The following is a 57,671-nucleotide window of genomic DNA, read 5'->3' as shown; positions in this document are numbered from 1 at the left end:
TTTAACTGCAAGCGCACTTGTATTCCGTGTTTTTGACGGCATTCCTGCGCCTGTACCTAAAAATTGTATATGCAAATGAAGTCCTCCTTACGGTAAACACGATGATCAACATATGAAGAATCCTCATAATGATTCCTTGCTATTTAAACTTCAGTGTTGCTAGTGTCCTATATCTAGTATAGCAAAAAAAGATGCTCATCAATCACCATATGGACATTGATACACGCCTTTTCTTTGCATTACTTATATTTTAGTTATGTAAAAAGCGATACTGATACTGTGATTTTTTATATAATTACTTCTACTCACTAACAGAAGAATAGATCAACTTACGATACTTCAATTAAAGAAGTTATTTCTTTTATCTTAGACTTTCTCCCAGCACTGCTGAAATTGTAAACATCACATAAAGCATAGCTCTGCTAGTTTACTAAAACTACAATACCATTAATTGATTCAGTACTCCCTGTCATCCTTTCGCTCCCCCTAATTGATTGAAAATATTTTCATCAATCCTTATGATCCTCCAAAAAGTCCTTACTAAAGCTCGTTTGCGATTCGTAATTGGCCTTTTTCTTTTCTTTCATGCCTTTTGAAATAATTTCTTTCCCGAATTTCTTTTGGAGCTGTTCCACTACTTGGATAATTGGCTCCTCTTTGGCATGCTTTTCAAAGTTGAAGATGGAAAGCTGCTCTGCTGTTTCTTTGCGATCAATCACATTACTCAATGTCACACCAAGTAAACGAACAGGTTCACCATGCCAATGTTTCTTTGCTAAATCAATAGCTATTTCAAAAATATCTGATTTCTTATAAATGGCATTGGAAAAGGTTTTACTCCGACTAGAGTTATGCCAATCAGCATCTCGAATTTGAATGGATACGGTATGTCCGGCTAGATTCTTAGCTGATAGTCGTTTAGCAACCTTTTCACAGAGTCCATCTATTGTTTTGCGAAGTTCATCCCATTCGACTAAATCTATAGGCAAAGTTGTGGAATTGCCAACGCTTTTCGTATCATAAATCGCATTAGGATCGACTTCCCTGTTATCAATACCATTTGCTCTGTCTTTTAACCTAGCTCCATTTTTACCTAAGTTGCTTTTTAAAAAGGCTTCAGAAGCTTGTGCTAAATCGCCGATTGTGTAGATTTTCAAATCGTTTAGTTTTTTCGCTGTGCTCTCTCCAACCCCATGCATTTCAATGACTGGTAAAGACCATAGAATGTTGGGCAGTTCACGTTTTCTTAAAACGGTAATGCCCATTGGCTTTTTCATATCAGAAGCTGTTTTAGCCAAAAACTTGTTCGGTGCAATCCCAATCGAAGAAGGCAAATCTAATTCATTTAAAATACGTTTTTGAATGCTTTCTGCGAATTCTATAGCTTCTTTTCCATGTACAAGTTCCGTAACATCTATATAGCCTTCATCGATTGACACGGGCTCCACAAGTTCTGTATATGTTCGTAGTATGTCAAATATCGCCTTTGAAGCAATACGATAGCGTTCAAAATTAGGTGGCAACAAGATGAGTTCCGGACATTTGCGCTTAGCTTCCCACACAGCCATCGTCGTGTATACCCCTTTTGCCCGTGCTTCATATGAACAAGTTACTAGGATGCCACGTCGCTCCTTTGGGTTGCCTGCAATGGCAATTGCTTTGCCCTTTAGTGTTGGATCATGTGATTGTTCCACAGAGGCATAGAAACAGTTCATATCGATATGAAAAATAATTCGCCCTTTTTGTTTCCGCTCCTCCATCTCACATCTCTCCTGCTTCTTTTATTATGTACAGTATAGCAAAAATAACGAACAGATGTTGGTATTCACTACTTGTAAAGTTGAATGAGACTTTCTTTTCTGTTACTAACCCGTTTGACATTTCAACTTTAATTCACACTTCATGATTAAAAAAACTAATTACATTCATAACCTTATTAGCCTCGCGCCCATCTTAATTTTTGTAATCAATCAAAAATACAATAATAAGATCGTGTAATGATAAAAATTTGTCATTACTTTTATTCTAACTCACCATTTATTATCATTTATTGAATTTATAACAAATATATACTTGTAAGAAGTATATATTTCTGTTAAATTCATCCTATGGACAGAACAAGTTTAATTAAAGGTCATTTAGAAATGTGTGTATTATCTATTTTGTCAAAGAAAAAAAGCTATGGTTATGAAATTATGAAAGAGTTAGAAGAACACAATTTAAAATTGAAAGGAGTAGGAAGCATCTATCCAATTTTAACTAAGTTAAAAGATCAAAATTGGGTTAGTGCTTATCGCGAAATAACAGAAAGTGGGAAGGTTAGAGTTTATTATGAAATCAATGAAATAGGAGAGATATTTCTTCAGAAAAAAATCAGTGAGTGGTTGGAGTTACAAAAGGATATAGAATCTTTACTACAAAGTCAGTTAGAAGGAGATCATTTAGAGTGAATATTGAATTGAGCCTAACAGAAAAACAATTTTTAAATGAAGTTCTTGACGAACTAAAGCTATATCAAATCAATTCAAAGGATAGAAAGTATATTGAACAACAGATTGTAGAACACTTTCAAGAATCCCGTGAACATGGAGGAGACGGGATAAATGAATTAGGAGATACAGAAACATTTGTCAAAGATTTTTTAGATATTAATGGAATAGACCTTCATACTAAAATAAAACAGATACGAAAACCTAACAGTAGAACGGGAATTTCTTTTGTGATTGGAAGCTTTACTTTAATCGTCAGCTATCTCATTTCACAGCTTCTCCTATCTATGTTCTTAACGGGATCATTTAATCCACAAAATAATAATTCATTTAATTACAATATTCTTTATCACATATCAGATAATTTTTGGTGGAATTCCATTCTAATGATTATCAGCTTTTCTATATCTTTACTACTTTGTACGTTAGTAGTGTTTTATATTCGAAGAATAAATTTTAGTAGGTGAAATTTTATATGAAACAATTAAAATATACTGGTATTTCTTTATGCTTATTATTTTATATGTGCGTTCTATTTCTCCCATTTTCAAAGGTTCTCGCGGGACAAGATATTAAACAAACTATCGACAACTATGTAGAAACATTTTTAAAAGACTATCGTATTCCAGGAGCTTCTATTGCCCTAGTGCATAATAATGAACTATTTTATTCTAAATCTTGGGGTGTAACGGGAGAATCCGAGGAAAAAGTAACTACACGAACCCCCTTTACTATTGGCTCGATAAGTAAATCATTAACAGGTTTAGCTATAATGAAATTAATTGAAGAGAACACCATTAACCTAGAGGATCCGGTGCAAAAGTATATCCCGTGGTTTACCCTTAAAGATAAACAAGCCGCTTCAAAAATTACGATAAAGCATTTACTTACCCATTCGAGTGGAATAAGTACTTATTCAGGATTATCCATTTCCGACAAGGCATCTAAAGATTTCAATGCTATAAAGCATTATGTAGAAAGTCTATCAAACATTGAGCTTACTGCTCCTCCTGGAAATAAACATCAATATAGTAATGCGAATTTCTTAATACTTGGTGCTCTCATAGAAGAAGTTACAAAGCAAACGTATTCAGAATACATGGAAAAGCAAATATTTATTCCATTAGGTATGATGAATGCTGCGGCAGACAACGATACTGCATATGAAAAAGGATATTTAGCTGGTTATGAATCCTGGCTAGGGTTCCCACGAAAAAGTTCCGTACCATACGATAATGCAGGAGCACCATATGGTTACATAACTGCAAGTGCTGAAGATATGGTCCATTACATCAAATTTCTTAATCAAGAAGATGACTCCAGTATTTTAAATAAAGAAACTATGAATCTCTATTTATCTCCACTCTTTAAAATATCCGAAAATCGATACTATGGAGCTGGATTAAGGATAACTAATCCATATTCCAACGATAAAATAATTTGGCATTCTGGATCAACTCCGGATTCCCATTCAGAAGTATTTTTAATACCTGGAACTGGTTGGGGCGGAGTAATTCTTACAAATAAAAATCATATTCTAGAAGAAGAAGGACTTCCATATCTGAAACAAGGGATTATCAATATATTAAATGGAGATAAACCGGAGACAATCCCTCCAAATTCACCAATTGTTCAGCTGCTTACAATAGGTTTTATTTGCTTACTCTCTGTGATGTTCGCTTATCTACTAATAAAGGTTAAATCAGGGGGAACTCTCAAAAAAAACGCATGGCGGGCCTCTGGAGTCTTACTATTGGCATTATCAACCGCGATAATACCTTTGCTCATTCATTTTGTAGATTCACCATGGGATTCAATAAAATTATTTGCTGCTGATATGGCTTTCCTAATCCAAATTGTAGTCTTCTTTTTAGCTTTAAACGGTTTATTATCACTTTATATTTCATATAAACAAATTGTTATTAAAGAGGGACAACTTCTACGTAAGTAGTTATTTCTACCCTAATTATGAGTATTGCTTTTCCCTATTCTCATAATTAAATAGGAATTGATCCATCCATGTAGATTATTCTGCTCATCTAAAATATATTTTTGAATGCTTTGAGCGAATCAATAGCTTCTTTTCCATGTACAATTTCTGTGATATCAATATAACCTTAACAATCTCTGTATATGTTAGTAGTATGACAAATATCGTTATTGAGTGTAATTCTAAAGCAAACAATATTGCTCTTATTTCAATAAACTACTTTCAACCATGCAGAAAAGTAGCATTCAACCTTTAACATTAAAGACAAGTAATTGTACATGATGGTTTACTTCATCATAACTTGTTTATAATGTTGCACATATTATAAAAATGTACATTACTAAATTCAATTTTAGTAGTGTACATTTTTTATTTTGGTAACATTTCTACTTGGATTCATTAAAGGTTTAGATGTTTACAGTTACAAGAAGGAAAGTTAATATAAAACAAATGTTCTTTTGTGAGATATTAGTAATTGTATTGCTATGAGTATGGTCCAAAACATATTGAAAGCAAATATGAAAAAACTTTTTATTTTTCACAAGAAAAAATTGAAAAGAGTGGAATTCTCATTCGTCGTTTATATTCACTTTCACTGCTAAATTCCCCAACTTTTGGAGTGCCTTCTCTAATATCTTTAATCTTGAATCCAACTAGCTTTAAAAGTTGATAATACTCTTCAAACGTCCGATGATATTTAACTACCTTTTTATCAATCCAAGGTTCTACTCTTTTACCACTATTAAAATAATCATCTACGATCCAATCTGCTTTTGAGGAGGAAACTGCTGCACTTTTTATTGATGAAGTTAATACAGGATGAAAGGCCAGATTGTTGAAGACCTCTTATGTTGTGTAGTAGACGTATACTGCGCAACAGGACTTTGAGGGAAAGATGTATGCTTGACAATTGACGCTACTCTGCATTACTATATACCGGTAGTCAGTATTGCTTAATACCTGTGATACAGACTACTGGGAAAAATACGAAATACAAATGGGTGATGAATTTGGAAAATATTACAGAAATGCTTAAAGGGGTACTTGAGGGGTGTGTACTTGAGATTATCGACCGTGGCGAAACTTACGGCTACGAAATCACACAGCAATTGCGAGAACTTGGTTTCACTGATGTGGTTGAAGGCACAGTTTATACGATTACCATGCGGCTTGAGAAAAACAATCTGGTGGACATCGAGAAAAAGCGATCCACTGTGGGACCGCCGAGAAAATTTTACACACTCAACGAAACAGGTCAAGAGCATCTTGAAATCTTTTGGAAAAAATGGGGTTTCATATCAAATAAAATGAACGAACTCAAAACGAAAGAAATAAAAAAGAGAACGTAAAATGAGTTTTATTGAAAAAATTATTGGAAGCCTGAATGACTAACGGGAATGAAAGGCGATAGTGGCGCGTGCGAAGGCACTTCCAAGTGAGTACCATAACGCTTCCAAAGCTCTCCAAACATATATGTAGACTGTTGCTGCTCCCATCGACTGGAAGGAAATGATCCGTATTTTGGATGCCATTCCCGATGTTTTTAAGGAAGTTGCAGCGGATGGTAAGTGCGTTAAAGAATATACTGGAAACAACGCAGCGATTAAATAATAGAACTTTTTTGAACAACTTAGTATCTAAAAGGAGGAGACTACAATGAACTTTTTTGAAAAAATAACCGGTAGCGATATGACTAAAGAAATGAAAGATTTTGAAGCAAGAGCAAAAGCCTTGCCGGCTGAATTTCAAACTGCTTGGGAAGAAATCACAAGTAATTTCTGGATTCACGGAAATTTCACCGGGCGTAATTTGATGCCGATTCTTGATAGTGCTCTTGAACTGCTTGAAGTTACATCAGCAGACGGCCAGAGCGTACATGAAGTACTAGGAGATGATATCGAAGGCTTCTGCGCAGCGCTTGTTGGTGATGAAGGTGCAAAAACATATAGAGATAAATGGCGTGACCAACTCAACAAGAACGTAGCAAGAAAATTAGGAGGGGTGAAATGAGTATCAAAAAAAACATCAATAAAATCATCGAAGAAAAAAAAGAATGGAGAGCCCATGTTTCCCGTATCAAAGCACTTCCACAAGATTACCAAATTGTCTATAATGAGATCCAAAAATATCTCTTTAAAGTCAGTCCTGTTGATTTTAAGGAAGGTATCGGACTACTCGTGGAAATTCTCAGCTTTTTTGAAGAAGGCGTAGCTGCTCGGAAAGGTGTGCTTGAAGTCACAGGTACAGACGTTGCTGCTTTCTGTGATGGTCTGATTGAAGAATCAGAAACTTATGCTGATCTCTATCAAGAATCGGTCAATCAAAAAATCAATAAGGACATGAAAAAATAGAAAGAACTTAGTACTTAGGCAAAATCCTATCGAATTTTTTCCTAAGTACTGCGCAGGTACAACAATAATATGTAATAGAAAAATGATCTTCTACAATCGGGTACTTTTCCAGAGTAACAAAAATCAAAATTTATTAATCTTAATATTGAGGAATCGGGTTTTTTATTTTGGAATTTCCTTAACGTTGTAAATTTGCATTTTCCTGACGCTACCCCAATAAGAAAAAAGAGCTGCCTAGTTGCTTATTTTTTGTGAAATAATGGCACTTAAATTTATATTGTTCGAGTTTTCTTTTTTTCTCCAAGGAGTTCTAATAGCAAGCATTCCTAAGTTTTTTTCTCTAATAGAAAAAACAGCGTTATTAACTCCATTACCTATAAATTTAATTTCTTCAATCTGCCATTCAAGAACGTTGTTTAAAACATTAGCAATGCTGACTCTTAAAATTTCGATTTTTTTATTTGTTAATCTCATAAGACCAACCCTCTTTTTAGTCAAACAAACAGTAATCAATATTTTATCTATTATCATAACATTCTTATTCCCTGTAGTGAAAAAGCAACTGTCCCTCTTCTGCAATCGCCCCCATTAGTACAAGAACCTTAAAAACTTTCTACCTTGTTTCTCTATCCTTGGAGTAAATCAGATGTTACTGAAATTATTTCTTATTATCTGTAACAATGGATGAATTTTCTCATTTTCTTTGTCATATCGCATATATAAATCAACAGTTGGTAATAAAAATAAATCAAAATGTAAACTCTTAAATTCTTTCTCTTTTAGACCATTGTAAATAATGAATTTTGGTAAAAATGCCATTCCAAGCCCATCTTTTACAAATCGCTTAATAATATGACTTTGTGTAATTTTCATTTTACGTAAGGTTGGAAACTGTGGATCTAACAATGTTCCGATTTGAATTGCTTCTTCCAGATGGCCAGTGAATAAGGGATATTTTTTAGTCAACTCTTGAAATTGATTATATGTAACTGTTTCATCATCTGAGTGGTTAAGTGGATAGATGAGTTGCAGTGTACTTGAACCAATTTTTTCTGAATGAATGTTAGCGTGATTACTTTTATCAATGCAAATAGCTAGATGGGATTTATCTGATAATAAAACATCGTCTATATATTTGGAGTCTTCGACAATAATTTCAATTTCATACTGTGGAAAATCCGTTGAAAATTGATAAATAAGATTTGGTAAATTCGTTTCTACAAGTAATGGAGATAGTGCGACTGTTAATAGTATTTTACTTTGTGTTGCAAATAACCTAATTTCTCTTTTACTTTCGTCAACCATATTTATAATAGTAGTCGCTGACTTATAAAACTGTTTCCCTTCTTTTGTTAATTGAATTTGAGTATGATTCCTTTTAAATAATTGAACACCTAAGACTTCTTCCAATTGTTGGATATGAACAGTGATACTCGGTTGTGAAATGAAGAGTTGTTCAGCAGCTATTCTAAAATTTTCAGTTTCAGCTGCAGTAATAAATGTTTTTAACCACTTTAATTCCATTTCTCCCGCCCCAATTTAATTAGTATTTTTAATCAAAAAGATTAAATTTAATTAATTTATCAAATCATTATACCAATGTATAGTTAAATTACAAAAAAAAGGAGGAATTAATTTGGAACGTTTAGCAAAAATCTTTCAAAACTTTTTAGTCAACGAAGCAAAAGGAAGTAGTACTTTATATAGTTTTTGGAGTGAAAAAATTGCTGATGATCAAGAGTTATTAAAACTTATCTCGGCTATTCCCTCTTCACAACCAAAACCTAATTTATTTTTTGCCTCTGTTCAATATTTAGCATTATCGAAAAATCATGATTTACAGCATTATCTTCTGAATCCAAATAAAAATGCATATTTCCTAGAAAATAGTTATAAGGCTTTAAAAGATTTTAGTAAAAAATATGAGTCTGAATTATTATTATGTTTCCAAACAAAGTTAGTGCAAACAAATGTAATAAATCGTGCAACTTACCTCTATCCGATTTTTAGTGAAATAGCGCAAGAAAGACAAATACCACTTTCTCTAATTGAAATTGGAACGAGTGCTGGGCTACTTTTAAACTTAGATTGTTATCATTATAAACTAACAGAACAAGGTATTTTTAAATCATTTGGCAATAGTACAAGCGAAGTGACATTATTCGCGGAGAATTTTGGTAAGCAAATGGATTTACCAAAGCCCTTTTCAATAGATAATAGAATCGGGATTGATTTAAATATAATAGATTTAAAAAACGATGAAGATTATCGATGGATGCAAGCATTAATTTGGCCAGAACATTTTAAAAGAAAAGAATTATTAGATCAAGCAAGAACTATTAACAACGATACACCTAAGGAGTTATTAGAAGGAGACTTCATTGAACATATCCCAAAAATTATAGAAAATATTTCTGGTTCATCTCAAGTTGTTATTTTCCATACACATGTAGCAAATCAATTTTCTGATCAACTCAAACTAGATTTATTAAAAATGCTTGATGAATTAAGTAACAAGAAGCCTATTTATCACATTTACAACAACATGGCAGATCGAAATTTACATGTGGATTTCATTAATAATAGACAAACTATAAAAATAAAGGAATTAAAAGATGTTCATGGTCATGGGAAACATTATAATTGGATCTAAATATACAAATAAGGAAGGGTTATATATATTCAACTAAAAATCATACGTTCAATCTTTTTTACAAAGCCACAGTAGTAATAACCTTAGACCACTATCCCAATGGCCTAATTAGAATAAAGAAAGCAAATTTAGAAATGTTAGGAAATTATAATTATTTTACGAGGTGAATTAAAAGAGACCAGTATAATCTACAAGCGGTTACCTGGTCTTTACTATTTTTTCGATTTATTGAACTAACCTGTCCCGTTAGTTCAATAAAAAAAAGAGCTGCATATGCAACTTTGTCTTCTTTTCGAACTAACAGCAATAATCCCAAATTATCACCAAATTTGTATGTATTAGCTGTATAATGATAATAAAGTTATTGAATTTTGATTATTAAAAGCAAGAGCCTTACTACATTCTACGTAGCAAGGCTCTGTAAAGTTGTTTACTTCTTATTGAACTAACGCATCTGTTCGTTAAGTGTAACTCTTCACAATTACTTGATATTATATAGGTAAATAGAAAGATAAATTAAAATTTAGTTTAGTAGTTGTAAAAGTAGGTTATTTATATTATTCTCTTGTAATTTTTCGAAAAGGAGAGTTTATGAAAAAGATTATTGTTTTTGTATTAACGATATTTATATTATTCTCAGGATTCGCAACACAAAGTTATGCGTTGTCAGACTCGAAATCTGCGGCAATACAAGCGTTGCTAGATGATGCCTCTCGTATATCAGGTGTACCGGGAATGTCAATCTCAATACTTGCTGATGATGAAGTGTTCTACTTTTCTTCAGGGTATGCAGACCGTGAAAAGGGGTTGTCTGCAAGTGAAAATACACTCTATGAGTTAGCCTCGGTCAGTAAAGCTTTTACCGGTATGGGTATTATGCTGTTGGAAGAGCAAGGGCTGCTCTCAATGACTGACCCTGTCCAAAAATATTTACCTTGGTTAACGTTAAAGTATCAAGGGAAACCTGTTGATATGCAAAGCCTTACACTAAATAACTTTCTTCACCATACCAGTGGTCTAACAAATATTAGGCATACTCAAAATATTCCACAAGGCAATACACCGGATATGTTGCAAAAGACTGTGGAAATGCTCGTAGATGCTGAATTGGCGTTCCCTCCCGGTGAACAGTATAACTATGGAACCGTTAATTATGATGTATTGGGTTTGGTTATTGAGATTGTGTCGCGAAAAAGCTATGAAGACTTTATGAGGGAACAGGTATTTCAGCCGTTAGGTCTTCACCAGACGTATGTTTATAAAGAAGATGCTCAAGCCACTGGACAGTTGGCACAGGGCTACCGTTCTTCCTTTTTTATGACAACTCCATTTAAAGCTCCGGATTATGCTGGGAATAAACCAGCAGGCTACATCATTTCTAATACAAAAGATATGGCGCTTTGGATGGGCATACAGTTGGGTATCGTGCAGGACATACCCAAAATATTTCACACGGTTATCGAAAAATCACATAGGGGTGATATGTCTGTTTCGGCTGTCAACGATATGTATTATGCGGCAGGCTGGTCGGTAAACGCCGACCAAACGATTATAGAACACACTGGGGGCAATCCAAATTTCCGAACCGAAGTAGCCATACTGCTAAATGAACGAACAGCCGTCTGCTTGCTGAGCAACGGCGCAAATACCAATACAAACCTGGTACTAAAAGTTAAAGATATATTAGACGGCAATCTAACTCAGTCATATGAAATAAGCGGCACACAGCTTTTGGATATCATTTTGTCGTCTATCACTATTATCCTTTGCCTATTGGCCGTTCTGCTATTTCTCTTAGGATTACGCAGAAGGAAAACGAATGAGCGGCAGCCAATGACAAAAAAGAGAAAAATCGTAACAGTTATTTTCCTGATCGCTACGATTGCCCTGGGTATACTGTGCTGTGCTTTCGATTGGTCAACGATGCTTATTTGGCAAACATATAGTGTTCTTACAGCTTTGATTTCGTCAGCATTATTAACAGCAAGCATTACATGGTTTGTATACACTCACCGATAAAATACCTCGCTCCCAAGATAAACATATAATGTTAAGTAATTAAAATTTCAATTTATCGGTATGCTAATTTGAAAAACATAAGACACTTCGGTGTCTTTTTTAATATCATCGACAATTTTCCCAGTCAAACCCAATTACATTTTCCTTCTTCAACTAACCGTTAGTAATAGGTAAGCATTTGAAGTTATCTCCAGCTTTTCCCCTACTCCACACGGAACGTGCCAGTTTCCAAGCATACCGCGTTCCATCTAGCGATGGTATTATTAATTATAAGTTTCAAGTTACTCTTGTTGATTTGGGTTATTTGATTATTTCTAGCTCACATTTTTCTCGATATTTATTGATTTTTTCTAACATCGATTCAGTGATGCCCAAAGTTTTTATGAGTGTATTCGCCTTAATTTTGTCGGTCATATGGATTAATTCATGTATCTCTCTTTGGAGAATACGTAGATTATTGAATTTGTCGCTTCCACCAAGATACTTAGGTATATAATGGTGACAGTAGACATTTTGTGCTTGTAGGAACATGCCAGTTATTTCACATTTTCCTTTTTTCATACTGTATCTACTAATCCGATTATCCATATATTCGACACTCCGTGTCGATATTTTTGATTCCATTAACAATACTATTTCCTGTCTTATATCTTTACTCAACCGTGTGGATATTTGCACTCGACCTTCTTCGGTAAATGGGGTTATACTTTGAGTAAAGCCAATCACATTTTTAGTTTTGATGATTCCGAGAGGAAAGAGGTATATCCCGGCGATTTTATAAGTTTTAGAGCCTAAGCCATAGAACTTTTTATACACAGGTGGAGGATTGTTAGGATGTTCATATTTACCAACGGGTTTAAGACGATTGTACATAGATGCACCTATTTCATAGGCAAGTCGTGAGAACGCTAAGTTGACGTGAGTAGCTCTGCTAAAATAATTGTGTAACCCTAAGACAAAACTATTAAAGCGCATAGCATTTTGAGTAGTTGGCGATGTTCGGAGTATTTCTATTCGTTTCTTTGCATCCGCCTTAATTTTCTGCATCTTTTCAGCTTTGACAAACGTATGTGCAACTCGCTTTATTCCTTTACGATTGGCACGTATTGTGAAACCAAGAAACGCAGACTCATTCTTGCGCAGATTAATAATCTTCGATTTTTCTGGTGAAATATCAAGTTTTAAACGTTCTTTTAAAAATAATTTAACTGCATGATACCACTTTTCGGCAGTTTTCCAGTCTCGACAGATGATTTTAAAGTCATCAGCATACCTAACTATGTAGCCTTCTTTTAAGTGAGTTCGATTCTTTGCAAGAAGTTGACCTCTAGTTTTAAGTGATTTATGGAGGGGAAATAGTTCCCATTGGTCCGCAATCCACTGGTCCAATTCATTTAGTACAATATTAGACAATAACGGTGAAAGTAGGCCACCTTGTGGAGAACCCTTTGTCGGAATACCTTCTCCATCCACTTCAGCCTTTAGCATTTTGGATATACAGGCAAGGACCTGTCTATCCCGAATACCTAAATTCCATAACTGCTTAATAAGCAAGGTATGATTGATATTATCAAAGAACCCTTTTATATCCACATCTACAACGTAGTGGAGTTTCGACCGATTAACTAGAAATTGAATTCTTGCCATCGCATGATGAGTAGACCGTAAAGGTCTAAACCCATAGCTATGATTATAGAAATGAGCCTCTGCAATAGGCTCTAACACTTGTTTAAAGCACAGTTGTATGATTCTATCCAGAATGCATGGAATACCTAATGGTCGCATCTTGCCATTATCTTTTTCGATTAGTTTACGTCTGACTTTCTTTGGACGATAATTTTTCAGCTTACTTTGTATTTCTTCTACTAAATCGTTCTCTGATCGTTTCTCTATGTCTACAATAGTTTTACCATCTGTTCCAGGGGTCTTCGACCCTTTATTTGACTTGATTGTTCGATACGCTAATAAAATATTGTTCCTCGACGTGATGATGTCGTATAGCAGATGGAATGATTCTTTATTTTTGGCTCGTTGATGTAAGTCTGTAAAGGTGTCTGTCATCCCGTAATAATCCCAATATCGTAGAGCTTGCACTGTGGCATCATTCCTCTTTGAAGTGATGTTCCCACGTTCTTACCCGACCGGTGCAATGCACAGTTGAAAAATAATTATTACTTATCGCTAGACTTGGGGCTGTTCCTCCAACTCCATTACAGAGGTCTCACTGGTCGTACCCCTACCCTCATAAGGACAAATGCATTTCGCCATATCGCTTATAGCAACCGTTTCGGGTGACAGCCCTTGAGACAACGTTCCTTATTTTCCAAGTCCCTTATAACCTAGCTATATTTCTTCTAAACTTAGGTGCTTCCTGTAAGCCTGTGAGCTGGATACCGCCATTGTTCGGTATAACGTGTTTCATAGAAGCAATTTTTACTCCACGTCACTCACTCCATCGTTGGATGGTACACAAGTTTCCTTATGCTCTAACTTTAGACCCGTACATCCGGAAGTTCGTCTGTTCTTTTCCACAAGAAAATTCTCACCATATTTAGTTTTTCAGCCATCCGGCATATCCATTGGCATACCTTTTCCGTGAGGAGTGGCTTCAGCCTTTGTTCTGCCGACTTCACCTGAGCTTCAGACCCCATAATCTGTCCCTTATGACGCATGCAGGAATCTTAATGGGATAGTTTCAAAATACATGGTTTTATCATTTCTATCCTCAGTTATAAAGTTAGGATTCCCCAAGGAATCCTTTGTTTTTTCACACATTAGTGCTTATAACAAAACTTGTCGCGCTGCTACGTTAGTTTAAGTGTAACAGTTCACACACTGAATCACCCAAATCAACTAAATGTTCTAGGCATAAAAATAGACCATCTTTACGATGATCTTGTTTAACTAAAGCACCCGTAAATTAGCATTGGTAAGTCATTTTCAGAAATTCAAAACTATCTCCATTTGTATCCTGCATAAAAGTATCAACTTCTTCAAATCCAATTTTTCTATATACTTTTACCGCCCTCTGATTGAAAGTTGCTACTGATAACATTATTTTTTGGGGTGCATATTTTGATTCAGCAAACTCTATACCTGCTTTTAAAAATTCCAATCCATTTCCATTACCAGTTAGATTTGGTCTCAACCCTAACCCTATATCGATAGTATTTATATCTACTTGATTAAAGCTAAAGAAACCTATAATATCATTGTCTTTAGTAACAACAAAGTTTGAGTCACCTCGTTTATTTGGGTCTAAGAACTCAACTAAATCTTCTTTATCTGCCTCCATATCGTAAAAAGAATACTCCGCATCATAGTGCCAATTAAATGCAATTTCTTCCGCTTGTTCTTGTGTCATAATTTCAAACTTATACCCCATAATTATCCTCCTTATATCACAATTACAATAACGACCATCTATATACCTACTTCAATTAACCTGCCCCGTTAGTTGCAGAAAAGAAGAGTTGTCTGAACAACTTAAAGATCTTCTACTAAATACCTTGTTAATAACAAGTTAATTTATATCTCCAAGATAAACTGGTAAATTTTCACCATTTAAATATCCAATTATATATTTTTTTAACTCCTTTGGGTATAGCCTGTAATTTAATAAATCCTCAATATGAATCCACTCAACACCTACCTGATGATTATCAGGATTTGTTGGTTTTATTGGAATTTCAGTTCTGCTTAGCTGACATAAAAAATAATATTCTATTTGATGAATATCAAAATCAAATTCAGCGTATTCATGATTTTTCCCTATATACTCCCTGATATGTAATAATTCTTGGATATCTATATTAAGTCCAATTTCTTCAATACACTCTCTTTTTAAAGTGGTATGGAATGTTTCACCATGATCTTGCCCTCCACCAGGACAAAGAAAAAAATACCCCTCGTCATCTTGGTTTTTAGTTAATAATATTTTTTTCCCATCCAAAATAATTGCCTTTACGGAGTTCCTAACTTGCATATCTTACCCTCCTTTCTTTTTTTATATCCAAATTATAGCATTTATTAATCAACTAATCTGCCCGTTAGTTCAATAAGAAAAAAGCCATTCTTTAACCCTTTACCTTTTTCCAAATTGCTTTAAGCTAGAAGTACAGTCGGTCAATAACTACCTGCCCTGTAATGATGATAGGCACATTAATAAATAATTAGAAAACAAAAAGACCACCCGTCACGGAGTGGTCTTTTCTTGTTTTGTATTTATACAATAAGAAAGGCTTCTTCAACTAAAGCACCCGTTTAGTTGAAGAAGTTCATGTTAATTGTATAGTTAAGTGAGTTCTTTTACAGTTATTTCAAGTGTATCTCCATCAAGTTCTAACTCTACATGTTTACTCCAATTAAGAAATTCATCGCATGTAATCAGTAATTTATTATTCGACCAATCATTAAATTTAACTGTATCCATTTTAATTGGACTTTCTAATGATATTTTATCATTTAGTGTTGATTCTATTTTTTCAATACCATAATAATCCGCAATTATGAAATCACCTAATGGTGCTACGGTTAAACATTGATATTGAGGTTGGGATTCATATTCAGTTATCTCTCCGCTAAAACAGTCAACTTGAAATAAATAATCAGAAGTGAGAACAAGAATTTTGTTATGTTTTTTTGAAAGTGCAACAGCCCTTGATAAACCTCTAAACTGACCACACCATTCATTGCAATCTTCTTCAAACTTTACCCAAGTCCAATTTGGGGAATTCCAAGGACTTGATATGTCATAAATCCTCTCCTTGAATTGTCCCGAATAAGGCTGGTTTATTATTTCTACTTTGGTTATCACTTTTTTATCCTCCCAAAAGTGGTTGTAAGTTCTCATAATCATAATAATGCCTTATCCTTCTTAAAGTAAACTGCCCCGTTAGTTTAATAACTTCTTTAAATCAATTCTTGTGTAGGTTTTATCATAAGAAGTACCATCATCATTAAAAAAAATTGCTTTTTTTAAATATGGTTCTGAAATAGCTTCGTAACCGAGTCTTTTAATTAACTTTATCATTTTGGGATTTTCTATTGGGTCAACACTCACAAATATCTCAGAATAACCTAGTTTTTTTGCAATATTCTCTCTATATCTTATTAAACCTGAACCTATACCATTACCACGATAGTTCTCTTTTACATAAAGGTCACTTAATTTAGGGAGCAAATTACCTTTTATTTTAAGAACCGCAAAACCTAATATTAGTGCGTCTTGTTCAGCAATTACCAAATATACTTCTTTTCTCGCAAATTGCTTTAAATAATTCGTGAATAAATCTTTATTATTTCTAATATTGCATAATCCCGTTAAGTCGTTTTCATTTGCCAATCTTATTGAGTGCTTCACTTTAACTCCTCCTATTTTTAATAGCTTGTTCCATTAAACTGCATCTTAAGAGAAAAGAGCCGCCTAAGCAGCTCAACGATTTTACACTAAAGGGGCAGTTTAGTTGAATAAGAAGTTTTATGTGTTACGTATAGTAACTTTCCCTTCTTTATTTTCCTCGTGGTTCCATTCAACTTGAATTTCAAATGTTCCATCTTTAAAAAACAAAGGAAATCTTCTCCGTATTGATGTCTGCATAGGAAGTTTAAATGCTTTCTCTATATCTACCCAAACTGCTTTCCCTTCTGGAGCATCTTCCAAGAGTTCGCCCTCGAATTCCTTTGTTATGTAATTAAATATCATATATCTATCTTTAGTGACTGGATTAACATATTCATAAAGCCCTTTATAAATTAGGTTTCTAACTTCTAACCCAGTTTCTTCTTTTACTTCTCTGATAGCACTCTCTACAACACTTTCAGGAAACTCAACTTTACCACCCGGTGGAATAAATCCTTTGAAATTGTCGTGTTGTCTGTCCAGAAGTAAAACCTTCTCTTCACTTTGAATCATACAAACAGTCCATATTTTACAATTAATAGAATTACTCATAATTCCCTCCATACTTTTCACATAAATATTACCATATAAATGTACTTCTTGTTCGACTAACCTGCTGCGTTAGTTCAATAAGATTTATTTTTTATTAACGAACTCATTAACCTCTTTGATTGAATCAGTTGAAAGACTGTAAATAGTGTGAGTGTCTTTTTATGTTCATAATTGTTCCACTGTCTTCTGAAATCCAAAGGGAATACGACTCTTCACCAAGGCTGAATGTATACTGTGGATTTGTCATATCGGCACTCTCTGTTCTCCTTTTTCCGCATATCATTAAAAAGTCAGATTTATTTCTTTAAATATATAAGCATTTCAACTATACTTATCAATAATGTAATGTTATAGAAAATATAGAATTATATTTAAAGATGACCGATATTATGAAGTCTGTAGATGGAGGTTTAGAGATGAGAAAATTTTTACAATCAGTAATTATTGTTTGCCTGGTACTAGCGTTAAGCGCTTGTGGTAACAACGAAAAAGCAGAGAAAGAGGAAAATCAATCTAAAACGAACAGTACAACTAAAGAAGTCGAAAATACAAAAAAAGAACTTTCCAATCTAGATAAATTATCAGGTAATTGGAAGTATACTTTGAACGGAAATGAAGAATTAGTAGCTATTTCCGTTAAAGATTCTAAATACATAACTTTAAAAATAACAGAGACTCAAGAGGTGGGTGTATTAACCTTGGAAGTGAAGAATGCAGAAGATACTGCGACATCTGCCTCATTAATCAAGGCCAATTCGAAACCGGTATCAGATGTAGAAGCTGTATTTAAAGTATCAGAAGATGGAAACGTATTGAATGTGACAATAGGTGAGGATTCAGAGGAATTCAACCGCACATCGGAAACATTAGTTGATTTTTTAGCAAAACGTGGGGTTGAACAGTAATTGATTTAATTAGAAAGTGCCTTTATTATTGTTAACTTTGGACATTTAAAGTGGTAAATGTTCCCCATGCGCTTGAATTTCTAACTGTTCAAATTACCAGAGATCTCGGATACGCAGCCAGAGTAAAATTAATCTAAAAGAGCCCTTTGTGTAAAAATAACGGGATCTGTTTCGAGGTGCAAAACAGCAAATAAATAATCATTTAGAGTCTGATTTCATCACTGAATCAGACTCTTTATTTTTACTGATATATCAGTGATTTAGCTGTTATATCCTTTCTTTTTGAATCTAAATTAAACACTGAATTAACAACCGTACAATGGCTTATGTACGGCTATTTTACAAAAAATAATTATTTTCTTTTGTTCTTCTTTATACGTTACTTTGGGAGAGACTTGCACCTATTTTAAGTGCTAAATTGCACTATACAACCCTTTTTGCTTTTTTATTTTTCTAAAAGGAGTCACCGTCAACATTACGGAAATTTTATACGCTAAGTGAATTTCAACCTAAAAAAGTCGAATTCCTGTACTCTATGGAATTCGACTTTTTTTATTTTCCTTGTTAACCTAAAGCTCCCGTTCGTTTTAAGCTAAACAGTTCACCCCCTACTTGCTTAAAGGCTGGTTGGGATCTAGATCTCGTATAACAAGCGAAGCTATGACAGTGCAAGAGGATTAGGGGTTACCGGTTAATAGAATTTTAGGAGGAGATTAATGATGAATCCAGTCATAGGTCTGGATGTAGCAAAAGGCGAAAGTCAGGTTCAAACATTTTTAGATAAAATGCAGCCATACAAAAAAATGCTTTAAAGTAGCACAAACTCTTGAAGGTTTAGCTAGTCTTTTAGATTTTATTAAAGAAGTAGAAGATGTCTCCGATGAACGGCCTCCCATTAGAAGAGTAAACAGATAATCAGTTATTTATATAATCCATTACTTCTTGTATATAGTTTTCCAATGGTTGTCCTGTATTCACAGTGATACACCTATAGTTGGAGGGTTTTTTGCTATTTTGAAACGTATGATTAAAAGCGGCTTCTGATTTTATCTCGCGATTTTTCAATCTATAATTTATCTCTTTGAAGTCATCAAGATAATACTCAATATATGTCTTGAGAAAAGCAAAATGCATAAATATAATCCTAAATCTTTGGACCGATTAAAAGCGAAGGATCAATAACTCCATTAAATATTTTTTCATTCACATCTTTCCCCCGACTAATTTTGGTTGGTCTTTAAATTATATATAAGTACGATCTTCTTATTGGACTAACCTGCTGCGTTAGTTGAATAAGATATAAATTAATATCTAACTTATACTATACTTCCATATTACTCCTTTTAGCACAAATAAAAGCTGAACTAATACAAAAATTAGTTCAGCTTTAAAATAACTTATTATAATGTTACACATTGTATAAAGAATACTGATACATTAAGTGCATCACTTAAAATCTTGACTTTTATTAAAACAAATGAATGCTACTTTTCTTTTTCACCTTATTCTCTTCTTGTTTTATAATATATCCATCCATACTTTTATTGCTGTTAAGAGAATAAGAACTGCTAACAGTCGTTGTAACAGTTTTGTATTCATTTTCTTGCTCACACGCGCGCCAATTGGAGCTGCGATAAGACCTGCAACAATCACAATCAATGCAGGTACATAGTCAATTTGACCAGTTGCAATTTTTCCGAAAGATCCTGCAATAGAAGATATAAATGTTACTGCTAAACTAGAGGCAATTGTCATTCGTGTTGGAATACGTAAGATAAGTAGCATGATAGGGATTAATAGAAATCCACCTCCAGCACCCACTACACCTGAGCCTATACCAACAATGAATGCTAGGGTAGCTGCTAGTGGAGCATTAAATTTAACTTCTTCAAGTGGAATATTATCAACTTTCTTCTTCGGGATGAACATCATAATCGCTGCAAGTAATGCTAGAATGCCATAGACAATATTCACCGTTCCTTCTGATAACTGTCCGGAACCGAAACTTCCGATTAATGTACCAAATAATACAGTCGTACCCATGATCGTAATTAGTTTTTTATTTAAAAAGCCTCCATTTCGGAAAGCAAGGACACCTGCTATGGATACAAATAATACATCTAACGCACTTATACCGGATACCTCATGTGCAGTAAAAGCTGTAAAACCAAAAATAGGCGGCACATATAGTAGGAGTGGGTATTTAACAATGGCTCCACCAATTCCCAACATACCTGAAATAAAGGATCCGATTAAGCCAATCGTAAATAAAGTAAGGATATACATTACATCCATTTTATTTCCTACTTTCTATTTAAAATGGCGAACATTCATTCATGAAAACCCGCCAACCTCTTATGCTTTTTGAATAAAGAATGTGAATACTCCATCAACTTCCGCTTGTTCTAGCATCGTATGACCACCTGAATTTGCCCATGCAGGCATATCTGCAAGTGCCCCCTTATCTGTTACGTGAATTTCTAGTACTTCACCTGAATTAAGTGTATCCATTGCTTTCTTTGTTCGAACGATTGGCATTGGACAAGCTAATCCTGTTGCATCTACTACTTTATTTGAATTCATTTAAATCTCTCCAATTCAATAGTGTTTTGATTTTCAAAGGATTGGATGAACTCCAATCCTTTATAAGTTTTTTCATTTTATTAACGTACTGCACAACGGTTTGGACCGATTTCCATTTCTGTTTGTTCATCATTTTCCGGAGTGATTCTCCCCATGTTTACTTGACGGATTTGTTGATATGCATTTGGTTGCGGTGGTAAGTTGTCTGTTACGATAGATCGGAATTCCGCTTTATCTTCTATATTTAAACCATGATTATCAGCAAAAAGATTCACTAAAGGCTTAGATACCGTACCGTCTTCATTTAATTCATCGATGATCATGAAGTGAGCTGGTAGCACGATTAAATCTTCAGCAAGTTCACGGTAGCGCTTATACAAAGTTTCACGAAGATCTTCTACCCAGTCCTCTGCAAGCCCTGCTAAGTCTGGGCGACCAATCGAATCGATAAATAAGATATCTCCTGTTAAAAGGTATTTTCCATCGACAACAAATGATGTCGAACCAATTGTGTGACCTGGTGAATAAAGTGCACCAACATCTATTTTTGAAGCACCCATTTGTACTGTTAAACCATCTTCAAGAGGTGTGTAAGCAAATACGACTTCTTCTGCGTCTTTAGGTGGTAAGTAGTAAGTGGCACCTGTATCATGTGCAATATGGCGACCGCCCGAAATATGGTCTGCATGTAAATGTGTATCAAACACGTGTTTTATTGTCACATTTTTCTCTCGAGCAAATTTTGTGAAAATCTCTGTAAATCGAACAGCGTCAATAATCGCAGCTTCCTCTCCAGAGATAATCATATAAGAGAGACACCCTTTGCCTAATCGAACAAATTGATATAGTTCTCCCCCATTTGCTAAATCCCCAACTTTAATCGGCTCTAAATACATACTCCAAGTTTTCATACCACCTTCTAAGTATCCAACGTCACGACCCGCGTCAGAAAGCATTTCTGCAATCATTATTGATGATCCCTCTTTTGCACAGACAACTAATACATCTTTGTCTGTAGGAATTTGAGGTAGAATTCCTTCGACCCCATCAAGAAGTTCAAAATAAGGAATGTTTAAATAATCGAATTTATGTCCTTCGATTTTCCAGTCTTCGAATGCGTCTTTATTTCGTACATCTAAGATGAATAACTCTTGATTTTCGATGACTTTACGAGCAACTTGTTTTGCTGTCCATTTATTCAATGTCATTTTCAATTACCCCCATAGGTATATTTAGAAGTTTTTTTATGAGAGGACTTACGCCCCCTCATTAGAAATTTCATTATTAGAAAGTTAGTGTTGGTGCTGCATCTTTTGCGAATTCAAGGAATGTCACAGCACCCCCTACATCAATACCATCTACAAAGTCTTCTGTAGTTAACCCCATTACGTCCATTGTCATTTGACAACCGATGAATTTTACACCTAACTCTTGTGCCATTTCGACTAATTGTGGAATACTTGGAACGTTGGCTTTTGCAAACCCTTCAGCCATAAACTCTTTACCTTCAGGCATAGGTAGTGCTTGCATAGCTTGTTTGTGGATTAAATTTAACCCTTCAAATGTGAAAAAAATTGTTACTTCCTTTTCTGAAGCTGCTGCTGCTGTTGCGATATTGAATACTTTATAGGCGTCGAACAGACCACCGTTACTTGCTATAATTGCTACTTTGTTTGACATTATAAATTCCTCCTAAAATTAAATTGTTTTTGTTAAATCGCCATTCCAGTTCGTCATACCTGGTAAGACGTTATACACTTTTGTAAAGCCTTCTTTTTCAAGCTTTTGTGCTGCCAAATCACTCCGTTTGCCTGTACGGCAAATGACATAGATTTCTTGATTTTTATCTAATTCATTCAGACGAGATTCTAACTCTCCCATCGGAATTGATATTGCCCCTTCAATATGACCAAACGCAAACTCAGCTTCCTCACGAACATCTAAGATAAGCCCACCTTTTGTAGCACGCATGATGATTTCTTCATTTGAAATTGTTTTTTCAAATATTTTTTCAACTACTGTATCATTTGAACATTTGCGAATGTAATGGAATAGCACATCGTCTTCTTCAGCTGTCCCAATATATTGATGTCCCACTGTTTCGACCCAAGCTGCTAAATCGGCTTTTGAACCTTTATCGGTTGCTTGCACTTCTAAAATTTGACCATCTACCAAGTTATTCATTGCCTTCTTCGTTTTAACAATCGGCAATGGGCAAGCTAACCCTTTTGCATTTAACTGTACATCTGCTTTTACTGCCAATACTATTCCCTCCTTATACCTACAGGGGTATGTTTTATTTTAAAAAAATGTAGATTATTGAACTTCTCCTTCCCAAGACATCATCCCTCCAACCATATTCGTTGCGTTGTATCCTTTAACTGTTAAAAATTCAGTTGCTCTTCCACTTCGTGCACTCGAACGACAAACCATAATATATTGTTTGTTTTTGTCAAGGTCTTGTAATTGAAACTCCAATAAATCTAACGGAATATTAACGATTCCTGCGATATGTTCTTCTTGTACTTCAGAAACTTCACGAACATCGATTAAATTCAATTCTTCGCCTTTTTCTAAATGTTGTTGTACTTCTTTTACTGTAATTTCTTTCATATTAATCATCCTCTCCAAGCGCTCATACCGCCTCGAACATTCGTGATGTTTTCATAACCAAATTTTTTAAGTTGTTTACATGCTTGACTGCTACGCATCCCACTTTGGCAAATGACAACAATTTCTTTATCCTTTGGTAACTTTGAAAAACTAGATCCAAGTGGGATATTTTTAAATTGACGAATATTTCTACCTTTGTATTCGCCAGGTGTTCGTACATCAATAAATACTTTATCTTCATCATTTACAATATCGCTCAATTGCTCTGTTGAAATTGATTTTATTCCCTTTGTAGGCATCATGCGCCAAGCAAGAAAAACTATAATCAAGACAACAATAATTGCTAATCCCATCATGCTCCTCCTTATTAAACTAAATTTGCGTTTCGTTCTCGTTCCACATCAACCAATTAGCTCCTATTCAGATTATTACATATACCAGTTATTTCACTGCCTCTTGAATCGATTCATTCGTTTGTGATTAATCACTTTCTGCTAAGTTCTCACTTTCAAATGCACAAACTACACAGGAACGTACTGCAGAAAGTTGTGGAATGACTCTCTTGAAATATTCACCATTATTCCATAGTTCATAAAATGCTTCTTAGTTGACCTGCTTACGTTTAATACTGTATGTCATAACTGCACTCCTATTACAACTCCCACTATATACCCCGTAGGGTATAAAGTCAACGAATAAATTCATATAAATATTTTTTGCTGAGCTAACAACACAGTAATGATTTCATTTCTACAATAAGAGTATAATTATTAATTTAGTCTATTAAAAAATTCGTGAGCCTATGTAGTAAGTATTTTACTGCAAATAAAAAAGACATCCTGATGTCATGAAATGACTCAGAATGTCCTTTATCTAAATGTTTGAAGCCTCTACTTCTTGCTCGTCTTTCTTTACTTTTTGCATATACGCTTTTAGTTCTTTAATTCCTTCTAACGAGTTTACGAGTACTGATGGTGATACTACTGTAATCATACGATTATCTAAATTCGCTACTGCGGTGAAATATTGTGTTTTGGCATAATTCACCAAACCCATTTGCTGTAAATGTTCAGTTGGAATATCGAGAATTTCTTTAGCCTCAACTACTAGTAAGCCAAATAAGAAATCATCTACTTGTAATACAACCACGCGTACTTGCTCTCCTATAGCTTGACCCTTGTATAAGATCTGCTCGAAATCTAATATTGGCAATAGCTCTCCGCGCATTCTCATTAAACCTGTTACATAGCTTGGTAAATGTGGAATGGGATTAACATGCTCCATTTTCTCAATTGATACGACATGATCAACAGGAACGGCGTATTCTTCTTGACCACAACGGAAAACGACTACTTTACTACTAGACATTGGCTTCTTCCTCTTCTTGTGATATGTGTTATTTTACTTCAGAAGCGCATTTTACTACTTCCACTAATAGGTCCGCAAGTTTTTCTAATTCTTCAACTGGGATACGTTCCTTTGTTGTGTGGATGTCTTCATAGCCAACAGCAAGATTGACTGTAGGGATGCCAAATCCAGCAATCACGTTTGCATCACTACCCCCACCACTTGTCATAATTACTGGTGTTCGATCAATTTTACGAACTGCTTCTTGGGCCACTTTCACGACTAAATCATCTTCTGTAAAATGGAAACCTGGGTACATGCGCTTAATAGTTATTTCGGCTTTTCCGCCCATTTTTTCAGCCGTTTGTTCGAAAACTTCTTTCATATGAATAGTTTGTACTTCTAATTTTGCTTCATTAATTGAACGAGCTTCAGCTAAAATATGCACTTCATCACAAACGATATTCGTTGCTTGTCCACCTTCGAAGCGACCAATGTTCGCTGTTGTTTCAGCATCTAGACGACCTAATTTCATGGCCGCAATTGATTTTGCTGCAATAGTAATGGCTGATATTCCTTTTTCAGGTGCAACACCAGCGTGAGCTGTTTTACCATAAATGACAGCTTCCACTTTTGCTTGGAATGGCGCTGCTGTTACGATGCCACCCACTTTACCATCACTATCTACTGCAAAGCCATATTTGGCAAAGATTTTCGATGGATCAAGCTCTTTTGCTCCAGCTAAACCACTCTCTTCACCAGCAGTAATGATGTACTGAATATCGCCATGCGCAATATTTTGTTCTTTTAAGCGTTTTGGTAATTCAAGAAGTGCTGCTAACCCAGCTTTATCATCTGCACCTAAAATCGTTGTGCCATCAGAATGGATATAACCGTCTTCTTTTATGATTGGTTTAACTCCTTTACCAGGCACTACTGTGTCCATATGCGAAGTAAAGTAAATTGGTTGGGCATCTGTATTACCGCGCAGTGTACAGATTAAGTTACCTGAAGCATGTCCATTACGGCTTGCTGCATCATCTTCTTCAACTTCAAAGCCCAATGCTTCGAATTTAGTTTTTAATACAGGTGAAATTTTCTCTTCATGGAATGTTTCAGAATCAATTTGTACGAGTTCCAAAAATTCTTCTACGATACGACTTGTCATTATGTAAGAGCTCCTTTGTTAAATAATTTCTTTATCTTTATATTCCCTTATTTTAGCATAGAATAACAATGAACTCTTGTAATTAACTTTAGCATTCCCTTATTTCTATTTTTGTTTTCAAGAATAAATTTATTAATTTCCTATTAACATAAGTTTTGACATTAATTTTCATTAAAGTAATACTAATAATAAACTATAGATTTCTATTATTTACAAAAAAATATTTTATTCAAACCTACAGCTAATCGTCATTTTTATCAGTTTGAAAGGAGTTCTTATGAACATTAGATTGTTAAAACCATTAGATGCAAAAAATTATTGGGAATTGAGATTAGAAGCATTAGAACATGATCCAGAGGCATTTGCATCGAGTTATGAAGAAGCGATTAAAAGAGAAAAACCTGTAGAGAGTGTTACTAAAAATTTATCGAACGAAGGAAATTTTACATTTGGAGCTTTCAATGGAGAGGAACTAATTGGTGTTGTGACTATGCTGCAAGAAACGTCATTAAAAGTCCGACATAGAGCAAATATTTTTGCTATGTATGTAAGTCCTAAAATGCGTGGTTTAGGTGTAGGAAAAGCGCTCTTATCAGAAGCGATCAATTATGCAAAATCCAGTGAAACAATAGAAAAACTTAATTTAGAAGTAGTAACTGCTAATGTAAATGCAAAGAATCTTTATACTACATTTGGATTCAAAAGTTATGGATTAGAAGAGCGTGCACTAAAAATTAATGACAAATATTATGATTCGGAACATATGGTGTTGTTCCTCTAAAAATAATGCACTTCCACAGATCAGTACTTTCAGAGGCATTTCTAGTCAAAAAGAGCACCTCCGGTTGTTAGTTTTTCATAACAATTGGAGGTGCTTTTCATATTTGTTGGTCTTTACTGTTTGTCTAGTGTTGATAAGCGTGCCTAACAATGCTTGTCGGAGGCCCACACGATGGGGGTTATGCAACCGTTGCGACAGGACGTCGCGAACTTAGGTTATATAAACGGGCGTCCTCAGCATTTACTTAGATATCCAGCTTCGGACGCCAGCTGCTTGGGTCACTTAGGCCCACAGGATGTGGGTCATGCAACTGTTGCGACAGGACGTCGCGAACTTAAGTTGCTTTCAGATATTCTCGGACAAAAGCTGAGGTTATGCTTTTGTTTCAGGCCAGCATGATGCTGGTCATGCAGTCGGTGCCACAGGACGTGGCGTTCTTAGACTGCTTTCCTTTCCCAGTGCCTGGCTATCTTCCTTTAAACGGGCGTCCTCAGCATTTAAAGTGGGATATTCCCATGTTTCTTAGCTGGTCTTGTTTCTTTTTTCGTTTTCATCATATCAAGTGCTTGGATTAGCTTGATACGAGTTTCGCGAGGGTCGATTACATCGTCTACTAAGCCGTGAGATGCTGCTACGTATGGGTTTGCGAATTTTTCGCGGTATTCTTCAATCTTCGCAGCACGTGTTGCCTCTGGATCTTCACTGTTATCAATTTCTCGAGCGAAGATGATGTTTGCAGCGCCATTTGGTCCCATAACAGCAATTTCAGCGTTTGGCCAAGCGTATACCATATCAGCACCGATAGCTTTAGAATTAAGCGCTACATATGCACCACCGTATGCTTTACGAAGGATGACAGTAATTTTAGGTACAGTTGCTTCTGAGTATGCATAAAGGATTTTTGCTCCATGACGGATGATACCGCCATGCTCTTGTTTAATCCCTGGGAAGAAGCCAGTAACATCTTCAAATGTGATGATTGGAATATTAAATGAGTCGCAGAAACGGATGAAGCGAGATGCTTTATCAGATGAGTCAATATCAAGCCCGCCAGCCATTACTTTAGGTTGGTTACAGACTAAACCTACAACGTCGCCTTTAATGCGTGCAAGTCCTACTACGACATTTTTTGCAAATTCTTTATGTACCTCTATAAACGAACTTGGATCAACGATTTCTTCAATAACTTTGCGAATATCGTATGGACGAGTCGCTTCTACTGGAACTAACTCAATAATATTTTCTAAATAATCGTCATTCTCTTGTGGTTCAATACTTGGTGGTTTTTGTTCGTTATTTTGAGGTAGGTAAGCAAGTAAATCACGTACTTGTTGTAATACCTCTTCTTCAGATGGTCCGCGGAAATGTGCAGCACCACTGATTGAGTTGTGGACTTTTGAGCCACCTAAATCTTCAGAAGAAATTTTCTCGCCTGTTACTGTTTCAATTACTTTTGGTCCTGTGATGAACATTTGGCTTGTCTTATCTACCATGAATACGAAGTCAGTAATTGCCGGTGAATATACTGCTCCCCCCGCACAAGGTCCCATGATAACTGAGATTTGTGGAATCACACCAGAATAGATAGAGTTACGGTAGAAGATATGACCATATCCATCAAGAGATACAACTCCTTCTTGGATACGAGCACCGCCAGAATCATTTAGGCCAATGAAAGGCGTACCGTTTTTAGCCGCTAAATCCATAACATTCGCAATTTTCATTGCATGCATTTCCCCAAGTGCACCGCCGAAAACTGTAAAGTCTTGTGAGAACAGGTAGATTGGACGACCGTTTACTTTACCGTAACCTGTAACAACGCCGTCTCCTGGTCCTTCTTTTGTATCCATACCAAAGTCTGTAGTTCGATGTTTTACGAAAGGATTAATCTCAACAAAAGTACCTTCGTCTAACAGTAAGTTAATACGTTCACGTGCAGTTAATTTACCTTTTTCATGTTGTTTTACGATGCGGTCATCACCGCCACCTAATTCAATCTCACGTTTTCTATCATATAACTCATTGATTTTATCGAACATATCCATAGATGATTACTCCCCCGACTCACTTTTATCGTATAACTCGTAAAGCACACCATTAGATGACTTTGGATGAATAAAGGCCATTTTTGAGCCGCCAGCGCCTGGACGTGGTTCATCTGATAGTAAGCGAACGCCTTGTTCGCGAAGGTCTGCCATCTTCCCTTCAATACCTTTAACCCCTAGAGCAACGTGATGAATACCTTCGCCTCTTTTTTCAATAAACTTAAAGATAGCGCTTTCTTCACTCATCGGTTCAAGCAATTCAATATGTGTATTCCCCGCATCTATAAATGCTACACGAACTTGCTCAGTCACTACTTCTTCTATTTTTAACAAAGGTAAGCCTAACACATCTGTGTAATATGTAATTTGTTCGTCAAGATTACGTACTGCAATACCGATATGGTCAACGTTCTCCACTTCTCCCCAACTCCTTCTTTGTTGTATAACACAATTGTACATAATTTATAAAAAAAACTCTAGCACTTGTGTAATTTTTCAAATTTGATAGAATATTTGTAGGAAAAGAAGGAGCGAACGAGAAATGAGTAATAAGAAATTTCAAAAAATCGTTGTTTATGCAATGATTGCTATTATGGTTATTTCTACATTAGCTTTCGGCTTAGCATTGCTATAATTTACTTAGCACGTCTGAATTGAGCGATTGTAAACAACACCATACAAACTAAAAAACAGCGTCATATAAGGCATCAAGCCTGTGTACGCTGTTTTTTTTATATACAATTATTAAGATTCTAGGTTCTTTCTTTTTCCCGTACTATCAATATAATTCATCTTCAATTCATTGTTTTGGGAACTTCTTGGGGGACATGAAGGACTTATCACTTTTTTGGGACTATAAAATTTTAAAGGACTGTAACAGAAAATAGTGCTGGCAGGAGCATATATTTCTAATAGAATAAAAATATTAAGAGCGATGGCAAATCAGCTATCGCTCTTTATTACCCTAGTCGCATTTCTACTTTCTCTTTTGCTTTGTACAAATACTCGTTTCTGTTGCAAGAAACAAAACAGGCGATTACTATTCTATTAACTAATCACACATGAATACACCTCACTAATACTAGTGACAATATACCCATTTTGTTTTATAGTAATATATATACATAAATAGGAGGATTTTATGAGTAACAATACATTAAATAAAATACTAGGTACATTACTTGTTCTACTACTAATCGCGGTAGTTGTTCTCGTTATTGACATGCGAGATGGTAATAATAATCAAAGTGCAAAAGTCACAACTACGACAACTGAAAAAGAAAATGAAAAAGAAGAAGACGCTACATCAAAAGGCACTGTTGAAAAGATTCTTAATTCAATTGGCAAAAAAGCTTCAGTTAATACTATTTTAAAACGATTCAAAAAAGATGGATTAGAAGTAGGCGAAGTGTCTGATTTAGCAAATAAAGAATTTGGAAATATACGTAAGGAAGGTAAACGTGTTTTAATTCCATCACTTGGAGAGGATGCTGGTGGTCGATTATTCGAATTTGAAAATGAAAAAGATTTAGAAAAAGCTAAATCTTATTATGATGAATTAAGTAATGGGGCTCCTATGTTTTATTCACACACTCATCAAAGTGGTTTATTTCTTTTGCAAATGAATGGTGAGATGAGCGATGAAGACTTTGAGGAATACACGAATTCAATGAATTCTGCTGTAAAATAAATAAAAAGAGCGATGGCAAATCTAAACTGTACCCTATAAGATAGACACTTTCCTTTATTCCTGAACATTTTTCGTGAGGTTGGTAGTGCAATTTATTTTTTTGCATATAGGGTTTTAGGGTTATGGAATTTAAAAGACCAGACCGCCTATGAAGGTAATCTAGTCAATAATTATTAATTTTTTTGTAGCTTATCAGCCTCTGCAGATTATATTGTCGTTTCCCTATCTTCAAATCATAAGATGTAAGTCACTTCAATTATCAAACATTTTTTTGAATTTCATTTATTTACAATCTTTACTTAGCTATTTTCCCTTTGCTTTATCATAACAGCATTTTTAACTTCCTCAGTTATAACAAACATTTTAGAATATATTCCTTTTATTATTTCCTCTTTCTCTTTTTTGGATGGATCTTGAGCAGTAATATTTAATTGCCACGTTTTCACATCCCCATTATTAGGGTAATAACCAAATGCGTATATTACACTGTCTGTGACTCTTTTAGCATAATCCTTGTAACTAATTTCATCTTCGACGAAGGGGAAATAATATGCTTTAGTTTCTATAAAAAAGAAAGGTATATCTGACTTTTTAAATGTATTACTATAAGGCCCATCTGCAGCACTTTCTAAAAATTCTTTCATAATGAATATAGCATCATACTCTTCAACTTTTTTTATACTTAAATCTTTTAATGATATTTCTTGAAATTCAATATTTTTTTCTCTTATTTCTGGTGCATTTCCTAAGACACCAATCTTCAAAGGTATTCCCTTATACTCATCCACTTGGGGATTCTTATTGGTAGTTACTTCATTTTTAATATTTGTTTTATCTTGTATGTTTTGAGTTTGAGATGTACAACCCGATATCATACTTAATGCAATTGTAGATAAAATAATACTTTTCATCGTTTTCATTTCAAAACCTCCTAAAAATACAAAAAGCTGTTAAATAAATCTTAACAGCTTTTTACACTTATTAATCATTTAATTTTTTAAACAGAATAATATCATCATCTTCATAAATATATGCGTAACTACTAGAAGAAGTACCATTAGTATATCCCACAGAAGCAAAACCCGAGTCAAGACCAGCAGTGCTAGTTATTGTAGTTGTTCCAGAATTATGGAAAACACTAAATAGTTATCGAAAAATACCTATTGATGAAACAGTTATATCCACACTGAAAAAATATGAAGTCTTTTGTAAAAAGTTAAAACTCTCGGTAGGTATCTCTTTTACAGAGGATAATCAGATTTTCATTTCTCACTTAAATTTAGATGGGAATGGTGTTTCATCAACAAGAACAAATTTTAACTCTGCCGGTAAACAATTAGGTTTTCACGTACAACCGCATACTTTACGACATACTCACGCGTCCATCTTAATTGCAAGTGGCACTGATGTCGTGACCGTTGCAAACCGTCTGGGGACTCCTCAGAAATGATTTTAAAAGTTTATGCACATGCATCTGAAGAAAACAAAAATGTACCACTTGAAGTATTCAAAAACGCGCTTCAAATGTGATGCATTTTCATTTTCAATAAAAAATGGGGGACTTTTTGGGGGACTAGTCTGTTTTTAGCATTATGCATTCTTCGTAGAATGCTTACGTGACACGCTTAGTCCCTTAAAACTTTGCTTAATAGCAAGGTAGTGATCCATCTCCTCTATGAATTGATATAGAGATGCCATCGCAAGAAAATTTTCATGTGTCGTTGGCAATGGTAATTTTGCAAAATCTACTTTAACCGCATCTAATTTTTCTCTATATTTACTAGCCGTATTCCCGGAATGAACATTTTGAGACAAATCTCCCATAAAATCAGCTACCAATTCTGCTTGCTCCACAATTACGGGAAGATTTGTGATTTTAGGTAAGACACGTTCAATAATTTCAAGTTGTTGTTCACGTATATCAAAATACATATAATATAAATTTTCTCGTCTAGTTAAGTGATTTTCTACATCTTTATAGGCTAAGGATTTCGCTCGGTTTAACACTTCCATAGCTTCTACTAGTTCTTTACCATCCCAACTCGTGTCACCATTGCGTAAATATTTCTCAATCTCTATAAAGATTGCACGATAAAGCTCTTCAATGCGTATCCGATATTTTTCCAGCCTATGTTTGATATCTGGCATATATAAGTTCATGGCTAAACCTGTTCCGAATCCAATTAACATTAATGATAATTCATTTATTAACAGTTCATTTGTAAAATTCTCGGTATGAAAAATATGTAAAACAATAACGATACTGGATACGAATGCCGGAGTTATTTTCAACATCACTAAAATCGGCAAAAAGAGTAGTATCATACAGCCCAGTACGATTGGTTCATATGCGACACCTTCAAAAAATAGAAAGGCCAGAGTTATCCCAATAATACTTCCCAATATACGTGTATAAACTTCATACAGTGACTTTTTTTTCGTTGGTTGAATACTTAAAATCGTTAGAATGCCTGCAGAGGTATAGAAATCTAATCCGAAGAGTTGTGCTAATCCAATTGAAATAGTTGCACCAATTGCCGTTTTTAGCGTACGATAGCCTATTGAAAATCCTTTCATTAAATACCCTCCTTGTCATCTTTAACAGGAAAAAAAGCCGTCTCTAGCCAAATATGACATTGGAGACAGCTTTTTTCTATTATTATACTTCTTCGCAGTATTCTTCAAATAGAGCTTGAATATTAGTAATGACTGACATTGGGTCATGTCCTTCGATTTCGTGACGTCCAATTTCAGCTACAACTTGGCCATCTTTTAGTAAAACGAATGATGGAGATGATGGTAAATGATCCTCACCAAAGTGCATACGCGCTTGAGCAGTTGCTTCTTTATCTTGTCCAGCAAAAACAGTTACTAAATGTGTTGGTCGTTTATCATAATGTACAGCATGCGACGCTGATGGACGTGCGATACCACCTGCACAACCACAAACTGAGTTCACCATTACTAAAGTTGTTCCTTGGCGTTTAAATGCCTCATCTACTGCCTCAGGTGTAGTTAACTCTTCATAGCCACTAGCGACCATTTCTCCACGCGCTTGGCGTAGCATATCTGTCATAAACAAATCATAATCCATATTCATGTTGTAACGCTCCTTTCAAATTCTCTTTAACTATAACAGGTGATTAGATGCATTTCAAAGCACTTGTTCAAAAACAAGATGATTTCACGTACTATTATAAGTTTTGATAGTATTCAGGGTCGCCAAAAATTATTCGTTAGTCAAATAAGCGTGCCATCATTTGTATCGTCTTTATAAATATATATTTCGCTAATACTTGCACAATCTCCTTTATCTTCAACAATTTCAAATCTAGAATTGGTATTTTTTTCGATTTTACCTTCAACTTAAATATATAATTTATTATCAATAATTGTCATCTTTTTAACTTCGTATGTATAAACGGCATTCTTTACAGAGCCACCGATATTTAACTGCGAATCATCAATTAAGCGAAAAATATTTGCTTGATGAATTTCAATAGCGGATGCAGGTAATGTTTTGTAATAAACAAAATAACCCCCTAGATAGAGCATACTAATAAGGAACCCTACATCAATTTTCTTTTCATGTATGTACCTACAAATATGCTATTTTTATGTATTGAATCGTTTTACCCATTAAAAAGCAAAAGGACCACCGATTTACTCAGATGGCCCTTCTCTTTATATCAAATTGATAATACCTATTTTTTATTAAATAATTGATCTACACCTTGAGTAACAGTTAACCGGCCTTGTAAAATTTTTTCTTCTAAGCTTTTTACTTGTTGCTTGCGTTCTGACACTCCGTAAAATGAATCGATTAAATGGTCCGTAATCATAGAGCGGAACCATTCAGTCGTTTGTTCACTACGCCTAATTGACCAGTAATTCGTTTCCTCGCCGATTTCTTTAAACTGTAAAATCGTTTCCCAAACTTTTTCTAAGCCTTTATTTTCATATGATGAAACCGCCATAGATTGCGTAGTCCAGCCAGGTGTAGCTTGTTGTAGGAAGTGAATAAATTGTTTATATTCAGCAACTGTTTTTTTAGCAGGTCGGACATTATCACCATCCGCTTTATGGACAACTATAGTGTCAGCAAGCTCCATGATGCCCTTTTTCATGCCTTGTAGCTCATCCCCCGCCCCTGTTAGAACGAGTAATAGAAAGAAGTCTACCATGCCACGAACAATCGTTTCACTTTGTCCAACACCAACTGTTTCAATCAAAATAATGTCATATCCTGCTGCCTCACATAACAACATTGTTTCTCGTGATTTTTTGTGCACTCCACCAAGAGTTCCAGCTGCTGGAGAAGGCCTGATAAAAGCACGTGGATTCCGCGTTAGCTCTTCCATTCTTGTTTTATCTCCGAGAATACTTCCACCAGTTAGACTCGAACTCGGATCGATGGCTAGAACAGCCACACGGTGCCCCATATTACATAATTCCCCTCCGAAGGCTTCGATAAAAGTACTTTTACCTGCTCCAGGGACCCCTGTAATACCAATACGAATACTGTTTCCAGTATGAGGCAATAGTTCTTGTAATAATTCTTGGCCCTTCTCTTTATGGTACTTATTCGTACTTTCTAAAAGAGTAATGGCTTTTGATAAATGGAGTCTAGAACCAGCCAGAACTTGCTTTGCGAGCTCTGCGATATTAATATCGTCGTTGTTCTTTTTACGGAATTTTTTTCGACCTGAGGGCACCATTCCATCATGAGATGCGGCGATACCATCCATTACAAATAGTGCACCATCGTCCATCTCTTTGTTGTGGTCCATTACTCTACCACTTCCTCGTAACCTAATTTTCTATAGATTTCTTCAATTACTTTTTGTGCACTAACAGGAATGACTGTACCCGGTCCGAAAATTGCACAAGCACCATTGTCATACAGGAATTGGTAATCTTGTGCTGGGATTACCCCACCAACAACGATTAAAATGTCTTCTCTCCCAATTTTCTTCAGTTCTTCACGCAATTCAGGTACTAAAGTTCTATGACCAGCTGCTAGTGAACTTACGCCTACAACGTGAACATCATTTTCTACAGCCATGGCTGCAGTTTCTGCAGGTGTTTGGAACAATGGACTAATGTCAACGTCAAAACCAAGGTCCGCAAATGCCGTAGCGATTACTTTCGCTCCTCGGTCATGACCATCTTGTCCCATTTTCGCGATTAAGATACGTGGACGACGACCTTCGTTCTCTAAGAAACCTTCAGCCATTTCTTGTACTTCAAGAATCTCTTCTTCATTTGAGAAGTTTGAGCTATAAACGCCACTAATTGAACGAATAATCGCTTTATGACGACCCGATACAACTTCAATTGCATCCGATATTTCACCTAGTGTTGCGCGAGCGCGTGCTGCATCTACTGCGCAAGCTAATAAGTTTTCCCCACCTGTTTCAGTTGCGTTAGTAATACGAGCCAGCAAGCGCTGTACTTCTTTATCATCACGTTTGTCACGCATGGCCTTAATACGGTCAATTTGTTTTTGACGGACGATTGTATTATCAATATTCAAGATGTCGATTGGTTCCTCTTCTGCGAGACGGAATTTGTTAACACCTACGATCGTTTCAGCTTTAGAATCAATTTTCGCTTGTCGTTTGGCAGCTGCTTCTTCAATTTTCATTTTCGGAAGACCTGTTTCAATCGCTTTCGCCATGCCGCCTAATTCTTCAATTTCTTCGATATGTTCCCATGCTTTTTTCATTAGTTCATCTGTTAATTTTTCAACGTAGAATGAACCGCCCCATGGATCAATTACTTTCGTCATTAACGTTTCTTCTTGTAAGAATAGTTGCGTATTACGCGCAATTCGAGCTGAGAAATCGGTAGGTAGTGCAATAGCTTCATCTAACGCATTTGTGTGTAATGATTGTGTATGTCCCATTGAAGAAGCATTCGCTTCAATCAATGTGCGTGTAACATTGTTGAATGGATCTTGTTCTGTTAATGACCAACCAGAAGTTTGTGAGTGTGTACGTAATGCTAATGTTTTTGGGTTTTTAGGGTCGAATGTGCTCATCATTTGGGCCCAAATACGACGACCAGCGCGCATTTTCGCAACTTCCATGTAATAATTCATACCGATTGCCCAGAAGAACGACAAACGCGGTGCGAATGAATCAATATCGATTCCTGCTTGTAAACCTGTACGAACATATTCAAGACCGTCTGCTAATGTATAACCAAGCTCGATATCTGCTGTGGCACCAGCTTCTTGTAGGTGGTAACCAGAAATAGAGATTGAGTTAAATTTAGGCATATAGTTTGAAGTGAATTCGAAAATATCTGCAATAATCTTCATAGAAACAGCTGGTGGATAAATATATGTATTACGTACCATATACTCTTTTAAAATATCATTTTGTATTGTGCCAGCAAGTTTTTCAGGTGTTACACCTTGTTCTTCAGCAGCTACAATATAGAAAGCTAAAATCGGTAATACAGCACCATTCATTGTCATCGATACTGACATTTGATCTAGTGGAATACCATCAAAAAGAATTTTCATATCTTCAATAGAGTCAATGGCAACGCCGGCTTTACCTACATCACCTGTTACACGAGGGTGATCTGAGTCATAACCACGGTGAGTTGCTAAGTCAAATGCGACTGACAGACCTTTTTGTCCCATCGCTAAGTTACGACGGTAAAAAGCATTACTCTCTTCTGCAGTAGAAAATCCTGCATATTGGCGAACTGTCCAAGGACGACCAACATACATCGTTGGATATGGTCCACGTGTATTTGGTGCAATACCAGGCCAGTCTTTTAAGTGTTTTAAATTATCCAAATCTTGTTCAGTATATGCTGACTTGATCTCGATGCCTTCATTTGTCATGAAATTTTTGTCATCTCTTACTGTTTGATCTGCTGTTAATACTGCTTGGATATTTATTTCTTTAAAATTCGGCTTACTCATCGTTGGACCTCCTGCACATTAGCTGCTAAGCTCGTCAATTTTTCGATAATATTTTGACCTGCGTAAATGAAGCCATTTAAGCCTGCTTTAGTCCATTCATCTTGTTCTTCTTTAAACTTACCTGCCACATCAAGTGAAATCTGTGCTGGTTTAGATTCAAGTAATGTTGGAATATATTCCTTCATCGCATCATCTTGCCCACAAACAACGACAAATTTCGCGTCTGTTGCAGATAACCAATTTTTTGCTTCATCCATTGATTGTATTTCAGGACTCTTCTCTGGCACAATACCAGCTGTTGCAAAGAAGCCAGAAACGAAATCTGCACGAGGTTTGAATTGTTTTAATTGACCAATAGTTAGCAGTGCAACTTTGGGTTGGTTTTTAGCGTAGTTTAAGCAAAGCTCTTCAAATGGTTTTGCTAAGCGATTGTAATCTGCAAATAACGGGTTATTGCGCTCATCAATTTCATCTGCTGGGTTTGCATAGATATTCGTACCGATTAGTGATTTTTTACGTGTTTCTACTTCTTTCATGCGCTGATCCATTGTTTCTTTTAATAGTGTATTTAGTTGTCCACTTGCTTTTACAGCATTATAACCGCCTGCTTCTTGTAGTTCATTGAATAATGCCCATGCGTCTTTAACTAACTCAGCTGTTAAAGTCTCGATGAAATATGAACCACCAGATGGATCAATAATATGCTCAACATGCGTTTCCTCTTTCACTACTAATTGAATGTTGCGTGCTATACGAATTGATTTGTCATTCGGTGCAGATAGAACATCATGTGGATGTACTGTACAAACGTCAGCACCACCAAGGATTGCTGAGAACGCTTCATTGCCTGCACGTAAAAGGTTAACGTACACATCTAATTTAGAGAAACTACGTAAAGATGTTTCAGTAACAATTGTTACTGGTAGGTTTTTTTCAGTATCATATGCCGATGTAAACGCTTTCCAAAGAACTCTGAAAGCACGGAGTTTAGCAATTTCAACAAAGAACTGAGTATCTAATGCAAAGGTTACAAAGAATTTCTTCGCAAATGCTTCGATATCTTCTTCTGTTTCCATGTACCTAGCAGCTTGTAGTAATGCGACTGCTAATTCCTGGACTGCGTGTGCACCTTCATAGTGGGCTTCTAATACATTCGCATTGATCGTGCGAACATGATGGAAACCATTTAAATTAATAGCATCTGTACAAGAAATGAAACCTCTAACAGCTTCTTTTTGTTCTTCTTTAACGTAGTTAAATACTTGTAATAAAGCATCTTGATTGTTTTGTAAATTCAGTTTGAATGAATTTTCAGTAAAAAGAACTGACAATTCTTTCAAAGTTTTTTCATCCCATGCAAAATTCACACGACTATCAATATTAATAATATCGTTTCCTTTTGCCAAAGCTTCTTTAACGCCTTGAAGTAAAGATTCCGGTGAATCTGCAAATGTTTGTTGTGCCGCTAGACATTCTTCACCTGTTTTTAATGAACGAATAGTCGAAACTTGTTCTGCTAATTTACCATCTAATTTTTCTACTAATTGGTCTTGTGTATAAATTGGTTCAAATGAAATACCCTCGATTGTTTTTGTAATTAAAGATTCGAATGGTTTACCCTTCAAAGCCTTAACAGCAGATTCTTGCCATTGTTCATAATTAGCTTGTGTGAAATCAATTTCTTTCATATTGTTCTTCATGTGGACGCTAACTAGCTTCCCCCCTTTGGTAATTCTATTCCTATTTTACACAAGAATATCAAATCACAAAAGCATAAAAAAATCTGAAAATCGCAATATTACGATTTTCAGATTACTTTCAATAGATAGAAGTGTTATCCTTTGTTGTGTTTTCGAGAATTTCTTTGACTCTAGCGAGAAATTTACCGCAAATCAGCCCATCTAAAACTCTATGATCTAAAGATAAACATAAATTTACTATATCTCTTGCAGCAAACATTCCACCATTCATAATTACTGGACGTTTGACAATTGATTCAACTTGAATAATCGCTGCTTGTGGGTAGTTAATAATCCCCATAGACTGCACCGAACCAAATGACCCCGTATTATTTACAGTAAATGTTCCACCTTGCATATCTTCAGACTTCAATTTACCAGCACGAACTTTTCCAGCAAGATCATTAATTTCTCTAGCGATGCCTTTAATTGATTTTTCATCAGCGTGTTTAATTACCGGAACAAAAAGGGCATCTTCTGTTGCAACAGCAATAGAAATATGAATATCCTTTTTCTGAATGATTTTATCGCCTGCCCACATAGAATTCATCATTGGGAATTCTTTTAATGCTTGCGCAATCGCTTTTATGAAAAAGGCAAAGTACGTAATGTTATAACCTTCAGATTGTTTAAATTCAGTTTTAATAGAATCACGGTAGTTAACCAAGTTTGTAACATCTGCTTCAACCATCATCCAAGCATGTGGCGCTTCGTGTTTACTACGTAACATGTTAGTCGCGATAGCTTTTCGAACGTTCGTTACAGGAATTTCAATATCACCTGTTGCAGTTTGCACTGCTGGAATTGGTTGTGATTTTTGTGGTTCTGGTACTTGCGTTACTTGTACAGTATTTGTCTCTTGTGATTGTGGCACTGTTGTACTACTAGTTGGGATATTTCCACTGTCTACTAGTTTTTGAATGTCTTTTCGTGTTATTCGACCTTCAGCACCTGTACCTTCAACTAATTGAAGGTCTATATTATGTTCTTGCGCTAACTTTAAAACAGCTGGTGAATAGCGAGCCTTACCTGCTTGATTTACTACTGGCGCCTTTACCATTTGCTGAGGAGCTGGTACGGATGCTTGCTGCGTAGCTTGCTCTACTTGTTGTGAAGCAGGTTGCTGTTCTATTTCTTCATTTGTTTCAATCGTACATACACTTTCACCAACAGCTAATGTATTGCCTTCCCCAACGATAAGTTCCTTAATAATGCCTGAGAAAGATGACGGCAAATCTGCAGTGACTTTATCTGTATTCACTTCCGCCAAAGAATCGTATTTCTGTACAGTATCACCAGGTTTTACTAGCCATTTCTCAATTGTACCTTCCGTAACACTTTCCCCAAGCTGAGGCATCTTAATTGTTTGAATTGCCATAAATTTCTCCCCCTTTACATCAGAACGCCGCTAATTCGCGCATTGCTTTTTCAACTTTTTCTGGATTTATCATGAAATATTTCTCCATTGTGGGTGCATATGGCATTGAAGGCACATCTGGTCCAGCAAGCCTTTTAATTGGGGCATCTAAATCGAATAAACAGTTTTCTGCAATGATTGCTGCCACTTCGCTAATAATACTACCTTCTTTGTTGTCTTCTGTGACAAGTAGCACTTTTCCTGTTTTAGATGCCGCTTCAATAATTGCCTCTTTATCTAGAGGATAGATCGTGCGCAAATCTAGAATGTGCGCTGAAATACCGTCTTGCGCCAAACGTTCAGCTGCTTGTAAAGCAAAATGAACAGCAAGACCATAAGTAATAACCGTAATATCTTCACCTTCACGTTTCACATCTGCTTTGCCGATTTCAATTGTATAATCTTCTTCTGGAACCGCACCTTTTATAAGACGATATGCTCGTTTATGTTCAAAAAACAACACCGGGTCCTCATCGCGAATAGCTGCTTTTAATAAACCTTTTGCATCGTAAGGTGTAGAAGGAATAACTATTTTCAAACCAGGCTGATTTGCAAATACAGCCTCTACGGATTGTGAATGATAAAGAGCGCCGTGAATCCCGCCTCCAAATGGTGCGCGAATTACTATCGGACAAGTCCAATCATTGTTTGAACGGTAACGGATACGTGATGCTTCTGAAATAATTTGATTGACTGCAGGCATGATAAAGTCCGCAAATTGCATTTCAGCGATAGGTCTTAAACCGTACATTGCAGCGCCGATTCCGACACCCGCAATCGCAGATTCTGCAAGTGGCGTATCTAATACTCTGTCCTCACCAAACTGATCATATAATCCTTGAGTTGCTTTAAAAACGCCACCTTTGCGGCCAACGTCTTCACCTAATATAAAAACACGCTCATCGCGTTCCATTTCTTCTTTCATCGCAAGAGTAATTGCATCAATATAGGATAAAACCGCCATTAGATACTCCCTCCATTTTCAGCATAGACGTATTTTAGCGAATCTTCTGGAGCAGCATATGGAGCTTGCTCTGCATAATCTGTCGCTTCATTTACTTCTGCCATAATACGTTCATTTATCTCTGTTTCGAGGGCATCTGTTAGAATCCCTTGCTCATGCAAGTATTTTGCAAATGTAATAATTGGATCTGTAGCACGACCCTCTGCTAAGTCTTCTGCCGTACGATATTGACGATCATCATCATCAGAAGAGTGAGCTGTTAGACGATAAGTTACCGTTTCAATTAAGCTAGGCCCTTCCCCATTGCGAGCACGGTCAGCTGCTTCCTTAACAACTTTATATACTTCAATTGGATCTTTACCATCTACAGTAACCCCAGGCATCCCGTATCCAATTGCACGGTCTGAAACGTTTTTGCATGCTAATTGTTTTTCAACTGGTACTGAAATCGCATATTTATTGTTTTCAACCATAATAATTACTGGTAATTTGTGTACTCCTGCAAAGTTTGCCCCTTCATGAAAATCTCCTTGGTTTGAAGAACCTTCACCAAGCGTTACAAAAGTGATGAAATCTTCCTTTTGCATTTTACCTGCAAGTGCAACCCCTACAGCATGAGGTACTTGTGTAGTAACAGGTGATGAACCTGTTAAAATACGATTTTTCTTTTGGCCGAAGTGGCCCGGCATTTGACGTCCACCTGAGTTTGGATCTTCCGCCTTTGCAAAGGCCGAAAGCATTAACTCTTTTGTCGTCATACCAAAATGAAGAACAATCCCCATATCACGATAATACGGAGCAATATAATCTTTTTTATTATCAAGAGCAAAGGCCGCACCTACTTGAGCAGCTTCTTGCCCTTGACAGGAAATTACGAATGGGATCTTACCCGCACGGTTTAATAGCCACATACGTTCATCGATTCTACGTGCAAGTAGCATTGTTTCATACATTTTCAGTACATCTTCGTTTGATAAACCGATTTTTCCATGACGATTTTCAACCTTCTCAACCATTTCTTCCAGCTCCTTCTTACATATGAATTGCATTGCCATCAACCGCTAATGCCGCTTCTCCAAGTACTTCGCTTAATGTCGGGTGTGGATGGACACTATGCGCAATTTCCCAAGGCGTTGCATCTAACACCATTGCAAGACCCGCTTCAGCAATCATATCCGTTACATGTGGTCCAATCATATGAACCCCTACAAGATCGTTAGTCTCACTGTTTGCTATTATCTTCACAAAACCATCTGACTCTCCATAAACAAGTGCTTTACCAATTGCTTTAAAAGGAAACTTACCAATTTTAATCGGAATTCCCTCTTTTGTTGCTTGTTCTTCAGTTATACCAACACTGGCTGCCTCTGGGCTTGAGTAAATACAACGGGATATCCATTTGTCATCTACTTTTTCAGTTGCTAATCCTGCAATATGCTCTACTGCGTGCATACCTTCATGGGAAGCAACATGTGCAAGTTGCAACCCGCCAATGACATCCCCAATGGCATAAATATGAGATTCCTTCGTTTGAAAATGATTATTTGTTTGGATAAAGCCATTATCTACAACTATCTCTGTATTTTCTAACCCTATTCCTTCTACATTTGCCTGTCTACCAACCGAAACAAGTATTTTATCTGCATTGTAACTTTGCTTTTCACCGGATACTTCTGCCTCAATTGAAACTTTATCATTTGCGATTGACAGTGTTTCTGCTAATACTTTCGCAGAAGTTACAAATTTAATTCCTTTATTCGTTAATAGCTTTTTCATTTCTTTTGAAATATCTTGATCTTCTGTTGGTAGAATGCGGTCTGCATATTCAATAACTGTTACCTCAACACCAAAATCATTTAACATTGATGCCCATTCAATTCCAATGACACCACCACCGACAATAAGAATGGATGATGGAAGCTCTTTTAACGCAAGTGCTTCATCAGAAGTAATAACAAATTCACCGTCAATTGTTAGACCTGGTAAAGTACGTGGTCTAGAACCTGTTGCCACAATAACATTTTGAGGAATAAGCATCTCATTTTCTTCTCCACTTGCCAGTTCAACTGAAATTGTCCCTGGCATTGGTGAGAAAATAGAAGGTCCAAGAATTCGACCAGTTCCTTCATAAACGTCGATCTTGCCTTTCTTCATTAATGCTTGCACACCTTGATGTAATTGGGCCACAATTGAATCTTTTCTTTCTTGCACTCTACTAAAATCAAGCGTTACTTCTCCTGTATTCACTCCAAATGAAGAAGCATGATTCTTTGTTGTCGCGAAGACTTCCGCACTTCTAAGTAATGCTTTACTTGGAATACAACCTTTATGTAAACATGTACCCCCTAGCTTTCCCTTTTCAACAACGGCTGTTTTCAACCCTAGCTTCGCTGCTCGAATTGCTGCTACGTAGCCACCTGTACCGCCACCTAAAATAACCACATCATAGTCCTTAGCCATTTAAACACTTCCTCTCATACCGCCATGTAAAACTTTACTCTAACAATATAACATTTTCGTAGTTGACATTCCCCAATGCCAGCCTATTAAACTCACAAACTTATTTGCAGTTCGTAAACTTTTCTCCCAATATAAATCCGTTCAGAAATGAAGTACCCCTACCTTATTTCTGAACGGCTCTTTAATTATCGATTAGATAAGATGTGCTTTCCATTTTGCAAAAATGTACTACGTGATTTCGCCATTTTCTCAATGCGTTCCTCCGCTAATCGGTTAGCGGCTAAATAAGTTGGAATCCCATCGCGTTTTGCTATATCTATTACTTTCGCTATATTATCATAAATTCCTTCTACACGCTTCATCGCACGATCACGGTTATAGCCATACAATTCATCCGCAACATTGATAACGCCACCAGCATTAATAACATAATCTGGTGCGTAAATGATGCCTTCGTTATGAATAATATCTCCGTGTCGTGAGTCTTTTAATTGATTATTAGCTGAACCTGCAATGACTTTAGCTCTTAGTTGTGGAATCGTTTCATCATTAATAATTGCACCAAGTGCACATGGTGCAAAAATATCTACATCTTGAGCATAGATATCTGATGGATCAACCGCTGTTGCACCAAAGTCTTCCACTACTCTATTTACAGCGCTTTCATTTATATCTGTTACGATTAATTGCGCGCCTGCTTCATGTAAGTATTTGCACAGTGTATATGCTACGTTACCTAAGCCCTGTACAGCAATTCTCTTACCTTCCAAGTGATCACTACCAAATGCCTCTTTAGCAGCAGCTTTCATACCCACAAATACACCATATGCAGTTACCGGTGAAGGGTTACCCGACGATCCAAATGCAGGAGAAATACCTGTTACATAATTAGTTTCTTCATGGATCAAATCCATATCTGCGACAGTCGTACCAACATCTTCAGCTGTAATATATCTACCATTCAAACCTTGTACAAATCTCCCCAGTGCACGGAACATTTCTTCATTTTTATCTTTTAAAGGATCTCCGATGATTACTGTTTTTCCTCCACCAAGATTTAGCCCTGCAGCCGCATTTTTATAAGTCATACCACGTGCTAGGCGCAGAGCATCTTCAATTGCATCTTCTTCTGAAGCATATGTCCACATACGTGTACCACCAAGCGCTGGCCCTATAGTTGTGTCGTGAATAGCAATTATAGCTTTTAGCCCTGAAGTCTTATCTTGACAAAATACTAGCTGTTCGTAATCATATTTCTCCATATATTTAAAAATCTCCATTGTAGTGCCCCCTTTGATATGTTGACCAAACTCTTTATAATTGATATTCATCATCTATTACCTTAGTTTTCTAGGTCACTATATTATTAGCAAGAAGCGTGCCAACATATAAAATGCTAAAATGCTATATTTAATAACATTTCGGCTTTTCCACCTACGCAAAATTTTGCACAGTATGCAGTTTTTTGCATGCAACATTATGCAAGATTGTATTTATCTAATTTATAATACAAACTACGGATAGATATCCCTAATTTTTTTGCAACTTGCATTTTGTTGTTTTGGTTTTCTATTAATACTTGTTGCAATATTTGTTTCTCCGTTTTTTCGAGCTGTTCCGCGAGAGTTCCCTCATAAAAAGGTTTTTCAACGATAATCTCCTGATGCAAGGAATGGAAAAGTGTTTTAGGCAAATGTCTTTCCTCTAAAACAGTTTCGTTTGATTGCATGAAAATCATTGCACGGCTTAAAACGTTTTCAAGTTCTCGTACATTCCCTGGCCAATCATGCCCTATTAATAGCATTAAAGCGTTTGAAGTTACTTTATGAATATTACGTCCATATTCTTGATTCAATTTAACAAGAAGACGTTCTACTAAAGGCGGTATATCTTCTTTTCGTTGGCGTAGAGGTGCTATATGAATGGGCATCCGATTTAATCGATAGTATAAATCCTCTCGAAAAGTACCATCTGTCAATGCTTTTTCCATATTCACATTCGTAGCGGCTATGATACGTACATTTATCGAAATCGGCTTCGTTCCACCAACTCTAACAATTTCACCCTCTTGAAAAATTCTCAATAGTTTAGCCTGCGTACTTAAGGACATTTCTCCAATTTCATCTAGAAAGATACTTCCTTGATCTGCTTCTTCAAATAGTCCACGCTTTCCTCCACGCTTCGCTCCCGTAAAGGCTCCTTCTTCATAACCAAATAACTCACTTTCTAGCAAATGCTCAGCAATTGCAGCACAGTTTACCCGTATGAATTTATTGTAAATACGATCACTCGCAGAATGAATGGCGTGAGCAAACAACTCTTTACCTGTACCTGACTCTCCGCGCAATAATACTGTAACGGGTGTTTTGGCAGCTAGTTTTGCTTGTTCAACTGAAATGCTCATTTCCTCAGAATCACCGATAATATCTTCAAATGTATATTTAGATTCTAGCTTTCGAATAATTGTGCGCGCTCGGTCTAACTCTTTCGTTAAAGACCGCATTTCCGTCATATCATGAATTACACCTACACTTCCTTTTAAGCTATCATTTACAACAACAGGTGCAACATTTACAATGACTTCACGTTTGTTTGGACCTAATCTCATGTTCACACCACGAATAGGCTTTTTCGTTTGCAATACTTTTAAATGCATACTCTCACCTTCAGAAATATCTATCGTTGCAGGTTTCCCTAAAATCTCTTCCGGTTTTAATCCTGTAATTCTAGTATATGCAGGGTTAACAAGTATCCCTCTACCTTCCTCATCCACTACAGAAATAGCATCATCGCTTGATTGAATAATCGCCTCTAACATCATTTGAATTTCTTTTAAATTTGTTATTTCTTCTGCTAAATTGACGACCTCTGATATATCTTTGAATACAGCAAATGCGCCAATTCGATTGCCATTACCATCAATCATCGGAAATCGTGAAGTAACAATTTTCTTTTCATTAGACAATTTCAGTTCTTGATTGATTTCTGCTAATCCTGTCTCAAATACACGCGGCAGAGCACTATCTATAATAATATCGTTAATATGTTTACCTATCGCTTGTTTGACAGTAACTTCTGTCATACGTGCAGCGCTTCTATTAAAGAAGATAATTTGACCTTGTGGATCGATGCCAATCATACCCTCTTCTATTGAATTGAAGATGATCTGCTGTTTATATGCCGCATGTTGGGTTTTTTTTATGTAAAAATCTTTTTCATTCAACAATTGAACAATTAAGTAAGCAATGGCTCCAGGAATAAGTGCTGTACGTTTCGGCAATGCCAGAAGCAGTTCTTCAAATACAGCAGGCTCCCCCGTGACATCAACCACCATATCAATCTTATCTGTTAAAATGGTTTGCCAATCCTGCTCCGTAGCAATACCCGCTTCTTTGGCTAGCGCAATTCCTGGTGCATCCTTACGTATATCTACAATCGCAACCGTGCGAAGTTGTTCCGATTTGGATAATAGTTGTAGTATAGCTGTTCCGCCAGCACCGGCACCTACAATTAGTATACTTTGCAAGGATTTTCACTTCCCTTCACAATATTGTGCAATTTATTGCATAATTCAATGTAGGTTCATCATATCTGAACTTTCTATCCTTGACAACGCTTCTCCAACAGGTAAAAATGAGTATAGATTAGAGGAGTGAAAGTATATGGCACGTTTTGCAGCGTTTATCGTATTACTTATACCTGGTTTAATGGCTGCAGGTGGAATTAAATTAATGCGCGACACATTATTTGCTAAGCTTGTGGATCCAATACCATTTCTTTGGTTGCAATTCATCATTGGCATTGCCCTTTTTGTCATTGGATTCGGCTTTTTTGCAGGTTTTTTATTGCATCGCGATCGAAAAAAAGGAAAAGTTTCAGCTAAATTTGCAAACCAAAAGAACGCTGACCGTTAATGGTCAGCGTTCTTTTTTTGTACTCCTCGTACTCTTTCAGGAAAATCCGTAATCCAGCCAACAACAGCTTTATGTGGATTTTCCAAAAATTTTTCATCACCCGTAATATTGTAGAAACGGCACTTTTTTTTAGCTAATAGACAAGCATCCAAATAATCAGGTCTATAATAGCGAGATTTGTTGGCATGAATAGCATCTATATATGAAAGGTTTTTTAGCTGATGCCAATTTAACTTTCTTGTGGCAATTAGTGCTGTTTCAATATGTTTGTTCATTTTTTTCGCTTGTTCTAAAACTTCCAAGAAAAAAGATGAAAAATGTACATTTGGTAGGTGGGCACATTTCTTTATCACAATTTCTAGCACAAAAGGATTGTCGATAAAGGATTCTTTTAATTCGATATTTAACGCGATTGGATTTTTTTCTACCCATGCGATCAGTTCATCTAACGTCATCATTTCTTGACCCGAGTATCTACGCGTAAAATGTCTACCTACTCGCAGTCTTTTTATTTCTGCTAAAGAAACATTTGTTACTAAACTGCGTTTTCCTGTAACTCGACGTAAATCTAAATCGTGCGTCACAACAGGAACATCATCCCTTGTTATTTGCAAATCTAACTCAATACCATCTGCATCCAACTCAATAGCCTTATTGAATGCTTTGAGTGTATTTTCCATCTCGCAAGCAGAGGCGCCCCGATGTGCAAACACTAGGGGTCTAGGCATTGATTTCGCCTTGCTCTAATTTAAAATTACCACAAGTCTGTGTGTTTAAAGTCGTTGATTTTTTACCAAGTTGAATAAACGTTCCAGGGTAAGCTTCTTTTGTAACTTGAATCTTTTCCGTTCCTATACTTTTTAATGATTGTAAAATAGTTTGCACCTCTTTATCAATCTTAGTTAACTCATTTTCTTTTTCTTGCAATTGTACTTTTGAATCCTCAAATGCTTTTCGCTGTGCACCATTCATCTTATCTACGAAATCTAACAATGGCGTGATGCGAGCTTTAACATTTAAAATATCCGCTTCTAAAGCTTTCATCTCTTCAGCTTTTTCTTTCACTATTTGCATACTTTCTTTTCGATCCGGCATTGTAATAACTAATTCTGTTTTACGCTCTAAACGATTACCGGAAATAGCAGTAGTAATAGTATTATTCGCTTCTGCACGCCCACCGATAATTTTACCTTTGTACTCATTAACTAGTATACTACTCGCTTTTAAATTGGATCCAAGAGCGTATGATCCAATATGTATATCACCTTTTGCAATTAACGTACTCTCATTTGTATGTTTAACAAAGATATTCCCACCTGCGCGCACTACAGATTCACCGTTACCAAAAATACCGCCACGAATATACACGTCTCCATATAAAGATTCGATTAATTTTGGACTTGTAACGCCTTCAGGACCATCAATTGAAATATCACCTGTGGCTACTACTGTATAACCAGAGAGTACCGTACCTCTAATGCTAATAGATCCATCGAAATTTAAATTTCCTGTTCCTACCCCGACATCCTTTGGAACCGGTAGATGTTTTTGAACTGACAAGAATCCATCTGAATCATCCAAAACCCCACCCTCAGTTGCATAGATTGTCACTTTTCCATCCTCATCAACTTTTTCATACACAGTTTTCTGATCATATTTTATCGGAAAGTCTTTACCTGGTAATGCAGGAATGCTTTCGCCAAACACATTCTTCCCTTGTTCGCCTGAATCTGCGGGAATTTTCTCTCCTAACCATTCATGAGCATCTATTTCAGAGATAAAATTCATATCAAAATAATCCGCTTTACCATCTTCGCGGATTGACGGTTTTCTCTCTGGCTGTTCTATATATGTAATTTTTGCATTTTTTCCTGGTTTAGCTGGTGTCCCAATTGCAACTACAGTTGGTTTTCCTGATAAAACTTTATCTAGTGTTAAATCCACAAAACCATGCACTATTCCCATATTATTAGCAAATTCTTTAATTTGTTCCTGCATTTTAGTACCATCTTTAAAAACTGTTGCTGGATCTTCATGGACATACATGGTTGCTGTCATACGATCCCGAGAAGTCACAATTTCAATTGGAGGTAACCAATTACCAATTTCCTCAAATTGTTCTGTCACTGTTGCAGTGACTTTTCTTAAAATAGCAAAGCTCGACAGTTTAATACGCGGATATTTCTTCAAAATACTATCGAATTCTTTTAAAGGAAATCCTTCCCCCACTGTCTTTAAATATACTTTTTCATTTTCTTCTTTTAAAACAATATAATCATTTTCAAAAATTAACACATTTTCTCCCCGTCCTTCAAAACGATAATACATATCTATACTTATTATCGTTTTCATATTGTTTTTTTACAGAAAAAAGCTTAATAATTCGCTTTCAAAACAATTTAATAACACAAAACTTATGTAATAAGCATACTCTCGTTAGGATCTATAAAATGTTTAAAAATAGATTCTGTTTATTTATTATATCAACAAAACAAATAGTCACATATACATTTAAACAATATCCATAATAATGTTGTAAAGCTTAATTAGTAGCTCGTCAATTTATAAAATACATATGTAGTGTTATCGTATCATGTTTTTCGAATATTCGTATATTAATTTACAAAATAAAACTATGTTTCCAATTATGCTTCTATCCAAAAGAAGACACACTATTTTTGCATCTCTGCTAGGGCCTGTCTTTTATTTTATGATTCTATTTTTTTGTAAACTGCTATCATTTTCAACTAAATTTAATAGCAGTATAAAATCGACTTATTCTTAACTTAGAAAGAGATTGAATCAATTTTTTAAAAGTAGAATTTAATTCAATTAAAAATAGTATGTCACTTGAAATATATTATAGTATAATATATTTATTATTTAGGAAATAATGAGTATATTACAAGGAGAAATGTCACTATGGATAAAGGAAGTTACAAAATCAGTGTAAACAATATAAAAAAAGAATTGGAAATGCAGATTGTGGGGAATTTCACCCCAGAGCAAGCAGATCGATTCATTAAAGACTACAATCGTAATGTTTCTTCAATTAACTGTTCCGATTTTATTTTGCGATTAGACTGTAAAGACTTGTCAGTTGTTACACCAGAGTTAGTTCCTGCGTTGGAAGATTGCTATAACTTATATAAGCAATCCGGATTCAAAAAGGTTGTTTTCGAAGTTAATAACAGTGTAGTTGTTAAAATGCAACTAAGTCGTATTACACGTAAAGTCGGTCTTAACAACGCTGAATTTATCTAACGTAAATTGCAAGATAGCTACTAAAAGACATCTTACTGGTGTCTTTTTATTTTCTTAACATAGTATTTATTACGTTTTTATAGATTCAAAAATATCTTACATATAAAAAATAAAGAAGTTTGAAATTGCATTATGAGAGAGGTTTTATTACTTATGACAAACATTAAAATTAAAGAAATTGCTATTTACCATCCCGAAAACAAAGTAGAAAACACCTATTATATCGAACACTTCAAAAAAATCCACGGAGAAGATTACACTCATTTCTTAGGTGATATTTTAGGGAGAAAATCACGCTATATCATAGATAATGATGAAGAAAATTCATTATCTATGGCTATTGAAGCTTCAAAAAGAGTTTTAGAAAGAGCTAATATGAAAGCACAAGGTTTAGATATGATTATCTTTGCATCACAAGTTCCTGAGTATCTTTTCCCTACAAATTCTGTTTTAGTCCATCGTGCTATTCAAGCCGGAACGAAGACAGGCACCATGGATATGAACACTAACTGTTCGGGAATGACGACTGCATTAGACCAAGCATCACGCTATTTGTTAGGGAATCCTCATATGGATCAAATTTTGCTAGTAGGATCTGATTATTTTTCTTTAGTTCCGAACCCTGAAGATAACATTACTTATCCAAACTTTGGAGATGTAGCAGTTGCTTTAATTTTAGAGAAAACAGATGAAGAGACTGGCTTTATGGATTCAATCTATTTCACGGATTCAAGCAATTTTGATAGAGTAACATTCCCTCGAAGTGGTTTATCTAAAAAGATCAAAGGACAAGATTCAAGTAATTATCTTCAATGGCTTCCGTTTGATGGAGATGTTTCTTTACCTAACGCTTATAAAATTATTGATACGCTATTAGAAAGAAATAATCTTAAACCGCAAGATATAGATGCTTACTGCTTATCACAATTTTCTATTACAAATATCAATAAAATGCAAAAACATTTCAATGTAAAAAAAGAACAAATGATATATGTGGGAGATAGATTTGGATATACAGGTACAACAAGTCCATTACTTGCGCTACATGAGGGGATTCAAGATGGTCGTATCAAACGTGGTGATACAGTATTATTTTGGACTGTAGGTGTAGGCTATCAATTGATTGCTGTACTCTTTAAATATTAAAATTCATTCAAAGACTTTTCCGTTTTATGGAGAAGTCTTTATTTTGTATTGTGCCAAAAACCGAAAAATACATATCGCTCTTTTTCGTTCTTTGTCTCTCTTTCTAAAATCGACTTAGAACGAAAATCAATGTCTTCAGGCACCAAACTACAGCATTCTCCTGCCCTGATTCCACTATCCAAAATTAATCGACACTGTAACCATGCTCTATCAGATTGTTACAAATATTGTATTTATTAAGACCCTATTGATGGTGTGATCAAGAACAAACGACTAACGCATAAAAAATACACCTCCTGGTCTAATGAGATATACTCAATAAACCTAGAGATGCATCTTTTATAGGAATATATTTAGTTAATTATTGGTCAGTAAAACCGACTTATTGGTCATTCTACCAGTGTAGAAATTATTACAAAATGGTTCTGAACGTTTTTATATCAATGTCCTAACCCTTTCAACTAGCAACCATTTCAATACGAATTTTATCAGCAATCATGGCGATGAATTCGCTATTAGTTGGTTTGCTCTTTAAGTGATGAACAGTGTAGCCGAACATTTTCGAAATAGATTCATAGTTTCCTCGGTTCCAAGCGACTTCAATGGCATGACGAATTGCACGCTCAACGCGTGATGACGTTGTATCGAATTTTTTCGCTATATCTGGATATAAAATTTTAGTGATCGAACCAAGTAACTCAACATCCATATATACCATTTGAATAGCTTCTCGTAAATATGCATAGCCTTTGATATGAGCTGGCACACCAATTTCTTTTATAATACCCGTAATCGTTGCATCAAGTTGGCGTTGATCCATTTGTTGTGGTTGTGATCCTTGCAGCACGCTTACACGTTTTGTTTTTTCTGTTTTATGCCCCGCACATTGTAAAACTTTTGAAACAAGACGATCAAATTCAAAAGGTTTTAACATGAAATAAGAAGCACCTAAGTCCACAGCTTGTTTCATAACATCCTCTTGTCCGAATGCAGTTAACATAATGACTTGAACATTATTATAAATTTCGTTTTCATGCATAACTTCCAAAACCGCTAAACCATCCAGGTGAGGCATGATAATATCTAATAATAGAACATCTGGTACTTGTTCCTCTAACATTTTCAAACAAAGTTTGCCGTTAGGGGCTGTTCCGATAACTTCAATTTCTGGGTTATTTTGTAGATACATCTCTAATGTACGAACTAGTTCCCGATTATCATCTGCAATTGCAACTTTTACTTTTCGCATTATTATTTCCTCCTTTGTGCTTGCGCTTCCGTTAAACACGATCAAAACCGACAAGATGAATTAAAGTAAACTCGTTTTTGATACAAAGTGGATAATTCGACTTTTTTGCATGAATACCTTTTATTCTTAAAAAAATAAGTATGTAGACATAGAGATACTATGTATTTCGACAGTATTCATTCACACTTAACAATTTGTCGATTATTTGTCACTTTTATTGTAACAAAAGTAACAGTGAAAAAGAATGCTTTTTATCACATATTCTTTTCAATATAAAAATTTCTATAAAAAAGTGCTGCACCAGCTTCTCTCGGTGCAGCGTATTTTTAATGGGGATTTATAAAAGCACTTTCCTTTAAGATGGTTGCTTTTTCAACATCTCTGTAAGAGGTATAGCTGCTCCCTTTTCCGGAGTTTCGATATACATATGTGTGACTGCTCCTACAAATCGCCCGTTTTGTATAATCGGACTTCCGCTCATACCTTGTAAGATGCCTCCCGTTTTCTTTTTCAACTGCGCATCTGTCACTTCAAATTGCAATGTTTTGTCATCTACTTTGGTAATTTTCACATCAAATGCCTCTACATTTTTCCCTTCAATAGTCGTGAGCAATTTTGCCTTACCGACTTTTATTTCAGAAGGTTGCATGATTTCCATAGGTTTAGGTAAACCTTGTTCTAAAGCATTCGACCATTTTCCAAATATACCGTATACATTATTTTCGGCTATACTACCTAATTGTCCAGCATTATGTTCAATCGAAGATATTTTATAACCTGGTTCACCAGGTACACTCTTTTTTATTTGTTCGATGGATGCATAGAAAATTGATCCGGACGAAAATTTAGGTGGTGCTGAAACAACCGAGTCGATAATTTGATGCCCCAATGCTCCGTATTCCTTTGTTTCTGGGTCAATAAAGGTTAATGTACCAATACCGTCAGTTTGATCTCTAAAGAAGGATAACATAGGTTCAAGCTCTTCCTTCTTTATCTTAATATGTTCTGTTTTTTGCTGACGTTTTAGCTTCACATCCATTAATTTACCTGAAGAACTAACAAATAGCGATTTTACTTCTTCAAGCGTTCTTACTTGTTGAGAATTGATCGCTTGAATAGTATCTCCAGCTTTCAACCAAGTACCGTTTTTTAGGAGTACATCATTTGTTAAATAGACATTTTGAAGCTGTAGTTCCACACCTATTGAATGTCCCATCGGAATTAAGCTTTTTTCGGCAGAAACACCAAATGGTAGTAGCAAAATGGCAAATAACAATGCGACAAACTGCATGACATAACGCATTTGATTTTTCATTTTTCACCTCCTCATCGTCCTTTTACTATGGCTTTGTTTTAGCATGTTATGTACGGTAAATATTTGAGGTGAATTGGATGATTGGAGAAGGTGGAAGGTTTTACATAGAAGTTTTTTTTAAAACAATACATATATAAAAAACTGCCCGCCCAATTGGTTGGGGCAGACAGTTTCCTAATTAAATGGTCATGGCTTTTTTGCGACCATTAGCTATTTCTACCAATTCTTTTGCATGTTGGAATGTTAACTCTGTCACTTCTGCGCCAGACATCATACGGCTTATTTCATCGATTCGCGCATTATCAAAAATTTCAGTTAGTGATGTCACTGTTCGATAAGCTTCTTCATGTTTCTTAATATAATAATGGTGATCAGCCATCGCCGCAACCTGTGGTAAATGAGAAATACAGAGCACTTGAGAATGCATCGAAATAGCTGAAATTTTTTCAGCTATTGCCTGAGCAACACGTCCGCTGACACCTGTATCCACTTCATCGAAAATAATTGATGTAATGCCATTGGTTGAAGAGAAGATGGTTTTTAATGCTAGCATCATACGGGATAATTCCCCGCCTGAAGCAATTTTCGTTAATGGTTTCGGTGGTTCACCAACATTAGTTGCAATATAAAATACAATACGATCTAACCCATTATGATCAAACTGATCTGCAGCTAGAGGTTCAAAATGAACACTAAAGTCTGCTTTTTCCATATATAACGCACGTAGCTGTTGCATAATGGCATCACTAAGTTTACGACCGGCTTTTTTACGAACAGCTGTTAATTTCTCTGCTGTTTGCAGTAAGCTTTCTTTCAATTCATTTAATTGTTGTTCGTTTTTTTGCATATTTTCGTCGCGATTGATTAGAGATTCCAGTTCTTCTCCAATTTTTTCACGATAAGTTAGGATGTCCTCAAGTGTAGCACCGTATTTACGTTTCATCGATTGGATTAAGGCTAAACGTTGTTCTACTTCGTTCAAACGCTCCGGGTTAAACTCAAGGTCATCTAGTATGTTTTTAATTTGAAAGGCTGCTTCTTGTAAAGAATAAAAGGCAGCAGATACATTATCAGAATGCTCTCTAAAGCCTTCATCTAATGTAGCAACTTCTTCTAAATCGGTCATAGCTTGTCCAATCCAGTCGAGTCCTCTAGATTCACCCAGAATGGCTTCATGCGCTGTATTGGACCGTTCATAGATCTTATTAAAGTTCATCAATCGACGACGTTCTTCTGCTAATTCCTCTTCTTCTCGTGCTCTAAATTGGCAAGCGTCAATTTCTTTAATCTGAAATGAAAAAAGATCAATTTTTTGAGCTACTTGCTGTTCACCAAGAGATATTGCAGCAAGTTCCTTTTTCAGTTCACGATAAGCTGAGTATTCTTCACTATAACGATCTTTCAATGAATCAATGTCTGGACCCGCAAACTGATCCAATAAAGAAATATGTCTCTTATCATCCATTAATTCTTGGCTTTCATGCTGGCCATGAACATCGATTAATGTTGCGCCTATTTCACGCAATAATGAAAGAGGAACGAGTTTTCCATTAACACGACAAACACTTTTTCCATTGTCATTTAAATCTCGACGTAAAATAACCATTCCCTCTTCAATTTCGATCCCAGCTTCTGCACATTTTTGATAAGCAGAGTGGTTTTCAGAGGATATCGCAAAGAGCCCTTCAAGTTCGGCTTTTTTAGCCCCATGTCGGATAAATTCCTGAGAACCACGACCACCAGCTAATAGCTGAACTGCATCAATAATAATTGATTTTCCGGCACCTGTTTCACCAGTTAAAACTGTTAACCCTTCAACAAAACCTACTGTTAAGTCTTCAATTATTGCAAAGTTTTTAATCGATAGCTCTCGTAACAAGACAACTCACCTCAGATTACAACATTTCAAGTAAGCGATTTTTTATTGATTCGCGTTGGGATTCCTCACGACATAAAATCATGATCGTGTCATCTCCACAAATAGTTCCTAATATTTCTGTCCAATCTAAATGGTCTAGTAATGATCCTATTGCATGTGCATTTCCTGGTAATGTCTTCATCACTAGGAAGTGACTTGCACCATCAATGCTTACAAACGCATCTGCTAACGCACGGTGTAGCTTTTGAATTGGATTGAAGCGTTGATCTGCTGGTAAGCTGTATTTATAGCGACCATCTTGAAGAGGAACTTTGATTAAATGTAACTCTTTAATATCCCTAGAAATTGTCGCTTGCGTTACATGATAACCTGCTTCTTTTAGTAAATCGACCAAATCATCCTGTGTTTCAATATCATTATTAGCGATCATGTCGCGGATTCGAATATGGCGTTGGCTTTTATTCAATTTTTTTCACCTCTATGAATAATAATGCTCTTCTTTTTATAACCGTAACATCGATTATATAAAATCACAAGAAAAAAAACACGGCCCAAAAGAATGGGCCGCGTCATTTAAGTTGTTGATGTGCCTCACTCACCAAGGTATTGAAGTCTGTAAATGATTGCAGCTCTTCTCCTTGGTGTGGGTTGTACAGATGGTATAAAAACTCTATATTCCCTTCTCCACCTGTAATTGGAGAATAGGAAGCATCTTTTACCACGAATCCAACTGATTCAGCGAATGTTGCAATAGATTCTAATACTTCTAAATGTATTTTCGGTTCACGAACGAC

General features: G+C 35.8%; 58 protein-coding genes (2 of these 58 running past the window's edge). 16 read left to right on the top strand and 42 right to left on the bottom strand.

Annotated features, from left to right (window positions below):
* A protein-coding gene (gene rnz / locus ACZLO7_RS08270) for a ribonuclease Z (protein WP_464938839.1) crosses the window boundary here: on the bottom strand, window positions 1–75 show its start. Its footprint begins 870 nt before the window's first position; the window shows 75 of its 945 coding nt (coding positions 1–75); it begins with the start codon at window positions 73–75; the stop codon falls past the left edge of the window.
* Between the two features lie 434 nt (window positions 76–509).
* On the bottom strand, window positions 510–1,760 hold the full coding sequence (locus ACZLO7_RS08265) for a DNA polymerase IV (RefSeq protein ID WP_464938838.1): 1,251 nt from the start codon (window positions 1,758–1,760) through the stop codon (window positions 510–512).
* A 348-nt stretch (window positions 1,761–2,108) separates the two neighbouring features.
* On the opposite strand from ACZLO7_RS08265, the gene ACZLO7_RS08260 reads away from it, so the two are divergent.
* The 6 genes from ACZLO7_RS08260 (at window position 2,109) to ACZLO7_RS08235 (ending at window position 6,830) form a co-directional block, all read left to right on the top strand.
* Complete coding sequence (locus ACZLO7_RS08260) at window positions 2,109–2,450, top strand: PadR family transcriptional regulator (protein WP_464938837.1); 342 nt, start codon at window positions 2,109–2,111, stop codon at window positions 2,448–2,450.
* On the top strand, window positions 2,447–2,956 hold the full coding sequence (locus ACZLO7_RS08255) for a hypothetical protein (RefSeq protein WP_464938836.1): 510 nt from the start codon (window positions 2,447–2,449) through the stop codon (window positions 2,954–2,956). The genes ACZLO7_RS08260 and ACZLO7_RS08255 overlap by 4 nt, the downstream gene beginning before the upstream one ends.
* Window positions 2,957–2,964: 8 nt before the next feature.
* Window positions 2,965–4,440 (top strand): serine hydrolase domain-containing protein, encoded by a 1,476-nt coding sequence (locus ACZLO7_RS08250; RefSeq protein ID WP_464938835.1) that lies wholly within the window; start codon window positions 2,965–2,967, stop codon window positions 4,438–4,440.
* A gap of 1,049 nt (window positions 4,441–5,489) precedes the next feature.
* Window positions 5,490–5,828 (top strand): PadR family transcriptional regulator, encoded by a 339-nt coding sequence (locus ACZLO7_RS08245; RefSeq protein ID WP_464938834.1) that lies wholly within the window; start codon window positions 5,490–5,492, stop codon window positions 5,826–5,828.
* 307 nt (window positions 5,829–6,135) lie between these two features.
* A complete protein-coding gene (locus ACZLO7_RS08240) occupies window positions 6,136–6,489 on the top strand; it encodes a DUF1048 domain-containing protein (protein ID WP_464938833.1) in 354 nt (117 codons plus the stop codon).
* The gene (locus tag ACZLO7_RS08235) at window positions 6,486–6,830 is read left to right on the top strand and encodes a DUF1048 domain-containing protein (RefSeq protein WP_464938832.1); all 345 of its coding nucleotides are present in this window, start codon (window positions 6,486–6,488) and stop codon (window positions 6,828–6,830) included. The genes ACZLO7_RS08240 and ACZLO7_RS08235 overlap by 4 nt, the downstream gene beginning before the upstream one ends.
* A 234-nt stretch (window positions 6,831–7,064) precedes the next feature.
* On the opposite strand, the gene ACZLO7_RS08230 is transcribed toward ACZLO7_RS08235, so the two are convergent.
* Window positions 7,065–7,304, bottom strand: coding sequence for a hypothetical protein (locus ACZLO7_RS08230; protein ID WP_464938831.1), 240 nt, complete (start codon window positions 7,302–7,304; stop codon window positions 7,065–7,067).
* Between the two features lie 168 nt (window positions 7,305–7,472).
* Window positions 7,473–8,354, bottom strand: a complete 882-nt coding sequence (locus ACZLO7_RS08225) for a LysR family transcriptional regulator (protein WP_464938830.1) — start codon at window positions 8,352–8,354, stop codon at window positions 7,473–7,475.
* Window positions 8,355–8,466: 112 nt separating this feature from the next.
* Here ACZLO7_RS08225 and ACZLO7_RS08220 point away from each other — a divergent pair, with 112 nt between their 5' ends.
* On the top strand, window positions 8,467–9,483 hold the full coding sequence (locus tag ACZLO7_RS08220) for a DUF2332 domain-containing protein (RefSeq protein WP_464938827.1): 1,017 nt from the start codon (window positions 8,467–8,469) through the stop codon (window positions 9,481–9,483).
* Window positions 9,484–10,074: 591 nt separating this feature from the next.
* Window positions 10,075–11,502, top strand: coding sequence for a serine hydrolase domain-containing protein (locus ACZLO7_RS08215; protein ID WP_464938826.1), 1,428 nt, complete (start codon window positions 10,075–10,077; stop codon window positions 11,500–11,502).
* 300 nt (window positions 11,503–11,802) lie between these two features.
* Here ACZLO7_RS08215 and ltrA read toward each other — a convergent pair whose 3' ends face one another.
* The 6 genes from ltrA to ACZLO7_RS08185 form a co-directional block, all read right to left on the bottom strand.
* Complete coding sequence (ltrA, locus tag ACZLO7_RS08210; RefSeq protein ID WP_464941439.1) at window positions 11,803–13,563, bottom strand: group II intron reverse transcriptase/maturase; 1,761 nt, start codon at window positions 13,561–13,563, stop codon at window positions 11,803–11,805.
* 859 nt (window positions 13,564–14,422) lie between these two features.
* Entirely contained in the window at window positions 14,423–14,887 is a 465-nt protein-coding gene (locus ACZLO7_RS08205; protein ID WP_464940336.1) for a GNAT family N-acetyltransferase, read from the bottom strand.
* A gap of 138 nt (window positions 14,888–15,025) precedes the next feature.
* Entirely contained in the window at window positions 15,026–15,487 is a 462-nt protein-coding gene (locus ACZLO7_RS08200) for an NUDIX domain-containing protein (protein WP_464940335.1), read from the bottom strand.
* A 309-nt stretch (window positions 15,488–15,796) separates the two neighbouring features.
* Window positions 15,797–16,318, bottom strand: coding sequence for a hypothetical protein (locus tag ACZLO7_RS08195; protein ID WP_464940334.1), 522 nt, complete (start codon window positions 16,316–16,318; stop codon window positions 15,797–15,799).
* 78 nt (window positions 16,319–16,396) lie between these two features.
* Complete coding sequence (locus ACZLO7_RS08190; protein WP_464940333.1) at window positions 16,397–16,864, bottom strand: GNAT family N-acetyltransferase; 468 nt, start codon at window positions 16,862–16,864, stop codon at window positions 16,397–16,399.
* A 117-nt stretch (window positions 16,865–16,981) separates the two neighbouring features.
* Window positions 16,982–17,455 (bottom strand): 8-oxo-dGTP diphosphatase, encoded by a 474-nt coding sequence (locus tag ACZLO7_RS08185; RefSeq protein WP_464940332.1) that lies wholly within the window; start codon window positions 17,453–17,455, stop codon window positions 16,982–16,984.
* Window positions 17,456–17,871: 416 nt separating this feature from the next.
* On the opposite strand from ACZLO7_RS08185, the gene ACZLO7_RS08180 reads away from it, so the two are divergent.
* On the top strand, window positions 17,872–18,360 hold the full coding sequence (locus ACZLO7_RS08180) for a hypothetical protein (protein ID WP_464940331.1): 489 nt from the start codon (window positions 17,872–17,874) through the stop codon (window positions 18,358–18,360).
* Between the two features lie 1,518 nt (window positions 18,361–19,878).
* On the opposite strand, the gene ACZLO7_RS08175 is transcribed toward ACZLO7_RS08180, so the two are convergent.
* From ACZLO7_RS08175 to ACZLO7_RS08135, 9 genes are all read right to left on the bottom strand, one after another.
* Window positions 19,879–20,655, bottom strand: coding sequence for a sulfite exporter TauE/SafE family protein (locus ACZLO7_RS08175; protein WP_464940330.1), 777 nt, complete (start codon window positions 20,653–20,655; stop codon window positions 19,879–19,881).
* A gap of 60 nt (window positions 20,656–20,715) precedes the next feature.
* Entirely contained in the window at window positions 20,716–20,943 is a 228-nt protein-coding gene (locus ACZLO7_RS08170; protein ID WP_464940329.1) for a sulfurtransferase TusA family protein, read from the bottom strand.
* A gap of 80 nt (window positions 20,944–21,023) precedes the next feature.
* The gene (locus ACZLO7_RS08165; RefSeq protein ID WP_464940328.1) at window positions 21,024–22,151 is read right to left on the bottom strand and encodes an MBL fold metallo-hydrolase; all 1,128 of its coding nucleotides are present in this window, start codon (window positions 22,149–22,151) and stop codon (window positions 21,024–21,026) included.
* Window positions 22,152–22,227: 76 nt separating this feature from the next.
* Complete coding sequence (locus tag ACZLO7_RS08160) at window positions 22,228–22,623, bottom strand: DsrE/DsrF/DrsH-like family protein (RefSeq protein WP_464940327.1); 396 nt, start codon at window positions 22,621–22,623, stop codon at window positions 22,228–22,230.
* A gap of 18 nt (window positions 22,624–22,641) precedes the next feature.
* The gene (locus tag ACZLO7_RS08155; RefSeq protein ID WP_464940326.1) at window positions 22,642–23,205 is read right to left on the bottom strand and encodes a sulfurtransferase TusA family protein; all 564 of its coding nucleotides are present in this window, start codon (window positions 23,203–23,205) and stop codon (window positions 22,642–22,644) included.
* Between the two features lie 54 nt (window positions 23,206–23,259).
* Window positions 23,260–23,556, bottom strand: coding sequence for a rhodanese-like domain-containing protein (locus ACZLO7_RS08150; protein ID WP_464940325.1), 297 nt, complete (start codon window positions 23,554–23,556; stop codon window positions 23,260–23,262).
* Between the two features lie 5 nt (window positions 23,557–23,561).
* The gene (locus ACZLO7_RS08145) at window positions 23,562–23,909 is read right to left on the bottom strand and encodes a rhodanese-like domain-containing protein (protein ID WP_464940324.1); all 348 of its coding nucleotides are present in this window, start codon (window positions 23,907–23,909) and stop codon (window positions 23,562–23,564) included.
* Between the two features lie 520 nt (window positions 23,910–24,429).
* Complete coding sequence (locus ACZLO7_RS08140; protein WP_464940323.1) at window positions 24,430–24,924, bottom strand: chemotaxis protein CheW; 495 nt, start codon at window positions 24,922–24,924, stop codon at window positions 24,430–24,432.
* Between the two features lie 28 nt (window positions 24,925–24,952).
* The gene (locus tag ACZLO7_RS08135) at window positions 24,953–26,071 is read right to left on the bottom strand and encodes a M20/M25/M40 family metallo-hydrolase (RefSeq protein ID WP_464940322.1); all 1,119 of its coding nucleotides are present in this window, start codon (window positions 26,069–26,071) and stop codon (window positions 24,953–24,955) included.
* 277 nt (window positions 26,072–26,348) lie between these two features.
* Between ACZLO7_RS08135 and ACZLO7_RS08130 the strand changes: the two genes are divergently transcribed.
* The gene (locus ACZLO7_RS08130; protein ID WP_464940321.1) at window positions 26,349–26,852 is read left to right on the top strand and encodes a GNAT family N-acetyltransferase; all 504 of its coding nucleotides are present in this window, start codon (window positions 26,349–26,351) and stop codon (window positions 26,850–26,852) included.
* A 497-nt stretch (window positions 26,853–27,349) separates the two neighbouring features.
* Here the strand turns inward: ACZLO7_RS08130 and ACZLO7_RS08125 are convergent, their stop codons facing one another.
* Complete coding sequence (locus tag ACZLO7_RS08125; RefSeq protein ID WP_464940320.1) at window positions 27,350–28,897, bottom strand: acyl-CoA carboxylase subunit beta; 1,548 nt, start codon at window positions 28,895–28,897, stop codon at window positions 27,350–27,352.
* Window positions 28,898–28,903: 6 nt separating this feature from the next.
* Window positions 28,904–29,314 (bottom strand): methylmalonyl-CoA epimerase, encoded by a 411-nt coding sequence (mce, locus tag ACZLO7_RS08120; protein WP_038184839.1) that lies wholly within the window; start codon window positions 29,312–29,314, stop codon window positions 28,904–28,906.
* 124 nt (window positions 29,315–29,438) lie between these two features.
* On the opposite strand from mce, the gene prli42 reads away from it, so the two are divergent.
* Both prli42 and ACZLO7_RS08110 read left to right on the top strand, forming a co-directional pair.
* Entirely contained in the window at window positions 29,439–29,531 is a 93-nt protein-coding gene (gene prli42 / locus ACZLO7_RS08115; protein WP_464940319.1) for a stressosome-associated protein Prli42, read from the top strand.
* Window positions 29,532–30,038: 507 nt separating this feature from the next.
* Window positions 30,039–30,587, top strand: a complete 549-nt coding sequence (locus ACZLO7_RS08110; protein ID WP_464940318.1) for a stress protein — start codon at window positions 30,039–30,041, stop codon at window positions 30,585–30,587.
* Window positions 30,588–30,886: 299 nt separating this feature from the next.
* Here the strand turns inward: ACZLO7_RS08110 and ACZLO7_RS08105 are convergent, their stop codons facing one another.
* Window positions 30,887–31,507, bottom strand: coding sequence for a hypothetical protein (locus ACZLO7_RS08105; protein ID WP_464940317.1), 621 nt, complete (start codon window positions 31,505–31,507; stop codon window positions 30,887–30,889).
* Window positions 31,508–31,686: 179 nt separating this feature from the next.
* Here ACZLO7_RS08105 and ACZLO7_RS08100 point away from each other — a divergent pair, with 179 nt between their 5' ends.
* On the top strand, window positions 31,687–32,037 hold the full coding sequence (locus tag ACZLO7_RS08100; protein WP_464940316.1) for a tyrosine-type recombinase/integrase: 351 nt from the start codon (window positions 31,687–31,689) through the stop codon (window positions 32,035–32,037).
* 140 nt (window positions 32,038–32,177) lie between these two features.
* Here the strand turns inward: ACZLO7_RS08100 and ACZLO7_RS08095 are convergent, their stop codons facing one another.
* The 12 genes from ACZLO7_RS08095 to ACZLO7_RS08040 form a co-directional block, all read right to left on the bottom strand.
* Window positions 32,178–33,164 carry an aromatic acid exporter family protein gene (locus tag ACZLO7_RS08095; RefSeq protein WP_464940315.1) on the bottom strand — a complete coding sequence of 329 codons (987 nt, stop codon included), beginning with the start codon at window positions 33,162–33,164 and terminating at the stop codon, window positions 32,178–32,180.
* Window positions 33,165–33,246: 82 nt separating this feature from the next.
* Window positions 33,247–33,687: a BrxA/BrxB family bacilliredoxin gene (locus tag ACZLO7_RS08090; RefSeq protein ID WP_464940313.1), complete on the bottom strand. Its 441-nt coding sequence runs from the start codon at window positions 33,685–33,687 to the stop codon at window positions 33,247–33,249.
* A gap of 266 nt (window positions 33,688–33,953) precedes the next feature.
* A complete protein-coding gene (locus tag ACZLO7_RS08085) occupies window positions 33,954–34,142 on the bottom strand; it encodes a hypothetical protein (protein ID WP_464940311.1) in 189 nt (62 codons plus the stop codon).
* 149 nt (window positions 34,143–34,291) lie between these two features.
* Entirely contained in the window at window positions 34,292–35,377 is a 1,086-nt protein-coding gene (gene meaB / locus ACZLO7_RS08080) for a methylmalonyl Co-A mutase-associated GTPase MeaB (protein ID WP_464940309.1), read from the bottom strand.
* A complete protein-coding gene (gene scpA / locus ACZLO7_RS08075; protein ID WP_464940308.1) occupies window positions 35,377–37,530 on the bottom strand; it encodes a methylmalonyl-CoA mutase in 2,154 nt (717 codons plus the stop codon). Before scpA ends, meaB begins: the two co-directional genes overlap by 1 nt.
* A complete protein-coding gene (locus tag ACZLO7_RS08070) occupies window positions 37,527–39,218 on the bottom strand; it encodes a methylmalonyl-CoA mutase family protein (protein ID WP_464940307.1) in 1,692 nt (563 codons plus the stop codon). Before ACZLO7_RS08070 ends, scpA begins: the two co-directional genes overlap by 4 nt.
* A gap of 130 nt (window positions 39,219–39,348) precedes the next feature.
* Window positions 39,349–40,647: a dihydrolipoamide acetyltransferase family protein gene (locus ACZLO7_RS08065; RefSeq protein WP_464940305.1), complete on the bottom strand. Its 1,299-nt coding sequence runs from the start codon at window positions 40,645–40,647 to the stop codon at window positions 39,349–39,351.
* A gap of 19 nt (window positions 40,648–40,666) precedes the next feature.
* Window positions 40,667–41,650, bottom strand: a complete 984-nt coding sequence (locus tag ACZLO7_RS08060; RefSeq protein WP_427752271.1) for an alpha-ketoacid dehydrogenase subunit beta — start codon at window positions 41,648–41,650, stop codon at window positions 40,667–40,669.
* On the bottom strand, window positions 41,650–42,666 hold the full coding sequence (locus tag ACZLO7_RS08055; protein ID WP_464940302.1) for a thiamine pyrophosphate-dependent dehydrogenase E1 component subunit alpha: 1,017 nt from the start codon (window positions 42,664–42,666) through the stop codon (window positions 41,650–41,652). Before ACZLO7_RS08055 ends, ACZLO7_RS08060 begins: the two co-directional genes overlap by 1 nt.
* A gap of 16 nt (window positions 42,667–42,682) precedes the next feature.
* Window positions 42,683–44,110 carry a dihydrolipoyl dehydrogenase gene (gene lpdA, locus ACZLO7_RS08050; RefSeq protein WP_464940301.1) on the bottom strand — a complete coding sequence of 476 codons (1,428 nt, stop codon included), beginning with the start codon at window positions 44,108–44,110 and terminating at the stop codon, window positions 42,683–42,685.
* 185 nt (window positions 44,111–44,295) lie between these two features.
* Complete coding sequence (bcd, locus tag ACZLO7_RS08045) at window positions 44,296–45,390, bottom strand: branched-chain amino acid dehydrogenase (RefSeq protein ID WP_464940300.1); 1,095 nt, start codon at window positions 45,388–45,390, stop codon at window positions 44,296–44,298.
* Window positions 45,391–45,587: 197 nt separating this feature from the next.
* Window positions 45,588–47,636 carry a sigma-54 interaction domain-containing protein gene (locus ACZLO7_RS08040; RefSeq protein WP_464940299.1) on the bottom strand — a complete coding sequence of 683 codons (2,049 nt, stop codon included), beginning with the start codon at window positions 47,634–47,636 and terminating at the stop codon, window positions 45,588–45,590.
* 136 nt (window positions 47,637–47,772) lie between these two features.
* Here ACZLO7_RS08040 and ACZLO7_RS08035 point away from each other — a divergent pair, with 136 nt between their 5' ends.
* Window positions 47,773–48,024, top strand: a complete 252-nt coding sequence (locus ACZLO7_RS08035) for a DUF2627 domain-containing protein (RefSeq protein WP_038184901.1) — start codon at window positions 47,773–47,775, stop codon at window positions 48,022–48,024.
* On the opposite strand, the gene ACZLO7_RS08030 is transcribed toward ACZLO7_RS08035, so the two are convergent.
* The gene (locus tag ACZLO7_RS08030; RefSeq protein WP_464940298.1) at window positions 48,021–48,752 is read right to left on the bottom strand and encodes a glycerophosphodiester phosphodiesterase; all 732 of its coding nucleotides are present in this window, start codon (window positions 48,750–48,752) and stop codon (window positions 48,021–48,023) included. The genes ACZLO7_RS08035 and ACZLO7_RS08030 overlap by 4 nt on opposite strands.
* Window positions 48,745–50,319 carry a flagellar assembly protein A gene (locus ACZLO7_RS08025; RefSeq protein ID WP_464940297.1) on the bottom strand — a complete coding sequence of 525 codons (1,575 nt, stop codon included), beginning with the start codon at window positions 50,317–50,319 and terminating at the stop codon, window positions 48,745–48,747. The genes ACZLO7_RS08030 and ACZLO7_RS08025 overlap by 8 nt, the downstream gene beginning before the upstream one ends.
* Before the next feature lie 627 nt (window positions 50,320–50,946).
* Here ACZLO7_RS08025 and ACZLO7_RS08020 point away from each other — a divergent pair.
* Window positions 50,947–51,288, top strand: a complete 342-nt coding sequence (locus tag ACZLO7_RS08020) for a hypothetical protein (protein WP_464940296.1) — start codon at window positions 50,947–50,949, stop codon at window positions 51,286–51,288.
* Between the two features lie 153 nt (window positions 51,289–51,441).
* Window positions 51,442–52,434, top strand: coding sequence for a ketoacyl-ACP synthase III (locus tag ACZLO7_RS08015; RefSeq protein WP_464940294.1), 993 nt, complete (start codon window positions 51,442–51,444; stop codon window positions 52,432–52,434).
* Window positions 52,435–52,472: 38 nt separating this feature from the next.
* Here the strand turns inward: ACZLO7_RS08015 and ACZLO7_RS08010 are convergent, their stop codons facing one another.
* From ACZLO7_RS08010 to ACZLO7_RS07985, 6 genes are all read right to left on the bottom strand, one after another.
* On the bottom strand, window positions 52,473–52,616 hold the full coding sequence (locus ACZLO7_RS08010) for a hypothetical protein (RefSeq protein ID WP_464940293.1): 144 nt from the start codon (window positions 52,614–52,616) through the stop codon (window positions 52,473–52,475).
* Between the two features lie 275 nt (window positions 52,617–52,891).
* Window positions 52,892–53,683 carry a sporulation transcription factor Spo0A gene (gene spo0A / locus ACZLO7_RS08005; protein ID WP_427752254.1) on the bottom strand — a complete coding sequence of 264 codons (792 nt, stop codon included), beginning with the start codon at window positions 53,681–53,683 and terminating at the stop codon, window positions 52,892–52,894.
* A 355-nt stretch (window positions 53,684–54,038) separates the two neighbouring features.
* Window positions 54,039–54,998 carry a SpoIVB peptidase S55 domain-containing protein gene (locus tag ACZLO7_RS08000; RefSeq protein ID WP_464940292.1) on the bottom strand — a complete coding sequence of 320 codons (960 nt, stop codon included), beginning with the start codon at window positions 54,996–54,998 and terminating at the stop codon, window positions 54,039–54,041.
* Window positions 54,999–55,176: 178 nt separating this feature from the next.
* Complete coding sequence (gene recN, locus ACZLO7_RS07995; protein ID WP_464940291.1) at window positions 55,177–56,877, bottom strand: DNA repair protein RecN; 1,701 nt, start codon at window positions 56,875–56,877, stop codon at window positions 55,177–55,179.
* Between the two features lie 16 nt (window positions 56,878–56,893).
* Complete coding sequence (gene ahrC / locus ACZLO7_RS07990; protein WP_427752249.1) at window positions 56,894–57,343, bottom strand: transcriptional regulator AhrC/ArgR; 450 nt, start codon at window positions 57,341–57,343, stop codon at window positions 56,894–56,896.
* 103 nt (window positions 57,344–57,446) lie between these two features.
* On the bottom strand, window positions 57,447–57,671 hold the 3' end of the coding sequence (locus ACZLO7_RS07985; protein WP_464940290.1) for a TlyA family RNA methyltransferase. It continues 597 nt past the right edge of the window; the window shows 225 of its 822 coding nt (coding positions 598–822); its start codon lies off the right edge, out of view; it ends in the stop codon at window positions 57,447–57,449.

The organism is Viridibacillus sp. d25.2, from assembly GCF_055456015.2.
This window is presented reverse-complemented; position numbering and strand designations above follow the sequence as displayed.

Coding starts and splice junctions, on each gene's coding strand:
- ACZLO7_RS08265 (WP_464938838.1), bottom strand. CDS start 1,760: ATGGAGGAGCGGAAACAAAAAGGGCGAATTATTTTTCATATCGATATG.
- ACZLO7_RS08260 (WP_464938837.1), top strand. CDS start 2,109: ATGGACAGAACAAGTTTAATTAAAGGTCATTTAGAAATGTGTGTATTA.
- ACZLO7_RS08250 (WP_464938835.1), top strand. CDS start 2,965: ATGAAACAATTAAAATATACTGGTATTTCTTTATGCTTATTATTTTAT.
- ACZLO7_RS08240 (WP_464938833.1), top strand. CDS start 6,136: ATGAACTTTTTTGAAAAAATAACCGGTAGCGATATGACTAAAGAAATG.
- ACZLO7_RS08235 (WP_464938832.1), top strand. CDS start 6,486: ATGAGTATCAAAAAAAACATCAATAAAATCATCGAAGAAAAAAAAGAA.
- ACZLO7_RS08230 (WP_464938831.1), bottom strand. CDS start 7,304: ATGAGATTAACAAATAAAAAAATCGAAATTTTAAGAGTCAGCATTGCT.
- ACZLO7_RS08225 (WP_464938830.1), bottom strand. CDS start 8,354: ATGGAATTAAAGTGGTTAAAAACATTTATTACTGCAGCTGAAACTGAA.
- ACZLO7_RS08215 (WP_464938826.1), top strand. CDS start 10,075: ATGAAAAAGATTATTGTTTTTGTATTAACGATATTTATATTATTCTCA.
- ltrA (WP_464941439.1), bottom strand. CDS start 13,563: ATGACAGACACCTTTACAGACTTACATCAACGAGCCAAAAATAAAGAA.
- ACZLO7_RS08205 (WP_464940336.1), bottom strand. CDS start 14,887: ATGGGGTATAAGTTTGAAATTATGACACAAGAACAAGCGGAAGAAATT.
- ACZLO7_RS08200 (WP_464940335.1), bottom strand. CDS start 15,487: ATGCAAGTTAGGAACTCCGTAAAGGCAATTATTTTGGATGGGAAAAAA.
- ACZLO7_RS08185 (WP_464940332.1), bottom strand. CDS start 17,455: ATGAGTAATTCTATTAATTGTAAAATATGGACTGTTTGTATGATTCAA.
- ACZLO7_RS08180 (WP_464940331.1), top strand. CDS start 17,872: ATGAGAAAATTTTTACAATCAGTAATTATTGTTTGCCTGGTACTAGCG.
- ACZLO7_RS08175 (WP_464940330.1), bottom strand. CDS start 20,655: ATGGATGTAATGTATATCCTTACTTTATTTACGATTGGCTTAATCGGA.
- ACZLO7_RS08170 (WP_464940329.1), bottom strand. CDS start 20,943: ATGAATTCAAATAAAGTAGTAGATGCAACAGGATTAGCTTGTCCAATG.
- ACZLO7_RS08165 (WP_464940328.1), bottom strand. CDS start 22,151: ATGACATTGAATAAATGGACAGCAAAACAAGTTGCTCGTAAAGTCATC.
- ACZLO7_RS08160 (WP_464940327.1), bottom strand. CDS start 22,623: ATGTCAAACAAAGTAGCAATTATAGCAAGTAACGGTGGTCTGTTCGAC.
- ACZLO7_RS08150 (WP_464940325.1), bottom strand. CDS start 23,556: ATGAAAGAAATTACAGTAAAAGAAGTACAACAACATTTAGAAAAAGGC.
- ACZLO7_RS08145 (WP_464940324.1), bottom strand. CDS start 23,909: ATGGGATTAGCAATTATTGTTGTCTTGATTATAGTTTTTCTTGCTTGG.
- ACZLO7_RS08140 (WP_464940323.1), bottom strand. CDS start 24,924: ATGTCTAGTAGTAAAGTAGTCGTTTTCCGTTGTGGTCAAGAAGAATAC.
- ACZLO7_RS08135 (WP_464940322.1), bottom strand. CDS start 26,071: ATGACAAGTCGTATCGTAGAAGAATTTTTGGAACTCGTACAAATTGAT.
- ACZLO7_RS08130 (WP_464940321.1), top strand. CDS start 26,349: ATGAACATTAGATTGTTAAAACCATTAGATGCAAAAAATTATTGGGAA.
- ACZLO7_RS08125 (WP_464940320.1), bottom strand. CDS start 28,897: ATGGATATGTTCGATAAAATCAATGAGTTATATGATAGAAAACGTGAG.
- prli42 (WP_464940319.1), top strand. CDS start 29,439: ATGAGTAATAAGAAATTTCAAAAAATCGTTGTTTATGCAATGATTGCT.
- ACZLO7_RS08110 (WP_464940318.1), top strand. CDS start 30,039: ATGAGTAACAATACATTAAATAAAATACTAGGTACATTACTTGTTCTA.
- ACZLO7_RS08105 (WP_464940317.1), bottom strand. CDS start 31,507: ATGAAAACGATGAAAAGTATTATTTTATCTACAATTGCATTAAGTATG.
- ACZLO7_RS08095 (WP_464940315.1), bottom strand. CDS start 33,164: ATGAAAGGATTTTCAATAGGCTATCGTACGCTAAAAACGGCAATTGGT.
- ACZLO7_RS08090 (WP_464940313.1), bottom strand. CDS start 33,687: ATGAATATGGATTATGATTTGTTTATGACAGATATGCTACGCCAAGCG.
- ACZLO7_RS08085 (WP_464940311.1), bottom strand. CDS start 34,142: ATGCTCTATCTAGGGGGTTATTTTGTTTATTACAAAACATTACCTGCA.
- meaB (WP_464940309.1), bottom strand. CDS start 35,377: ATGGACCACAACAAAGAGATGGACGATGGTGCACTATTTGTAATGGAT.
- scpA (WP_464940308.1), bottom strand. CDS start 37,530: ATGAGTAAGCCGAATTTTAAAGAAATAAATATCCAAGCAGTATTAACA.
- ACZLO7_RS08070 (WP_464940307.1), bottom strand. CDS start 39,218: ATGAAAGAAATTGATTTCACACAAGCTAATTATGAACAATGGCAAGAA.
- ACZLO7_RS08065 (WP_464940305.1), bottom strand. CDS start 40,647: ATGGCAATTCAAACAATTAAGATGCCTCAGCTTGGGGAAAGTGTTACG.
- ACZLO7_RS08060 (WP_427752271.1), bottom strand. CDS start 41,650: ATGGCGGTTTTATCCTATATTGATGCAATTACTCTTGCGATGAAAGAA.
- ACZLO7_RS08055 (WP_464940302.1), bottom strand. CDS start 42,666: ATGGTTGAGAAGGTTGAAAATCGTCATGGAAAAATCGGTTTATCAAAC.
- lpdA (WP_464940301.1), bottom strand. CDS start 44,110: ATGGCTAAGGACTATGATGTGGTTATTTTAGGTGGCGGTACAGGTGGC.
- bcd (WP_464940300.1), bottom strand. CDS start 45,390: ATGGAGATTTTTAAATATATGGAGAAATATGATTACGAACAGCTAGTA.
- ACZLO7_RS08035 (WP_038184901.1), top strand. CDS start 47,773: ATGGCACGTTTTGCAGCGTTTATCGTATTACTTATACCTGGTTTAATG.
- ACZLO7_RS08030 (WP_464940298.1), bottom strand. CDS start 48,752: ATGCCTAGACCCCTAGTGTTTGCACATCGGGGCGCCTCTGCTTGCGAG.
- ACZLO7_RS08020 (WP_464940296.1), top strand. CDS start 50,947: ATGGATAAAGGAAGTTACAAAATCAGTGTAAACAATATAAAAAAAGAA.
- ACZLO7_RS08015 (WP_464940294.1), top strand. CDS start 51,442: ATGACAAACATTAAAATTAAAGAAATTGCTATTTACCATCCCGAAAAC.
- spo0A (WP_427752254.1), bottom strand. CDS start 53,683: ATGCGAAAAGTAAAAGTTGCAATTGCAGATGATAATCGGGAACTAGTT.
- ACZLO7_RS08000 (WP_464940292.1), bottom strand. CDS start 54,998: ATGAAAAATCAAATGCGTTATGTCATGCAGTTTGTCGCATTGTTATTT.